Here is a 57,671-nt window from a genome sequence, read left to right as displayed (position 1 = left end):
AGGCGAAAGTGCTTTGCTCGTCATCCTACGTGATATCACCCAGCGTAAGCAGGCCGAGATCGGTCTCAAACGAGAAAAAGAACGCCTCGCAATCACACTCGACTCGATTACCGATGCCGTCATTGCCACGGACCAAGCAGGACATATCGAACGCCTCAACCAAGAAGCCACTAGGCTCCTTGGCATTTCCAGCAATGAGGCACTCGATCGTCCTTTAGCCGAAGTACTCAAAGTTAAACACCCAAAAACCGGGAAAATAATCAAAGACCTCACGAGTGCCATGATCGACCCCGGACTGACCGGAATCGCCACCAAACTCGGACTTCAACTGGAAAGAGCCGATGGCAATCACCTAAACGTAACCCTTGAAATGTGTGAAATCCGTGATGAGGATGGCAAACAGCACGGAGCCATCACCGTACTGCGTGATATCACTTGGGAAAAGAAGAAAGAAAAGGAACTTTTCAATGCGGAGAAGCTCAACTCGATCAGCTTGCTGGCAGGTGGCATCGCTCACGACTTCAACAATATGTTAACAGCAATACTGGGCAACATTTCAATGGTCCGAATCGAGCTGGACGAAAGCCATAAACATTCCCTAAAACTGATCGCAGCGGAGAAAGCTGCCCTACAAGCAAAATCACTAACACAACAACTACTCACATTCTCAAAAGGCGGAGCCCCCATACTCGAGGTGACAACCGTCTCTGAAATGGTCGAAGAATCTGCCCAGTTCATATTGCGCGGTTCAAACGTAAAATGCGAAGTCACGATGGATCCAGATCTCTGGCCCGTTGATGCCGATAAAGGACAGATCAGCCAAGTCGTTAACAATCTAATCATTAATGCCGACCAAGCAATGCCCAATGGCGGCAACATTCACATCCGCATTCGCAACTTGAAAGTGCGCCCCTCCGAGGTCCCCGCGCTTAGCGCAGGAAATTACGTATGCATTGAAGTACGTGATAATGGCACTGGAATTTCTCCCAGTAACCTCAAACGTATATTCGATCCATACTTCACGACCAAAGAACACGGCAATGGCCTCGGGCTCGCCTCTTCCTACTCAATCATACATACTCATAAAGGCACTATTACAGCCGACTCCTCCCTCGGCCACGGCTCTATCTTCCGGGTGTATCTCCCTAAAAGCGTACAACAGATAGACGAGCAAACCAACCGCACAATAACGACTCCGGCGCCTCCCGAAGAAACCATTCATCGGGGCAAAGGCCGAATCTTAGTCATGGATGACATGGAAGCGATGATGATGGTCGCCGGAGAAATCCTAACGGTATTGGGCTACGAGGTCGTATATTCCACAGACGGCAATGAAGCAATCACTGCCTATAAAGCCGCTAAAGAGGCCAACACTCCTTTCGATGCCTGCGTATTTGATCTGACCGTACCAGGTGGAATGGGAGGCGAAGAAGCTGCGAAAATCCTCCTCACTTACGATCCTGAACTAATCGCGATTGCTTCCAGCGGCTATACCACTTCCGACGTCATGTCGAACCACAAGAACTCGCCATTTAAGGCGGTGGTACCGAAGCCCTATCGTATAAAAGAAATGAGTGACGCACTCCACAGCCTACTCAAGTCCAAATAACCAGAAAAAAACATCGCGGCAGTAGCTCGATGATTTAAAATATTAATAAAAACTAGGGCCAGCGCGCTTCCAGCATTCTTTCGAGTGCTCCTGCAGCTCCCCGCTCAAGAGTGCTTTCGCCGAACGAATGCTATCTTCCAATTCATAGGGTTCCCATGCCAAATGCGCGGCGATCAATGCACTGAGTGCACAACCGGTGCCGCGCGTGTTACGGGTCTGGACTCGCGCCTCCGTAAAACAGTATTGCCGCCCGCCCGGATGATACAACCAATCCTCGCACTGCGCTCTGGTCGCATGCCCACCTTTCAATAAAATAGCCTGTCCGCAGGCTACAGACAAATCCGCGGCTGCTTGATAAGGGTTTTCACTCTTCCCAGAGAGGATCGCCACTTCCTCCAGATTGGGAGTCGACAGACAAGCACGCGGCATGAGTTTTAAACGTAAGGCCTCCACTCCTGCAGGCTCCAGCAACATAGCTCCGCTACTGGAACAAAGCACCGGATCGAGCACGTAGGGAATATCTGGATACTCTGACAAAACTTGCGCCACCCGATGAACGATCTCCACACTGCTCAACATGCCACTTTTAATCGCCCGCACACGGTAGTTTTTTAACATAGACCTCAATTGTGCTTCCACAAAATCCGCGGACATCATTTCCACCGCTTCCACGCCTTTTGGACTTTGCAAGGTCACCGCAGTCAAAACGTTTAGGGGAAAGCCACCCACGGCATGAATGGCGCGATTGTCTGTCTGCATGCCCGCATGCCCGGAACTATCGGAACCGGAAATCGTCAATACCAAGGGCGGTGCATTCATACGGTCGCCTCTCTAATAAGTCTGCATTGCAGGGTCCACGGCGGCCGCCCAGCCCAGAATCCCGCCACGCAGACTCTTTAATTGTTTAAATCCATAATGCGCCTGCATGGCTTCGGCGGCTTTCAAACTGCGCACACCGCCCTTGCAATACACATAGGTCGGCTTGCTGGTATCAAAGCCGATCGCCTCAAAGTCGGCCTGGCCCTCCAGGATCAGGCCGAGCGGTAAATGCGCCCCGGGTAAGGCGCAAATCGCGCGCTCCCAATCCTCCCGCACGTCCAGCAATTGATACTCGCTGCGGTCCGCCTGTAAATCCTGCGGCTCCACTTCGGCCACTGATTGCTGCTGGGCGACGCCACAGCTATATTCGATCAAGCGTAGCTCCGTCACCGCAGCCTGCTCAGGCACTCGCTGGAAACTCACGATCTGCTGACGCATCGTCAATGCATCGAACATTAACAGTTTCCCCGTCAATGGCTCACCGACTCCTGTAATCAACTTGATCGCCTCAGTGGCTTGAATCATCCCAATCATCCCTGGCAACACTCCCACCACTCCGATCTCAGAACAGTTGGGCGCATCTTCGGGACGGGGCGGCTCGGGAAATAAACAGCGATAAGTCGGCCCACCTTGCCAATTGAAAACACTCGCCTGCCCCTGAAAGGTGTAGAGCGCGCCATAGACCAGTGGCTTATTTGCCAGCACACAGGCATCGCTTATCAAATAACGGGTCGGAAAGTTATCACTACCGTCCACCACGAAATCATACTGAGCGATCAAATCGAGTGCATTGTCCACTCCTAAGCGGGTGGCGTGCGGCACACAGTTAATGTGCGGGTTCATCGCGCGCAATTTTTCCGCGGCCAACTCCGCCTTGCCCCGGCCGAGCTCGGACTCGTTAAACAGAATCTGACGCTGCAGATTGGACAAGCTCACGACATCGTCATCCACAATTCCAAGCGTGCCCACTCCCGCCGCCGCGAGATATTGGAGCACGGGACAGCCGAGCCCCCCTGCCCCCACCACCAACACTTTGGCAGATTTGAGCTGCAACTGCGCAGCCTCACCGAAGTGGGGCAATGTCAAGTGACGCTGATAGCGCAGAATTTCATCTTTGGATAATTCGCTCATAGTAGTATCAGGTGAATGCTTAGACGGTTCTCTGCAGGTTGCGAACCTTTTGATGCTCCATGATCACACGCCTACGCAGGCACAGCCATCATAGGTCGAGTCCCAATCCTTCCACACCACTTCGTAACCGCCGGCCCTTAGCATCGTGGCGACTTCAGCCGGGCTGCGCTCATCGGATATCTCAAACTGCTCCAAACTCTGCGGATCGACCACATAGCCGCCGGGATTGGTCTTCGATCCGGCACTTAAACTGGTAATACCGAGCTTGTGCACATGATCGCGAAAGACGGGGCTCTCTCGTGTGGACATCGACAGCTCGACCTCGGAGCTTAGTAAACGATAGGCACAGATCAATTGCACCAGATCCTTATCCGTCATCACCGAAACCGGTTGAAACTCGCCTTCATGCGGACGGATGCGCGGGAAGGATAAACTGTATCGCGTTTTCCAATACGTCTGCTCCATATAACACAGATGCGTCGCCACCATAAAGGAATCCGTGCGCCAGTCATCCAAACCATACAAAGCACCAAGCCCGATCTTCTTCATCCCCGCACGCCCGAGCCGGTCGGGAGTTTCCAACCGGTAATCGAAATTGCTCTTCATTCCTTTTAGATGATACTTTGCGTAAGAGTCGCGATTATAGGTTTCCTGATAGACCAGCACCGAGCTGAGTCCCGCCTCCATCAAAGTTTCATAGCCCGCCTGATCGAGCGGCTGCACCTCCATCGAAATACTGGAAAAAGTCTGCCGGGCCAGCTCAAAGGCTTTACTCAAATAAGGAATGCCCACCCGTAGATTTGCCTCTCCGGTCACGAACAACACATGATCCATTCCCAGTGCCTTGACGGCTTGCAACTCTTGCAGGATCTCCGCCTCATTTAGAATTTTGCGTGGAATCCGATTGTTCGCGCTGAAGCCACAGTAAGTGCAGATATTACTGCACACATTGGAAAGGTAAATCGGCGCATACATCTGCTGAGTATAGCCAAATCGTTCAACCGTGCGGGCATGACTAAGCGCGGCGAGTGGCTCCAGGTAATCCTGAGCCACCGGAGCAATCAAAGCCTTGAAATCCTCCAAGCTTAACTTACCAACCGGCCGCGACAGAGCAGACTCCACATCCCCGGCAGTCTTCGCGAGAATGGAGGCCTTGGTCTCCTCCCAGGAGAGGCGATTTAATACATCCACAAAACTCATAGCAATTTACACTCCGGCATCTAAAAAAGCGGTTAAGGGCGATGAGGCGACAGCTTCGATCGATTGCTGCCCACGCCCCGCTTCATAGCCGAGGCGCCCGCACTCAACTGCCATCTTAAAGGCAGCTCCCATGGCAATCGGATCGCGGGCCGTAGCGATCGCGGTGTTGACCAGCACCGCATCGGCGCCGATCTCCATGGCATCGGCCGCATGCGAGGGTAAGCCGAGCCCGGCATCGATGATCACGGGCACCTTGCTTTGCGCGATGATGATCTCCAGAAAGCGCCGTGCCGCGAGCCCTTCATTCGTGCCTATCGGAGCCGCCAGCGGCATCACCGCCGCCACGCCCACCTCTTCCAGTCGCTTACATAGCACCGGATCGGCATGAATATAAGGCAGCACAATAAAGCCCTCTTTGACTAACTGCTCCGCGGCTTTCACGGTCTCAATCGGATCGGGCATTAAATACTTGGGGTCGGGATGAATTTCCAATTTCAGCCAATTGGTGCCCAAGGCTTCACGCGCCAATTGCGCCGCAAAAATGGCTTCTTTGGCATCCCGCACGCCGGAGGTATTGGGCAGTAAACTATACCGCTCGGTCTCCATGTATTCCATGATGCCGTCCCCCCCGCCCTTGGTCTGCACGCGGCGCATCGCCATCGTCACTAGCTGGCTGCCTGTGGCGCGAATGCTATCCTGCATCTGCTGACCGGATGCGTATTTCCCCGTGCCTACGAAAAGGCGGGACTCGAAGGTTTTTCCAGCGATAATGAGCGGCTCTGTTTTCATAATTGATTCAGTAACATTGCATAGGTATCCGAAACATTCGGCTGACGGTATAAGACCGAGCAAATCGCGGCACCAGTCACTCCCAGTGCCAATAATTCTTTAATATCAGTGGGCTCGATTCCACCGATCGCATAACTCGGCAACTCGCCCAGCACTGCTAATATGGCCAGCCAATCAGCAGGAGTGAGCACGGGCGCGAGGTTCTTTTTAGTGTGAGTAAATTTAAACGGGCCCACGCCCACGTAATCCAATACGCCCGCAGCAACCACCATCTCCGCATCCGCCACCGAATTCACGGTGCCACCGATTAAGAAGTCTGCCCCTGCTCGTGCGCGCGCATCCGCCCAGGGTGTATCCAACTTGCCAAGATGCACCCCATCTGCACCGAGCTTCAGCGCCAGATCCAAACGATCATTTAATATGAAAGTGCTCCCGATCTCACGACAACGAATCATACACTCAAAGGCAATCGGTTCGAGCTGCGCATCCGACAATTCCTTTGAACGCAGCTGCACCCAATCCACGCCCGCGGCGCACAAGGCCTGCACCTGCTCTGTATGCGAACGCTCGATACCGTCAATCGTCAGGCACATATACTTCGGCCAATTCATGCGGCCTCCTTTCGAAAGCGGGCAAAGGCCTCCAGTGGATCGGCCGCTTGCCACAGCGAGCCGTGCACAACCACACCCTCAAATCCGTATGCCATGGCGCGCGCCGCATTCACTGCGGTAATGCCCCCCAACGCATAGAGCTTTGCAGCGGAAGCGCCTGACAGCGCCGCGGCTAAATCCGCTTCCGTCCAGGACGGGCCATAAGCATGCTTAGTGATGGACTGAAATACCGGACTCAAGAAAGCGTAATCCACTTGCTTCAGCAGCGTCTCCAGCTCGTCGAGACGGTGCAAGGAACGCGAACAAATTCGCCCTCCCAGCAAAGCATGATCGACTGCCATGCCATCTTTATAATGCAGGCCCACCGCGTAGCTTTCAGCCAGCACGTGATGTTGATGCAGGGAGATCCGAGCATGCCATTTTGACGGCACCGCGTCGAGTAATTCCGCGCAGTCCGCCAGCGTCCAAGAGAGCTTGCGCACATGATAACGCATCAGGCCCGCTTGCAACAAGCGCACGATCACATCTGCCTCATTGGCGTATTTAGATTCTGGAGACACGGCAATCACTCGCATAGCATTAGCCCCCCTGGGTGGCTTGAATAATCAGCACGGCATCCTCCGCAGCGAGCTGGTAGGCAGCCAGCTCGGCCGCAGGCACAACGGACTGATTGACCGCCACCGCAAGCCCGGGCTTCGACTCAAGCCCGAGCTCCGCGAGCAGTGCCTGTAGCGTCAAGCCTTCGGGCACTTCACGCGCTTCGTCATTTACGCTGATCTTCATGCTTCCGATCCAGCGAGATACACTTCGCCACCCTTGTCTTTAAACTCAGCCGACTTTTCTGCCATGCCCTTTTCCAGCGCTTCTTTTTCCGAAACGCCGAGCTTGGCCGCATACTCGCGCACATCTTCTGTGATTTTCATCGAGCAGAAATTCGGGCCACACATCGAGCAGAAGTGCGCGGTCTTCGCCGAGTCTTGGGGCAAAGTTTCGTCGTGGAAGGACTTCGCTTTTTCCGGATCGAGTGACAGATTAAACTGATCCTCCCAGCGGAACTCGAAGCGCGCCTTCGAGAGTGCATTGTCACGGTATTGCGCGGCCGGATGCCCTTTGCCGAGGTCGGCGGCATGCGCGGCGATCTTATAGGTGATCACTCCCTCGCGCACATCGTCCTTGTTGGGCAGGCCGAGGTGCTCCTTGGGAGTCACGTAGCAAAGCATCGCGCAACCATACCAACCAATCATAGCGGCACCGATGCCGCTGGTGATGTGGTCGTAGCCCGGCGCAATATCTGTCGTGAGTGGTCCAAGTGTATAGAACGGTGCTTCATCGCACCACTCGATCTGCTTCTTCATGTTTTCCTCGATCATGTGCATCGGCACGTGCCCGGGACCTTCGTTCATGACTTGCACTCCGAATTCCCAAGCGCGTCGGGTGAGCTCACCCTGAGTTTTCAGTTCGGCAAATTGCGCCTCATCATTGGCATCTGCAATGGAGCCTGGACGCAAACCGTCGCCGATCGAAAAGGAGACATCATAGGCCGCCATGATTTCGCAAATATCATCCCAGTGAGTATAAAGGAAATTTTCTTTATGGTGCGAGAGGCACCACTTCGCCATGATCGAACCACCGCGGCTCACGATGCCCGTCATGCGCTTCGCAGTCATCGGCACAAACGGAAGCAGCACGGCCGCGTGAATCGTAAAGTAATCCACCCCTTGCTCGGCTTGCTCGATCAAAGTATCGCGGAAAATTTCCCAAGTCAGGTCTTCGGCCTTACCGTTGACCTTTTCCAGCGCTTGATAAATTGGGACCGTGCCGACTGGCACCGGGCAATTGCGCAAGATCCATTCCCGCGTCTGGTGAATGTTCTTACCCGTGGAAAGGTCCATCAGTGTATCGCCGCCCCACTTCACCGACCAGCGCATCTTTTCAACTTCCTCTTCGATCGACGAAGCCACAGCGGAGTTACCAATGTTGGTATTAATTTTTACCAGGAAATTCCGGCCAATAATCATCGGCTCCAGCTCGGGGTGATTCACATTACAAGGAATGATCGCGCGGCCGCGGGCCACTTCGGAGCGCACAAACTCCGGAGTAATCTCGTCGGGAATCGAAGCGCCAAAGCTTTGCCCGGGGTGCTGGATATTCAGCGAATTTTGATCCGCAGATGCTGAAATTTCGGCACCTTGCTTCGCCGCCTGCAGTTTCATATTTTCACGGATCGCGATAAACTCCATCTCCAGCGTGATGATGCCCGCACGTGCATATTGCAGTTGAGTCACCACCTTGCCTGCCTTGGCACGAATCGGACGGTGGCGCGTATTGTCGAACTCGATCAATTTGCGTTGGCCATCCTTCATACGGGCCCCCGCCTTATGCACCTCAGAGAGATAGCCATCATCCTGCGGTTTCACCTCGCGGCCCTCATATTCCTCCACGTCGCCGCGCTCCCGGATCCACGCCTCCCGCATGCGCGGCAGGCCCTGAGTCACATCACCATGATAGCTGGCATCACCCCATGGGCCTGCAGTGTCATAGACGCGCACCGGATCGTTGGGCAATTCGCCAGCGCCATTCGGTAAAATTGTCGGCGAGAGTTTAATCTCACGCATGGGCACCTTCAGGTCAGGACGCGAGCCAGTGATATAAACACGCTCGGAATTCGGGAACAAGGTATGGCTCGAAGTAGTTTCGTTAATGGAATTTTCTGGCATAATTTAAGTGAGTCACGATCCGCCTCACACTGCCTCGAAAAAATCCCGCCCAACAGCCCCAGAGGTCCATTCGACTCGATAATCCCTACGGCGGTGTTAACACGCATCAGGTTCAAAGGATCTACGGGTGGAGCGCACCCAAATCTCAGCTCCACGCCTGGAGCTCTCCTATATCTAAGACCTCTACGCGTAGTACATCCTCCACCGAATGCAAATTAAAAAATCGCATTAAGTGCGCGATGACGTGCCCCCAAACAGTGTGCCCATCCCAGCGATACGGCATGGCGGTTGCTAGGGGTCCTGCATGCATAAAATTTTAATGATACTCAGCAGCACGCTGCTTGCTCTGACGATTGGACATAGTGAAAACACCCAAACCATCTCCGAAAGGGGCGCTAACAGCGACACAACAGCGAAACAAATTATGGCTCTACCAGACGATCCCGCCACCACTACCGCCGACCGCGAATTAATGAGCTATGCCTATGCACTCGCTGAGCGTGCGGTCGAACATGGCAACCACCCCTTTAGTGCACTACTCGTCAAAGACGGAGAAATCATCTTTGAATTTGAGAATGCAGTCTACACCCTGCAAGACGTCACTCAGCACGCGGAAACCGGACTGATCAGTCAGGCCACGCGACAATTCGATCGCGCGACACTGGCGGCCAGCACCCTCTACGCCAGCACGGAGCCCTGTATTATGTGCTGCGGAGCGATACGCTGGGCAGGCATCCGTAAGGTAGTCTATGGCACCACTTCTTCTAAACTCACTGAGGTGATTCGCCAAATCTATCCCGCTGCCGCCAAGAACCCGCTGCCGGAAAGTCCTCTCGCAATTCGGGAAATTTTCCAACGCACCGAGCCGGGAGTTCAGGTCTATGGTCCTCTAATGGAAGCCGAAGGCATTGCCATCCACGCAAAGTACTGGGGAGAAGACCCCGTGCTACGATCGATCCTTGGCAATCAATAATCTTCGATCTAAAAATCTCAAAATCAAATCTTGGTCATCGGAGCGAAAACACTCAGATTCTCAAGCTATGGCTCAAGATCCCACTCCTCCATTAAGCGAGTCCAGTCTCGCAGCGCTGGCTTCCATTCCTTTCGACGAGGCTCCCTCGCCGGGCTATGTCGTGCATCTGGATCAACTGGAGAAGAACTGCCAGCTCCTGCAATCCGTCTCTGAGCGCTCCGGCGCCAAGGTGCTACTGGCCCTCAAAGGCTTTGCCTGCTTTAGCACCTTTCCACTGATTCGCAAATATTTGAGCGGCACCACTTCCAGTGGCCTACATGAAGCCTTACTTGCGCAGGAATCTTTTGGCCCCGAAGTGCATGTCTACTCGGCCGCCTATAAGCCGGAGGAAATTCAAAAGCTCAGCCGCTTCGCTCACAGCCTGGTTTTCAACTCTGCGGGACAACTGGCCAAAGGCCTCAGCGCGCTGGAAGGCCAGCGACGCCCGGAATTGGGTCTACGCGTCAACCCGGAATACTCTGAAGTAGAGACTGAGCTCTACGATCCCTGCGCACCTTCGTCGCGACTGGGCACCACGCGCGCCGCCCTTGATCGCGCGCTCGAAACGCTCCCCAAGGACCTACTCTCCAATCTGGATGGACTCCATTTCCACGCGCTGTGTGAACAAGATGCCGACGCACTGGAGCACACCGCGGAGGCCTTCGAAGCGAAATTTGGCGATCTCATACCCGGGCTCAAATGGCTCAATTTTGGCGGCGGCCACCACATCACACGCCCCGGTTATGATATCGAGCGTCTCATTCGCGTAGTGAAATATTTCCGTGAGCGCTACCAGCTCGACGTGTATCTCGAACCCGGGGAAGCCGTTGCACTCCACACCGGCGTCTTAGTCGTGACCGTGCTGGACCTGATCGAGGCGGGGGGCCACCAGATCGCCATCCTCGACAGTTCGGCTACCTGCCACATGCCCGACGTGTTGGAGATGCCCTACCGCCCGGGCATTTTAGGCGCAGGTGCCGCGAACGAGTATGCCCACAGCTACCGATTAGGCGGCATGTCTTGCTTGGCCGGCGATGTGATCGGCGATTATTCCTTTTCACAACCGCTGGAGGTCGGGCAGCGGCTGGTCTTTCTTGACATGTCTCACTACACCATGGTGAAAAACAGTACGTTTAACGGAGTGCCCCTGCCTGCGATCTCGCTCTATTCAGAGCGTGAAGGCCTAAAGACGGTGCGCCGCTTCGGCTACGAAGACTACCGCATGCGTCTTTCCTAATTCGATTATTGAAACCTCACAGCAAGTGCCTAATTTCGTAATTTATATTGAAGAAGGCACTCCAACCAAAAGGCATTATCCTCGGCATGTTACTGTTTAGCATGGCTGTAGCATCAACGCTAGCCATTTACAAGCTACAACAAGACCGCAAGGAGGACGTGCCAGCCGAAAAAAACGAGACACCATGAAGCTCGAAGACCATCCGTTCATCTGCTCGATTGCGGACGCACGCCGCGCAACAATCGCCAGCGAAGTTGAAATTATAACTTTGTCTGACGGCGAGATAATCTTCCCTGAAAACAGCGCACCCGACGCACTCTTTCTAATACTGTCTGGCAATGTCGCCTTCACCAAACAGAAGTTGGACGGGAGTTTACAAAACGTCAGTCAATCGGGTGAAGGTAGCTTTTTCGGCGAAGTTGGTGTATTCACCGGAGAGCACCGCGCACTAGGTGCCGTTGCACTGGGCACATGCACAATTGGGCGCGTACCTGAACCAACTGTCAAAAAAATCATTGAAGATGCCGAGCCGGTTCGCCGTATTTTAGAAAGTGTTATACATCATTTAAAAAGTACAACCGACCACTATATGGACGAAGTAATGCGCACCGAAAAGCTCACACTCGTCGGCACGATGGTATCTTCCTTATTGCACGATTTTAAGAATCCTTTCGCGATTATAAGCCTAGGCTCCAACATCATTGGACAACGTTATAAAGACGATCCTAAGACCGCTAAAATCTGCCAAAACATTGAATCACAAATTCGCCGCATGGTTAATATGGCGAACGACCTAGCAGCCTTTGCACGCGGGGACAGTCAGATCGAAATAGCCTACGTCAGTATCGACACACTCTTCGAGCACTTTCGCGAACTCAACACCCCATTTTTCAAAGACCAGACAGTTGAGCTACTGATGCAAGGAAATGGCACGAGCTTGCAAGGTGACGCGAGTAAGCTATTACGCGTGTTACAAAATCTGATAAGCAACTCAATTGAAGCTCTGCACAGTGCCGATATCGATGGCCAGGTGACAGTCACGGCAGAGCAGGACGAGGACACCGTCACCATAACGATCACAGACAATGGTCCCGGCATTCCGAGCAGCATTCGAGATAACTTTTTTGAACCCTTCGTTACGCAAGGAAAAAGCGATGGCACAGGGCTCGGCACCGCCATTGTACAATCCATTATCAACGCTCACCGGGGTAAAATCGAATTTGAAACCAGTGCACAAGGTACGACTTTCACCATTCGGCTCCCACGAAATGGGTAAGCCAATCAATTCCACACAAGACTCGCAACCACTGCAGAAGCCATCACAGCCCCACTGCCGTTAAGAACGCACGCGCCAAAACCATGTGCCCCACGCCATTGGGATGCACCCGATCAGAGCAAAGTGATTGAGTCGGCCGCTGTGCCAAATATTGATCAAAGGCTGCTTGAGTATCCACAAAGATGGCATCAAATTCTTGAGCTAGTTTCCGAGTAATCGCGGAATAAATATCCATTTTTGTCCGCATAGGATCCTCTAGATTAGTCTCCAAGTAGTAAGGTGTCATCAGAACCAAGCCCTCCAACTGAGGACGTGTTTGCGCGAGTAAATCCCGATAAATCGACTCATATTGTTCGGGCGCAACCTGCGGCATGCCAGGCACCCCATCAAACTGACGCCAGACATCATTAATCCCAATCATGACGGAAAGCCAATCAGGCTTCAAATCCAGTACGTCGGCATGCCAACGTTCAGCTAGATTCGTCACACGATTTCCACTACAGCCTAGATTGAGCACTCTTACTGGCACTTCAGGCACCGCTGCGCCCAAGATGCTATCCACAAAACTAACATATCCACTTCCCAATCCGTTGCCCGCTCGTTGGCCAATCGGTCGTGTGCGACCGCAATCAGTAATCGAATCACCAATGAATAATAAAGTTTGGTTGGGTTTAAACGAGATACTCATGAATGCATAGCTCATTCCGTTACAGTCATTAGAGCAAATAAAATATGCCAAATACACAAGATTGCCCCCACAACAAAGACTCCCGCCTCAGCAAGCAAGCAGCGCGGATCGTCCTAAAATAAAAAAACGCGTCCTCCTATTGGAAGACGCGTTTGGAAAACTTCTTGCTCACGGGTTAACGGCGCCTACCTTTGGCCAGCTTTTGTGCCACCAGAAACTGAATATTCTTCTCAAGTTGCTCGAGTTGATCGTAATCGACACCATCCGCTTCGGCTTGTTTGAGCGCTTCGACAGCACGAGCCTGCGCAGACTCCACCTCCCCCAAATCGATCGCTTTGACGTCAACGGCAGCTTCAGTCAGCACCGAGATGGTGTTGCCCAAAACCTTCGCAAACCCGCTATCAACTGCGATGAACTCAGTGCCACTGTCTTTGATGACTTTCAGCTCACCAGCGACAATTTTTGTCACCATAGGGATGTGACCGGACAAGATGCCAGCCTCACCCGACTCAGTCGGTAAAACGACTTGATTGGCCTCAGTGCTGAGAACTTTTTCGTCGGGTGTGATGATTTCGAGTGTAAGCATTTTCGTTCAGAAGTCAGAGATCAGAAGACGGAAGTCAGAAAAATCTGATTAGCCCTTTTTGTTAGCTTCAATTGCCATTTCAATTCCGCCCTTCATGTAAAGGTCGTTTTCGGCTAGGTCGTCGCACTCACCATTGAGGATCATTTGGAAGCCCTTGATGGTGTCGGCTGTGGAAACGTATTCACCGGGTGTGCCAGTGAAGATTTCCGCCACGTGGAATGGCTGTGAAAGGAACTTTTGAACCTTACGTGCACGGTAAACGGTTTGCTTGTCTTCTGGAGAAAGCTCGTCCAGGCCCAAAATCGCGATGATGTCTTGTAAATCCTTATAGCGTTGCAGCACGTTTTGCACGCCGCGTGCCACTTTGTAGTGCTCTTCGCCAACGATGGCGGGATCCAGCGCATTGGAGATCGAAGCGAGGGGATCCACCGCTGGGTAGATACCAAGCTCAGCGATCGAACGCTCAAGAACGATGGTGGAGTCCAAGTGAGCGAAGGTGTTGGCTGGCGCAGGGTCAGTCAAGTCATCGGCAGGGACATAAACAGCTTGGAAAGAGGTAATCGAACCCTTCTTAGTGGAGGTAATACGCTCCTGAAGGTTACCCATTTCCTGAGAAAGTGTTGGCTGGTAACCCACCGCAGAAGGCGAGCGACCGAGTAGCGCAGACACCTCAGCACCGGCTTGAGAGAAACGGAAAATGTTATCCACGAAGAGAAGAACGTCTTGATTCTTTTCATCACGGAAGTATTCAGCCATTGTCAAACCGGACAGAGCGACACGCATACGTGCACCGGGGGGCTCGTTCATTTGGCCATAAACTAGGGCCACTTTAGAGTTACCAATATTTTCTTGGTCGATAACGCCGGCATCCGACATTTCGTGGTAAAGGTCATTTCCTTCACGTGAACGCTCACCCACACCAGCGAATACGGAGTAACCACCGTGCGCTTTAGCGATGTTGTTGATCAGCTCCATGATGACAACGGTCTTACCAACACCCGCACCACCGAAGGCGCCCACTTTACCACCTTTTGTGAAGGGGCAAATCAAGTCGATCACCTTAATGCCTGTTTCGAGGATCTCAGCATCTGTGGCCTGATCGACGAGCTCAGGAGGCTGACGGTGAATCGAGCGACGCTCGTCTGTAGCGACAGGGCCCTTTTCGTCCACGGTATCACCAGTTACATTGAAGATGCGGCCAAGCACGGCTTCACCAACGGGTACGGAGATCGGAGCACCTGTGCCGATAACTTCCATGCCGCGGACAAGGCCGTCGGTCGATGTCATCGCAACGGCGCGAACGAGGCCATCACCGAGGTGCTGTTGCACTTCGAGCGTAAGGCTCTTTTCAGCACCACCGACTTGGTAGGCGATTGTGATCGCGTCGAAAATTTCAGGGACGCTGTCTTGCGGAAAGGCTGCGTCGACGACGGCGCCGATGACTTGGACGATTTTACCGTTTTTGCTCATGATTAAAGAGAAGTTAGGAGAAAGGAGGTAGAAGTGATAAGAAAAGGATTAGTGAGCGGATGCGGCCGCCGCGATTTCGAGAATTTCTTGAGTAATCGCGGCTTGTCGCGCCTTGTTATAATCGAGAGTCAGGTCATCGACGAGGCTTGAAGCATTGTCGGTAGCGGCCTTCATCGCAACCATACGTGCGGAGTATTCCGCCGCACGGCTTTCCAGCAGAAGCTGGTGGATGATCACTTTGACGTAGAGATCGGGCAATTGCTCGAGGACTTCCTCAGCAGATGGCTCGAAGACCATTTCACGCTGGTCGACACGGGCTGCAAGAATTTCTTCTTCCCCAGACACACGTTTCTTGAGTTGATCCAGCACTTCGCGCAGGTCAACGATTGGAAGCAGTGATTGAATAATGGGCTCTTGGACCAGCACGTTCACAAAGCTTGGATAAGCGACCTCGATAGTATCGACCTCTCCATTCTTATATGCATCGATCAGCATCTTAAGCATCGGACGCAACTCACTAAAGCTGGCTTTATCCGAAACAGTAAAATCCGCAATCAGATCACGCTTAGAACGGGTGACAAACTGAGCCGCTTTACGCCCCACAACTACAAATTTTGCAGCTCCTTTAACCTCATCTGAAATCTTCCGGAAAAGATTCGTGTTGAGAGGTCCGCAGAGGCCCTTGTCAGTCGAGAGGATGAGGATACCACGCGTCTTCACTTCTCGCTTCTCAAAGAAGGGATGCGAAATCGTGGCACCGCTTAGGTCGAGCTTTTCGCCAACAGTGTCAAGCAGATCGGCGAGCAGCAACGCATAGGGACGGCCGGCTACAGCGGCGTCCTGCGCACGTTTCATCTTGGAAGATGAGACGAGCTGCATCGCACGCGTGATCTGCCGGGTATTTTTAACCGACTTGATGCGGCGGCGGATGTCGCGAAGATTGGCCATTCTATTAAATTAGTAATTAAGAATTAAGAATAAGGAATTCGCTAGCGAGCGATCTTAAGCAGAAAAGCCAGCCTGCCACTCTTCGAGCGATTTTTTCAAGGCAGCTTCAGACTCATCGCTGATTGCTTTTTCGGAACGAATCGTGTCCATAATCTTGGAGCCACGAGTTTCCAGGAATTCGCGTAAGCTAGTTGTAGCGGTAACAATATTAGCGACATCGATCTTATCGAAGAAACCATTCTGCACGGCCCAGATCAGGGAAGACTGCACCTCGACAGGGATCGGATTGAATGCTGTTTGCTTGAAGAGCTCCACGACACGGGCACCACGCTCAAGTTGAGATTTGGTCTTGGCATCGAGATCGGAACCAAACTGAGCGAATGCGGCTAGCTCACGGAACTGAGCCAGTTGAAGCTTCACCTTACCAGCCACCTTCTTAATCGCTTTGATCTGCGCAGCGGAACCCACACGGGAAACAGAAAGACCCACCGATACCGCAGGACGAATACCTTGATTGAAGAGATCCGTTTCGAGGAAAACCTGGCCGTCTGTAATAGAAATTACGTTGGTAGGAATGTAAGCCGAAACGTCGCCCGCTTGTGTCTCGATAATTGGCAGCGCAGTCAGCGATCCATTACCATTGTCCTCATTCACACGAGCAGAACGCTCAAGGAGGCGGGAGTGAAGGTAGAAGACATCACCAGGATAGGCTTCGCGACCAGACGGGCGTTTTAGAACCAAGGAAATTTGACGATAAGCCACCGCTTGCTTGGAAAGGTCATCATAAACGATGAGCGCATCCATACCATTGTGCATGAAGTATTCCCCCATGGACGCACCAGAGAAGGGAGCAATGTATTGATTGGCAGGATTATCGCCAGCCGATGCGCAAACGATGATCGTATATTCCATCGCGCCAGCTTTCTCAAGAACAGCAATGGTGCGGGCAATATTGGAATTTTTCTGACCAACTGCCACGTAAATCGAGTAAACGGGGCGGAAACCTTCAGGAAAGGAGCCGTCTTCATTTCGATGCTGGTTATTGATCTTGGACTGATTGATGATGGTATCGATCGCAATAGTAGTCTTACCTGTCGAACGGTCACCGATGATCAACTCACGTTGTCCACGACCGATGGGGATCATAGAGTCAATCGCCATGATACCAGTTTGCATAGGCTGGTCGACAGACTTACGGGGGATAATACCAGGTGCAACTTGATCCACTGGGTAGGTTTCTGTCGCGTTGATCGGGCCCTTGCCATCAATCGGATTACCAATCGCATCCACTACACGACCGAGTAGTCCCATGCCAACAGGAACGGAAAGCAGTTTACCCGTAGTAGTCGCTTCATCGCCCTCCTTGAGCTTCGAGTAGTCACCTAGAATCACACAACCGACTTCATCTTCTTCAAGATTCAAAGCCAGCCCAGTCACGCCCTGACCGAAATCGATCATTTCGTTGTACATGATGCCAGAGAGGCCGGAGAGCTTGGCCACACCATCGGCGATGGAAACCACCTTGCCGGTGTTGGATTTGACGGCGCCAGCTTGAAAGCTAGCGATTTCGTTTTCGATTTGTTCGACTATAGAGCTCATTGTAAGAAGAAAGAATTTAGAAGGGAGTAGTAATAAGATGCCAGCTTAGTGGACGTTTTCAGCAAGGCGTTGTAAGCGACCAGCTACGGACGCATCATACACATCATCGCCAACACGCACGCGCACACCAGCAATCAAAGAAGCGTCCTCCTGAGTCACCGCACTGATCGGACGTCCATAAAGTGCGGAATATTTAACCTCGATCGCCTTAAGTGCATCTGCACTCAAAGCAGCCGGAGTCGCCACCACAGCAGTCTGTAGAGCAATTTCACGGCGCAGGTAGTTGAGATAAGACTTTAGCGTTGCCACTGGATTGCGGAGCTCGACCTGCTTGATGCCTGCAAGCACCTCGCCGACTTTAGCTTCAGTCACGACACCGCGGTCGTCCTTCGAAAGCTCGACGAGCTTCTTGGCTAACTTGGTGATCTTTTTATCGCGTTTCATCAGGTCAAAAATGGGGGCTTATCCAGCGCTGGCCAATTCTTTGGCAGCGGAATCGGAGAAAGTTTGCTTCTCACTATCGGAGAGATCACGAGAAAGAACCTTCGAAGATGTCGCCACAACCAAGCGTGCAACTTCTTGGCGCACATCAGAAAGCATTTTCTGACGCTCAAGCTCAGTTGCTTCGCTAGCCTTACGAATGATCGCTTCCGCTTGAGCCGCAGCTTCTTGTGTCTTGCTCTCAATCATCTCCTTCGATTGCTCTCGAGCTTCTGTCAGAATGGCCTGCGCATCAATCGCAGCTTGCTTCACTTTCTCGGCACGTTCGCGTTCAGCTTCAGCAAGTTGTGCCTTCATTTCTTCAGCATATTGCAAACCATCTGCGATCTTTTGTTGACGCTCATCGAGTGTCGCAGCGATCGGCTTTACAGCAAATTTGTAGAGGACAAAAGCAACCAACACGAAATTGACCATTTGAGCGATCAGCGTAGGCAGCGACACACCGAACTTCTCGGTGATCATAGTCAGCTTATCCTCCTCTTCGTGGATACTTTCCTCAACATGCGCAAGATCCGCATGTAATTGTTCAGCGACTCCATGGAGTTTGCCCTCAACAGAGGAAGCCGCGGGCGCTTCTTCAGCGGCAACAAGACCGAGCGGTAGAGAAAGTGCGAGTAGCAAAGTAATGAATATGGCCTTCATAGAGAGGAAAGTAATAAAAAAAGAGACAGAAAGAGCCGGCACCTCGTTTCAACACGAGGCACCGGCAAAACCTGAAATACCAGATTAGCCAAGGAAGATCGCGAAGAAGACGATCGCTTCAGCGAAAGCCATAGCAATAATCGACTGAACCAGAACCTTAGTCGCTGCTTCTGGGTTACGACCGACAGATTCGCAAGCCTTGAGGCCAATAAGACCAATCGCTAGAGGCACTGCAATGGCTGCGGCTGCTACGTGAATTTTTCCTGTAATTTCTGCAAGGATATCGAACATAATATGTATCGTTGAGTGTTGTATTTAGTTAGTTTCTGCGCCGTCTACGATTCTTTGACATAGTCCCGACGCTGAAAGTGTTTTGAGGTTAGAGTTAATGAGCGTGCTCCTCATCGTGGTTAGTCATCAGACCAATATAAATAGCGACCAGCAAAGTGAAGATCAACGCCTGAACAACGCCGACGAGCACTTCGTAAAAATAAAACGGAATCGGCACAATATAAGGCGCCATACCAGTCATACTCGTCAGCAAATTCTCGCCGCCGAAGACATTACCAAACAAACGAAAGGACAAAGACACCGGACGAAATGCAATCGAAACAATCTCAATCAAACCCACCATCATAAAAATAGGGATCAGCATCATGTATACCGCCTTCGGGGTCTCCTGCTTATCTGCCTTATTACCGAAAAGCTCCCAGATAAAAAACTTCGGCCCTGCCACCTTCAAACTAATGACCAACCACGCAAGCATAGCCACCAGAGCCATACCTAAAGTCGCATTCAAATCAGAATTGGCCGGACGCATCCAGTACGTCAGGTGACCATGCTCCACATGACCAAAAACCCCAACCCCTGGAATCAAACCACTCCAGTTATGAATAAGAATAAACAGGAACAGACCAATCAACAGCGGAAATGTCATTGGAAAGGCCTTCTTACCGACGATAGGCTCAAGCAAACCGCGAAGCCCATCAATCAGACTCTCAATCACAGCCTGCCCCTTGCCAGGAATCAACTTAGGCGTGCCGACACTCAGACGGACAACCACAATCAACAAGATCGAAATCGCCCATGTCGTCACGATCGTGTTCGTTAATGGAAGACCAAACACCTCCGTCAATTTATACGGAGACGGGCTCACGCCGTCCGCTGCATTCAAGACGGATGCGGTTCCAGAGAGAAGAAAGACTGTTGGTAGGAGCTTGTTCACGTAGAACTGGGTATGAAAATAAAAAACCGTGGTTTTGCCACGGAGAAGCGAATGTGATGGCGGGGCATTCTCTACGCGTCAACCCCCGATTTAAGATAAAATACCTACGATAAGTTGGACTAATAAGGGGCATCAATTACATCGATTGTTCTAACCTTGCAAACAGCACCCGATTCACAAAAAATAATAAGATGGCTGAACTCACCAACTTAACCGATCGACTCGCACACCTTCGCGACCGCAAAAGCAGTTCTCCCGCAATAAAGGAAGACAAACAGAGGCCCGAGCCCGTCAGACAACCCAAGAAATCCAGCAGGCCCGAGCGCCGCTTCGCCAACGATTACTTCATGTTCTTCGCTTACGCCCTCCTTACAGTGGCGCTACTCACACAGTTCGCACTCATCGCGTGCTTGGACATTCTATAGACGACAGAGCAATAGCTGCGCATAAATAATAAAAAAAAACGCGCATTACACCCGCTTCGCGATCACAGAGAAATAAGCATCCATCAAACTCTGAAAATAAGTTTCACTCTCATAAGGCCAAGGAGCGGCCTCGTCGATGATCCACTCATCATGCGCCTGCAGATGCTCCACCGCCCAATCGAAATAAGGGCGATCATCTGAACGAAAACAGAATTCTCCACCAACATCCGTTCGGCGCGCAAGCTCATCTAACAAAGCCGACTGCACCATACGGCGGCGATGATGCTTTGCCTTAGGCCAAGGATCAGGAAACAACAGGACCGTACGCTCAAAACGAAGGGAAGCAGGCAAAGCTCCCAAGAACTCCCCCAGCTCCGCCTTATAGAAATACAAATTCTGAATTCCGCGTTTAGCTTTTTTATCATTCCCTTTTCGAATACGCCACGAAATCAGATCGATGCCCACACAGATCGTATCCGGATGCGCCTCAGCATAATCGGACAGCCAGTGTCCATGACCACAACCCGCCTCAAACAAGATACGGTCACAACCAGCTAGGTCCCGCTGGCATATTTCGGCAAGTTCCGCCTTACGGGCGGCTTGTTTCGCGAGTTCGCGCGCATGGGCTTCAGAAATCTCAGTCATCATAAATCAGAATAAAAAGCCCGCCATATCCGGCGGGCTTTGAAAAATTAAAAATCAAGCGATATACTAGATCAAGCGATATACTAGCCTTGCTCGCCATCGTCTCCGATCGCCTCCACGGGGCAGCCTTCAAGAGCCTCCACACAAAGCTCCAGCTCTTCCTCCGAAGTCGGCTGCTTATAAACGAAGGAATATCCTCCATCTTCGTTGCGAGTAAAGTTCTCCGGTGCAGTTTCACGGCAAAGGTCACAGTCGATGCATTGCTCATCGACATAGAACTTTCCGTTTACATTTTCCGGCCATTTTTCATCTAGTTCTGCCATACATTGAAAAAATCTGCCTTTTCGTTGGCGAGTCAAGCGGGAAGCAACTATCAATTAGAGGTTTCAATACCCTGACTGCGCCCTTGAATTCTGATAATTTATCCTCACACTCCCGCGCTCACTTTGAAACCGAGCACACAAATCGCTGTCCGCAGAGATTCACATTTTACAAAACCATGACAAAACAGAACGATAAAACATCTGATAAGGCCCAAGAACCCACCGTTGAACCGGAGGAGTGCACTGTCGAAGAAACAACTGAAGCCGAAGCGCCCGAAAGCAACGAGCCCGTGCTGACCGAACTCGAGAAAGCACAAGCGGAGGCAGCAGAGATGAAAACTCGCTACTTGCGCTCAGTCGCCGACATGGAGAACTACCGCAAACGGATCGCACGCGAGAAGCAGGACATCATCCGTAACGCAGCCGCCAGCGTAGTGGAATCCCTACTACCCGTCCTCGACAATATGAAACTCGGCCTGCAGGCCGCGGAGAACCACCCTGAAGCAAAAGACGTCACCTTCGGCTTTAAGATGGTAGACGATCAACTAAAGAAATCACTCTCCGAACAGGGGCTAGAAGAACTAATCCCCGACGGCGAGAGCTTCGATCCGAATTTTCACGAATGTGTGGCCCACCAACCCTCAGACGAAGTTAAAGAGGATCATATCATCCAAACTGTGCGCGCAGGCTATCGCCTAAACGACCGCCTCATTCGAGCAGCCAACGTGATTGTATCCAGTGGCCCTGAAACAAAAGAGAACTAAACGAACATGGCGAACGACTATTACGAACTTCTCGGCGTCTCTCGCGACGTCTCAGACTCCGACTTAAAAAAAGCCTACCGCAAGCAAGCAGTCAAATACCACCCGGATAAAAACCCGAACGACGCAGCGGCAGAAGCCAAATTCAAGGAGATCTCCGAAGCCTACGATGTATTAAAGGATGCCGACAAGCGAGCCGCCTATGATCGCTACGGACACGCAGCCTTCAAACAAGGCGGCATGGGGAACCCCGGAGGCGGCATGGGGGGCATGGGGGGCCACGACCCCTTCGACATCTTCCGCGAAGCCTTCGGTGGTGGTGGCGGCGGAGGCGGCATTTTTGAAGAATTTTTCGGTGGCGGCGGAGGTGGTCAATCTCGCGGCGGCGCCCAGCACGGATCCGACCTACGCTACGATTTGGAGATCTCTCTGGAAGAGGCCGCCAAAGGCACTGAAAAGGAAATCAAATACCGCCGCCCTGTCGCATGTAAAAAGTGCAGCGGCTCCGGCGCAGAGCCAGGCTCCAGCAAGGTCACCTGCAGCACCTGTGGCGGCGCAGGCCAAGTGACTTCGAATCGTGGCTTTATTAGCTATCGACAAGTTTGCCCCAGCTGCCAAGGCGCAGGACAAACCATCGAAAAACCCTGCACCAGCTGCCGCGGCGAAGGTCGCGTCATGGACAGCAGCACGGTAAAAGTGCGCATTCCAGCTGGCGTCCACACCGGATCCAAGCTACGCTCTGCCGGCAAAGGTGAAGCGGGCCACATGGGCGGCCAAGCAGGCGATCTCTATATCATCATTCACGTCAAAGAACACGAACTGTTTGAACGCCACGACAATGACCTTTTCTGCGAAGTGCCCATAAAGTTCACTCTAGCTGCACTGGGCGGATCCATCAGCGTGCCCACCCTATTCGGTAAAGGCTCTCTCAAGATTCCGGCTGGCACTCAAACAGGCACCACCTTTCGACTACGCGAGCAAGGCATTCCTGCACTACGCGGAGGCCGCAAGGGCGACCTTCTCATCCGCGTGCAAGTAGAAGTCCCGACCAAATTGACCAGCGAGCAAACCGCCAAACTCGAAGCATACGCAGAAGCTTGCGGCGACCCCGCAAATCCCGTCAGCGAATCCTTTGTCGAAAAAGCCAAAAAGTTTTTCCGATAATCCGCGAAGACGAAAAAACAGTTCCCTCGCTTGATTACTCGCTTTCAGTTCTGAACTGAAAGCGACATCCGAGCACTGGATCACCGCACACTGACTCACTCAAAAATATGTCTTATCCAATCGTCATTCTCGGCTCTGGCCGTGGCACAAACGCAGAGGCGCTACTCAAAGCTGAGTCCAAGAAGAAATTGGGCTCAGCTAAAATCGCCGCAGTGATTAGCGACCATGAGGACGCTGGCATCCTTACGCTGGGGCAGAAATATAAGGTGCCAGCGATCTACTTGGACCCAGGTCGCAAGGGCGCCCGATTAAGTGACGCAGCAGAACAAGCCTACATTGAGCGCATACAAAGCTTCTCTCCCAAGCTCATTGTATTAGCGGGTTTCATGCGCATCATAAAACGCCCCTTTATTGAGGCATTCGAAGGCCGCATGATCAACCTGCACCCGAGCCTTCTGCCCAGCTTCCCAGGCATGAACGGTATTCAACAAGCCTTCGAACACGGAGTCAAAATCACTGGCTGTACCGTACACTGGGTGACGCCCGCGCTCGACGCAGGCCCCATTATTGCACAAAAAGAAGTGCGTATCGAAGAGGCAGATACACTCGACATCCTCACCAAAAAGGTCCACATCGCCGAGCACGCACTCCTTCCAGATGTCGTCACCCGCCTAAGCAAAGGTAAAATCGTGATACCTGAAGCCTAAGCACCCCGCACAGCAGGACCAAGCGAGCGAAACTGCAATTTTAGCAAAAGCTCCGCTTGCACTACACTTTAAAGGAAGTAAAAACCGCAAACATGAGCAACCAAGTCGAACTCCGCACTGGCATCCCTGACGAGATGGCCGACATACTCGAAGACTATTTCTGTGAAACTGAATCGCCCTATTGGGGCATCATGCAAAAGGAGATCACTGATCCCTACGAACTGTTCGGCATCTTCCCCGATTCGGCCACAGCAGAGAGCGAACTCGTAAAACTACGCCAAGACTTTAAAAACCTGCCCGAAGACTTCGAGTTGACTGAAATCATCGATGCCGACTGGCAAAATGCTTATAAAGAATTCGTGAAGCCTTGGAACGACCGCCAACTGCACTGGATTCCACTGTGGGAACGCGACAACAGCCCGCCCCCTGAAGGCAGCGCAGTGGTTTACCTGGATGCAGGCATGGCCTTTGGCACTGGCGCCCACGAAACAACACGCCTCTGTGCTCGACGCTTACTCGACTACTTGGAAGCTCAACCGGAAGCACGCGCGAGCCACGATGTAATCGATGCAGGCTGTGGCTCCGGCGTACTGGCACTCTCGGCCTCAGCGCTCGGTTTCAAAAAAACCTACGCATTCGACTTTGATGCTGAAGCCATCACAGTCTGCCACAGTAACTCCGCAGAAAACACACACCTACCGAAGCCAGAATTTGCCGTCGCTGACCTTGAAAGAGGCTTCGCCAATGGACGCCAGGGCGACCTGGTGCTGGCTAACATTCAAACGGATGTCCTGATTCCCCACAGCAAACCTCTCATCCACGGAGTCAAATGCCCTGGCACACTCGCTCTTAGCGGCATTCTAACTAAGGAACTAGAACAAGTGCGTACACATTTCGCGGCAGAGTTCGCCGCTCAGCGCCCCGAGGCGTCGATCGAGATCGACAGTCGCCAAGACGGCGAGTGGGGCGATTTGCTGTTCCGCCTAGCGTAAACTCACTACAGCCAACAAGCCCCTCCTCAGCAAAAAACAAAGGAGGGGCGACCGAGTCCAACAAGACTGACAGCTCAGACAATCGACCAGTCAAATAGAATACTCGCGCAGCGTGATTCCATGCTTGCGGAATAAAAGAAGACCCTCACATAATGCGCTCCAATGCAAAGTATTGGGGAACGATTAGAAGAAGCACGTAAGCGCAAAGGCATCTCGCTGCGCGAAGCCGCGGAAGCGACTAAAATCCGTAGCGATTTCCTCGGCTACATTGAAACGAACAAAATGGATTTCGACCTGCCCGAAATCTACAAGCGTGGGTTCCTCAAAAACTACGCCCGCTATTTAAAGTTGGACGTGGATAAAATCATGGCCGACTACAGCGCTCAGCAACCAAGCAATAGTCGCTTAGCCAAAAAGGGAGGCGCCGAGTGGTTTGGCCAGTTGGAAGCCAAAAAAGCAACTAGCGAATCAACCGAAGCACACGCCGAACGCGACGAACGCGACGAGCTGGAAGGCCACAAAGAGCCAGCTCGTTACGGCCGCATCGCCCCTAAAAGCACTCCACCCCGGGAAGACGAAACGGAAATCAGCGACGAAGAAGGCGAAGAAGCCGACAAAACTTTCTATATTAAAATCGGTCTCATTTTCGTTGGAACACTTGCCTTGGTCTTTGTCGTATTTGGTCTGATATGGGCAATCCTAGGTAGCAGCGACTCCGACGAGGAGGCGAACAATGCCGATTTACGCACGCCCGCAGAGGCCGCACAAGTGGCGGACACAGCTCAACCTGCAGCAAATACCAACAGTATCACACTCATCGCAAGCGGTAACGTATACGTGCTGGTCAAGCAACAATCCGACAACAAAGAACTGTATCGCAAGACCATGAGCGCAGGCGAATCAGTAAGCTTGGAAAAAGAGGGCGCCGTCGACATCCTCTTCACGGCGGGTGAAAATATCCTAATTGAGGCCGGAGGTGAACGCCTACGCCCCAGCTCTTCTGGCACTGCCAAAATTACGATTCAGTAAGCGTGGCGCCAACACCCTCACGACCAGCCACACCGCACGCAACTTCACGCAGTCGGCAAGTTCGCTCAGTCAACTCCCCAACAAGGTGGACTGACTCCCCTGCCGGTATATATAGAACTGCCAGAACAGCGCCTGCTACAGTAGAACAGCGCCTGCTATAACCGCTTAGGTCGCTTAGGTTGCTTAGCGTAGCAAGGACTTAAAATCATCGAACTGCCCGGTAAATCCACCCGGCACCCCCTTATTGATGACCGCCACGGCATCGTGAGAATGCAAGGATTCCAAATGCGCACAGGCCACTTGAAAATCAGCAATCTTCGGCTCGCTATCCAGTTGCTCATAGAGTAAACGAGCGGCATCTTCGACAAATTTAGCAAAGGCACCATTCATTTCAGCAAAAGCCTGCTCATCTTCACGCTTCACCATCACCTGCGTTTCCGTCTGCAAGGCATCCAGGCAAAGCTCTTGAATACGCTCAATATTAAGATGTTCGCCTTCAGCCACTTCCACACTCACCCGTGCCGTACTACGCTGCGAATGCGGGATACCATATACATCACGGCTAGCGCGCGCATGCTCCGACAACTCGGAGGAACAAGGGCAAGCAGAGGAATAGATAAAGTCGAAATGTATGTATTTACGAAAGCGGTTCAACTCATCCAGACGTCCCTCGAAAGCCGCACGGTAATATTGCCAGCCCTCGAGTCCACTACGTAAACTCGGCTTCAACATAGGGTATTCAAACGAAAGCTTTAACTGAGCACGATGCGCGTTGATCTCTTCCTTATACTGCAGTAGAATCTCATTCAGTAAGTCTGGAGTAAAGATACGATCCTGAAAGGTGTAAAAAACACGCATGATGCGCGACATATTAATGCCCTTTTGATTCGCCTCCAGAGAAACAGTACCAGTAACAGAAGTCTCTAATGTTAATGTGTCTGAGCTGGAGGTAATATAACGCAGCGGCAGGCGAAAATTAGAAATGCCCACTTTCAGAATAGGCACATTCGCACCAAAAATAAGCTGCGCATCCGCATTCTGCATATCAGGCATAGCCGCGCGATACTCATCCGTTAAGACGAAGTCACGGTCGTAGATCTTGCTCAATTTAGGTGCAGATGCTTTCAATTGATTTGGTGATGTAGGACTGGAGTCGGATTTCATATGCTATATGCGTAAGAACGATGTGAACTTTACTGTGTATCAAAAATATCGCAGAACGGCTAAAGCGCAAGCCCACGGCTCAGTTCAAACGAGCGGGGAGCTAAAGAGTGATTCACTAGAGAGGCAAGCTCGTAAAAAGGCTTTGCGGAGGCCGCGCTCATCACTCAACTTGCCCGCAATGTCCATCGAATTTCAAATATTAGGCTCCAGTAGCGGCGGCAACTGCGCACTCCTACAGACGGGGCACAGCAAAGTACTGGTCGATGTCGGCTTTTCAGCAAAACGCATCGGCTGCATGTTGGAGGCGATCGGCGAATCACTGGACGCCATCGACGCGGTCTTTCTTACCCACGAACACAGCGACCACGCACAAGGCATCCGCGGCTTAGCCAGGCGCGCTCAACTCCCGGTCTTCGCCAACCGGGATACCGCCGACGCAGTCCAAGCCAAAGCAAGTAAACCCGTAAATTGGCAAGTCTTTCAAACTGGCACCGACTTCACCTTTCGTGACCTAAAAGTGCGCTCATTTGCATTGCCGCACGATGCCTACGACCCCGTAGGCTTCACCTTCCGCTGGGGCGAAGCAGGGGATTTATTCTCGCCTCCCCGCAGCCTGGCCTGGGTGACAGATCTCGGCTATGTACCCGAGCACGTCAAAGCGCACATTCGAGATGTGCACACTTTAGTTATTGAAGCCAACTACGATGAAGCTCTGCTGGAACAAGACGAACGACGCCCCTGGTCTACAAAACAACGTATTCGCGGACGCCACGGCCACTTATCCAACCACGCCAGCTTCGAACTGGTCGAAGAGCTCTCCCGACAAAGCACTCTGGAAAAAGTTTATTTGGCCCACCTGAGTAAGGATTGTAACAATGTTCGACTCGTACGTGAAAAATTTGCCTCGCTAGAGAAGAACCTATCCATAGACGTGGTCGATCCGGAAAGCGGCATCACTTCTGCTAACACAGCACTCAGCATTTAATTTTTCAAAAGTTCTCACACGAATTTTCCTATGAAACAAACCGTACATAAAACCAAAATTATCTTCACAGTTGGCCCTGCCACCCAAGACGAGGTGACGCTTGAAAAGCTCATCAAGGCCGGTGTCGATATCTGCCGGATCAATATGGCTCACGCCGACCACGCATGGTCTCGCGAAATCATCCAACGTGTGCGTAAAGTATGCAACAAAGTGGGTCGTCACATCGCTATTATGATGGACGTCAAAGGCCCGGAAATCCGGACAGGTGATGTACCTGAACCCTACGAACTGGAACAAGATGAAATCTTCGAATTCACCTACGGTGAAGGTATCGGAGGCTTGACTCAAGAAGGACTGCGTCGTGTCGATGTCAATTATCCTGGCTTTTCCAAGGATATCAACGAAGGCGACACGATTCTCGTCGACAGTGGCTTGATCCGCCTACGTGTGCTACGCATCGAAGGCTCCCGTGTACGTTGTCAGGTGTTAATCCCTGGCCCCATGGGCAATCGCCGTCACATCAATTTACCAGGCGTTCGCGTAAACTTACCCGCACTCACTAAAAAAGATCAGGGCGATGTCGATGTCGGCATCGAACAGGAAATCGAGTTCTTCGCTCTCTCTTTTGTGCGTGAACCCAAAGATCTGGTGGAATTTCACACTTACTTGGAAGATCACGGTTCCAAGGCCAAAATCATCGCCAAAATCGAAGACCAGCAGGCGATCACAAATCTGGAAGGTATTATCAAAGCATCGGATGGACTAATGGTCGCTCGTGGCGACCTCGGCATCGAGTGCCCCTTCGAAGACCTACCCATCATTCAAACACGGGCAATCAATAGCTGCATCCAAGGCACCAAACCAGTGATTGTAGCGACTCACATGTTGGAATCGATGATTGAATCTCCAATTCCAACCCGCGCAGAAGTAACTGACATCGCCAACGCCATCCGGGAACAAGCCGACTGCGTTATGCTCTCTGGCGAAACCACTGTGGGTAAATACCCCGTAGAATGCGTCGAAACCATCCAACGCATTGCCACCCGTATTGAAGAAGAAGACAAACAAGTCTTACGCAAAGACCTGCAACTACGACTACCGCGTTCAAAAATGATGCGTTCAGCCGCCTATCTCGCATCCGATCTAGATGGCTCCTTGGTCGTATTCACTCGTCGCGGTATTTTCGCTCAAAAACTTTCGTCACTACGTCCCAATGTGCCGATTTACGCATTCACCGACAACCCGGTACTGTTTAAGCAGTTGCTGATCATGCGAGGTGTTGAACCCTTTTTTATGGAGTTCGATCACGATCATGAAACGACAATTCAAAGAGCTTTTGGCCGCCTAAAACGACAAGGGTGGCGTCAGGAAGGCGATCCTATTGTCGTCATTACCAAGATGTATGCTGGCGAAAAACTGATCGACAGCACTCAAATACGAGCAATTGAATAATTACCTCCTACAGGTCTATTATTCTCAGAGAACAATCGCCTCCTATGGACAAAATAAAATCCCTCTTATTGCCTTTGGCACTCGTTTTTGCCGCCATAGCGGTCTTCGAATTCGGAGCCCGCTATGGTGCCACGAACATGCGTGCCTATGCAATCGCAAGTGAATTGCAATTTCCGCTAAGCATTTACGAACAAGCGGAAACGAATATGAACGCGCTCTCGAAAGAGAACTTCGGCTCTCTCATTGATAACGGGATTGCAGCGGGTTGCATGCATCGCCAAATTTGGTATCTCAACAAGGATGCTCGAGCCACCTTAGACCAGGTGCTCGCACGCGCGCTAGCGCTGCGTGGCGATGCAGCGCTCGCACGCTTTAACAGTCTGGATAGCGACGAAAGCATCGCGAATAAAGAAACACTGGCTACTATTCGCGAAGCGGTCATTGCCGCCCAAGGTGAATTAATCCAGGCAAGCACAAACAGCAGTGAGAACACAGTCCTCACTCCGGAAGTCGACGCCCAGTAGACACTGCAAAACGCTGCTTTCGACCAGGTATTAGGATTTTAAAAGCTTTAATTCTGGTTGCTCTCGATTAGCTGGTACGCTCTGCAGGGCGCACCATAGGTCTGCGAGCCAACCAAAAGGCCAATAGAGCCAATACTGCAGACAACGCGACAAAGCGATCTCCGTGACGGGTGTAATAACTCTGTTGCCGAGTCCATTCCGAGAACTGAGAGACCGTATAGCTGCCCCCTCCCCTAAAATAAATACTGCCCTCGGCATCCAGCAACACCTCACGCACGCTGCCATAACAATCAATCCAACCGCTCCAGCCACCATTGCCCACACGCATGACAGGTCGGCGATTTTCAACTGCGCGCAGCACAGAGTGGGCAGCATGTTGCTCTGCTCCCCCCTCTTCACCATACCACGCGTTATTTGTCGCCACAAAAAATAGCTCAGCACCAGCGCGCGCACTTGCGCGCGCAAGATGTGGAAAGACATCTTCGTAACAAACCAAAGCGCCCACTCGGTAGCTCGAGTCTGCTAGACGAAGATCCATAAGACCCACCGAATCTCCCGGAATGAAGCTACCGCCAATCGGCACCACTTTATCAATAAAACTCAAGTAAGAAGGCACATACTCACCAAAAGGCACCAATTCTCGCTTGGTGTAATATTGCTGCGAAAGCCCACTCCCAGGCTCAACCAAAAAGGCACCATTACGCCATTCTCCCAGCTCGCGATTCTCAGCTAAATTCCCCATGAGTATCGGTTTATTCAGCTCGTTGGCCAAACGCTCAACCCGCGCCTGCATTTCAGGTGCACCCATGACCGGCCAAGGCGTTGCAGCCTCTGGCCAAAGCACCACATCACTCTCTAAGCTAGCAACAAACCGAGTCTGATGCTCCAAAATTTCGAGATTCTCGATTTCACGCTCAGTATCCCACTTAAGTTCGGGCGCAATATACGGCTGCACGACCGCAGCGGTGAACAGGGCTTGACTGGAGCCCGGCTGTGGCAGCACACTAAAAAATACATAAATACAGACCCCTAAAGCGGCCATCCCCACATACAGGTCCGGACTAAACCAGCCCGTCCACATTTTACGTTCTTTTCGAATGATTCGATGGCGCAAGGTTTGGGCCGCACAGAGATTAAAAAAGACCAATAAGAATGAAACACCGTAAGCGCCTGTCCAAGCAGCAATTTGCAAAATGACCGGACGCTCCCACTGACTCAAGGCCAGTGGTGCCCACGGGAACCCCCATAGCAACCAGGTGCGCGCCCACTCCAGAACCACCCAGACCCCGGCCAGTCCCGCAAACCCTAGCAGGCGAATCACAACATTCTGTTGCACTAAACGTGGCAGCAAAACGCGCGCCGACCATAGCCAAGCCACAAAAATGACTGCTAGCACCCCACTTAATGCAATCGTCCCCAGCCAGGTAACATGCCGCAGCCAAATCAGAATCGCCAACCAACTGGCCCAGCCCGTGACAAGCGCCACCACGAGGAATACGCGACGCCCGGGCTGAGTATATAACCAGAGCAAGAGTGGCACAAATGCAATATAGGCGGCCTCTGCAAATTCAAAAGGTGGAATAGAGAGCACCCAACACAGCACGGAAATCACCGCTGCGAGAGCCCCCCAGTATCTGGAGAATTTAGCATCTCCATCTGGATTTCTAATCACAGATTCTGGCTTTGACGTTACAATCGAGGACCTTCCAAGTGCCTGCGATCCCGATGGTTGTGTACTATTGGTCTTCACGTATCTCCAAGATTAAAAGCGCTCGTCACCTCAAGCGAGGCACTCGCTGTATAAAACACTAAATTCAATTGCCAAGCAAGCCAACAACCATGCACCCGCATCCACTCTTTCCTATAAAAGGCATCACTCTGCTGCGGCAAATCCAGCACGCTCCGGATACTGTTGAATGAATTCCAGAAAAATGTCTTTCGCAACAGGTCCTGCGGTGGAACCACCATGATAACGCTCACTAGCGCTGGTTCCTTCAACCATAACAGCTACCGCAATTTGCGGATTGTCGACCGGCGCGAAACCAACAAACCAAGCAAGATTTACATTCTTACCGTGGGCTCGGAAATCAGCAGTGCCTGTTTTACCTCCAATCCGTAAGCCATCAATCTGCACTAAGCGTCCGGTACCATCCTGCCCGACGACACGCTCCATCCCCTCCCACATGGCAGCGTGTTGCTGAGGTGTCAGACCAATCGGCTCACCACCATGGTCAATACGACTGCTCTCCTCATTGGTCAATGCCCGTAAGGTTGGTTGTGTGCGCGTCTCGCCGCGGGCAATCGAAGCCATCACTGTCGCCATCTGCAGCGGTGTCACTAGCAGAAAACCTTGACCAATCGCTGTATTCGCGGTGTCTCCCGGTACCCATCCTGCACCAATCTGCTCGCGCTTCCAGGCCTTACTAGGCACCACCAGTCGGCTGGTTTCAAAAGGAACCTCAATCCCAGTTTTCTGATCCAAACCAAAACGCTTAGCCTCATCGCTAATCACATCGATCCCCATTCGCAGGCCTTCCGCATAAAAATAAACATTGCAGCTGGACTCAATAGAGGCCGCAACATTCACAACACCATGCCCATAACGTGCATTACAGCGAAAAATACGATTACCCACGCGGTAAACGCCTTGGCAGTCATGCTCAAGCTCCGGAGTAATCGTGCCATGGCGCATCCCTGCAATCGCAGTCAATAACTTGAAGGTCGACCCTGGCGGGTACGACAACTGCAAGGTACGATTCAGCCATGCACCTCGCTCATTAATTTCGTCAAAGGTCGCCCGAGGTATAAATGGGCTCAAGTCGTTCAGATCATAACTCGGGTGACTGGCAATGGCCAGTACCTCACCTGAATGAATGTCCAGTGCGACGGCGGCTCCCGTACGATCTCCCAAAGCTGTCTCCGCGGCCAACTGCAGGTCGATATCGATACTGGCAATCAGATCTTCCCCCTGCTTTGGCGTCTCAATTTCGAGCAGCGTATCCTGAAACCCAAGCGGATCCACACGCCAAATTTCCGTGCCAGTCTGCCCGGATAATAACGTATCAAAAGAGCGCTCGAGACCGGTCTTCCCTAGTTTTGTTTTAAACGTAAAGGTTTTGATACCATCGTCGGGAATCTCATCAGGATCAGGATTAACATTCTGCACATAACCTAGCGTGTGTGCTGCGGCGACTCCATACGGATAATATCGTGCCGTATCGGTATGGACCTTAATCGGTGATTGCACCGGCACTTGCTCAATCAATCGTGCATATTCGTCGGCACTCAGATCTTCTACCAAAGGCAACGGCAGTAGCAATTGCTCGTTGAAATGACGAATAATCTTTCGCGTCGACAAGGTATCATCACGCCCGGTCACTAAATTAATCTGATCGACGTAGCGCTGAATGACATTTTGCCGGGCACGCCACTGCAGGTCGTTATAATTCGGTCGCAGCTGAGAATCTTCACGCTCGTCCTCGGGAGTGAGTTCATAAATCTGATTTAAGCGCTCACGTTCAGCACGAATAATCTGCGAATACTCAGTACGAAACTCTCGACGCAGATCATCTAAGTAAACAACCGCCGAATAATGCGGCCGATTACCAACTAGGAGATTACCTTTACGGTCATATATATCTCCACGCGGACCGGGCTTCAGCACTCGTCGCTCTGTTTGACGCTTCTCAATTTCCTCATACTTTTGATAAGCCACCAATTGCCGCCAGCCCAGCCCCAGCACAAGCGTTAAACTAGCCCCCATCACAATCCAAAAGAAGAAAAGAATGCGCGGGTTCTCCCCCCGATGAACATCATAGCCACTCATAGCATTGGAAAGTCCTCCGGCTCAGTGTCGAGACGGCAGAGCTCAAAGAGCATACGTTCAAAATTAAAAAACCACGGGGCCACAAGCACCAGCGCCAGATGTGATGCCAAACTAGTCACAAATACTTGCACCCAAAAACCTGGACTCGATATATATGAAAATCCCATAGTCAGTGTGAGCAACACGACGCAAAAAAAGTTCAATCCATGAGCCAACATAATGGGATGATAATTATGTTCAGCACGAAACCGGATACGCATTTGAAACACAAAAGCCCCGGCAAACAGGAAACCGATGGTAAATAAACCATAAGGCACGGGAAAGGCGGCATCCACCCACAGCCCAGTCAATAAGGTACAAATAAAATAAGACTGATGACGTAAATACAGCGCAGGAAAAACCAACATCGGCCCCATCAGCAGCAGATAGATTGACCAATTAGTCAGCGCAGAGTTCACTAACAGCGTTAGATACAGCAGCAGCACATTCGCTCCAAACATCAAAATAGCACGTGGATCAAGGAGCATGACTATCGAAATCGATGGGATAAAGCGGTATCAACACTGCGACTTCACGCAGACCAAGTAAGCTGGTATCGAGTTCAACTTGACCCGCTTGAAAAATCCCAGTGCTACCTGGTTCGAGCCAACTGACACGCCCAATCATGAGGCCAGGCGGAAAGGTGCCTCCCAGCCGAGTCGACACCAATTTAAGAGGAAACTGCGTACTTGCGACTACATCTTGCGGCGCATCTCGCACAGACCCAATCGGAGCTCCTAAGCCGCCCTGCACCACTCCTTGATACACAACAGGACGCTCGTCCCCTTCAAAGTTAGCTGCCATACGAAAATTAGGACTGGTGACCAGTTCCACGCGACTGGTAAAGGCATTGACCTCCACGACTCGGCCGACCACCCCTCCTGAGAATACCACGGCTGCGCCCTCCGGGATATCATAGTCCTTGCCCTTGCGAATTATAATTTGCTGCCACCACGCGTTCAAATCGCGCCGCACAACACGTGCCACCTCATAACGAAATTCACGCCGACTAGGCAAATTAAGAATCGCTTCAAGACGCTGAATCTCATTCTCCAATGTCTCCTTACGTTGAGCATTGAACTGATACAGAGATTTGGCCCGCGCCACCTCCCGGCCCGCTTCAATCAACTCAACTTTTGAATGACTGCGCCGCGCCCAAAAGCCTTCAAGATCGTCTAAATAGGACGTCGCCACCCAGGCTGGTGCTTGAAATTCGGAGAAATTAACCCGCAGAAAGGATTTCACCGTGGTCGGCACAACCCACCATGCGACAAGAAAGACGCCTAAGGCGACCAACGGCTTAATTTTCTCGAGGCGGATGTTCGCCACAATACTGCGCTAGCTTTTAGGGTTTCCGGTCAGGTCTTTCAGCAGAAAGGCCAACTCATGCAACACCATTCCGGTGCCATTTGCCACAGCACTGAGCGGATCATCGGCAATGACTACGGGCAGGCCGGTCGCATCGCTTAGTTGCTGATCCAATCCCTTTATCATGGCCCCGCCACCAGCGAGGAAAAAACCACGATCCACTAGATCAGCCGAAAGCTCAGGAGGACAACGCTCCAAGGCATTACGCACTAAATCTACAATAGACGCAATGGTATCCGACAAGGCATCCCGTATCTCTTGAGAAGTAATGGTGATCGTTTTGGGCAGACCGGCAACGGAATCACGCCCACGGACCTCCATCGATATTTCTTCTTCCAAAGGAAAGGCAGAGCCCACTTTGATTTTAATCTCCTCTGCAGTGCGCTCACCGATCATAAGATTGTAAGCACGCTTCATATAATTGACAATCGCACTGTCGATCTCGTCCCCGCCGACGCGAATACTCTTGGTATAAACGACACCCGCGAGCGAAATAATTGCCACCTCGGTAGTACCGCCACCGATATCAACAATCATGTTTGCAGCCGGCTCATCAATCGGCAAACCCACACCAATCGCAGCAGCCATTGGCTCTTCCAATAATACCACATCACGCGCGCCCGCACGAATGGCAGAATCTTTAACCGCGCGACGCTCCACCTCAGTAATACCAGAAGGAACAGCTACAATAATGCGTGGTGCCACGAAAGTTTTCTTACGATTTACCTTATTAATAAAATACCGCAGCATCGCTTCGGTAATTTCAAAATCGGCAATCACCCCGTCCTTCATTGGACGGATAGCAGTAATATTCCCCGGAGTGCGCCCAAGCATTTTCTTAGCTTCAACGCCGACAGCACACACCTTCTTAGTCGACGAGTAGATAGCGACCACACTGGGTTCGCGCAGGACGATGCCTTTTTCTTTAGCGAAAACTAGGGTATTGGCGGTGCCAAGGTCGATGCCGATGTCGTTGGAGAGAAGTCCGAACACAATAAGATGAATTGTTAATTAGCGCTGCGCTGACTGATCAGAGAATAGAGCCTTTTTCTATGAAAGCATTTGAAAGTCAAACGATTACCGCGAACAGACGCAATGTTTGCCAAGAAAAAAGGCACTAAGCTGCGCAAGACGCATAATTTACCCCAAGGGAGTCACTCCAAGGAGGAAGCGCCCCACATGCTTGACCACCTAACCGACTAACTTGAAAAACACCCGTTTACCGGCCTGAAAAATCAACTCTCCATTTGGAGGAGTGAACTGACGATTCGGATCATTTTGTTTTTCACCATCAATCTTCACAGCGCCTTGCTGAACCAAGCGTCGGATCGCCCCCTTGCTCTCAAAGAGTTCCGATTGCGCCATCACCTCAAAGAGCGGTGCACTGGGCGCATCTCCCAGTAAATCATTCCATGTGAATATCGGCATGTCATCAGGCAACTTATTTTTAGAAAAAACCTGTTCAAATTGCTCGAGCTCATGCTTGGCTTCCCGCATCGAGTGAAATTGCCCCACTAATGAAGAAGCGAGATTCTTCTTGGCCTGCATCGGATGCCCCGCCTTGAGTTTCTCAATCTTATCGGCTGGTAGCTCCAGCAACAAGCGGTAATAGTCCCACATCGTGTCGTCCGGCACCGACATAATCTTACCAAACATCTCCTTGGGACTGTCAGTGAACGCGATGTAATTATCGGCACTCTTCGACATTTTCTTGCTGCCATCAAGCCCCACCAGCAGCGGCATCGTGATCACTGCCTGCTCCTGTTTGCCGGCGTCTTTTTGTAAGGCGCGTCCAACCAACATATTAAATAATTGATCGGTCCCGCCGATTTCTACGTCAGCGTTCAAAACCAGTGAATCATAGCCCTGAATGAGTGGATATAGAAACTCAATGATAGAAATCGGAGCCTGCTTGGCATAACGTTTCGCAAAATCATCCCGCTCCAACATGCGAGCCACCGTCATCTTACGCGACAACTTTAGGCAATCTTCAAAGCCCATTTTATCAAACCACTCACTATTGTAAAAAACCGTGGTTTTCTCCTGATCCAGAATCTTGAAGGCCTGATCCAAATAGGTCTGCGCATTCTCGACAATTTCGTCCTTTGTGAGCACAGGGCGTGCGCTCGAACGACCGGAGGGATCGCCAATCAAGGTGGTAAAATCACCAATAATGAGTATCGCCTCATGTCCTAAATCCTGGAACTGGCGCAGCTTGTTAAAGACCACCAAGTGACCGAAGGTCAGATCGGGACGCGTCGGATCAACGCCCAACTTCACGCGTAAAGGCTTACTGCCGTGCAGGCGATCTTCGAGTTCAGTCTCACCGATCATGGTGTCGGTGTTTGTACGGATGGTGTCAATTAAGCTCATGAGAAATGTAAAATGAGAACCTAAACTGAGCGCATACCACTAGCCGTAAAGGATAAAAGCAGAATCGTTCAGCGAATCGTAATGTAGGGCTCGATCGGACGATTACAGTTTGCTGAAGCCACAAAGGCATCGCGATACTCAGAACTGTGAAAGAGATAAAGTGCATAGCCCCCCCAGCCACCGCCCGAGTATTTACGGCCCACACAGCCTTCAGCCTCCGGCAAAGGCCGCATGCCCTCCTTCAACTGCATCTCATAACTGAGTGAAATTGCTTCGCCCAACTTTGAGATACTTGCCTCCATCACCGCAGTTTGCGCAACTCGCCCAGCAGCTTCGATCAGGTCATAGTCCCGATCATTGTCCGCATTGGCAGGGGTATCGTGCGGAATATCCGTGTAGTGCAAGGCCATATGCCCGTGCAAGAAGTCTCCGTTACGTTTAAAATCCAGCACTGGTTTTTCGCCACTGCGCCACACACATAGCCCAGTCTCACGAATGATCGCCGGGTCCTGCCAGCCCACCCCCAGATTTAGTTCACTCTCCACCCCATCATTACCATTCAGCAGAGCCCAAGCACCACTACCCCCGAGGCCAGACTTTTGCTCGTAGCCCCAATTCGTCAAAGACACCATAGGTGAAATCGCACAATTCACAATGAAACCACCTTTGCGTGCGTGCCGCGGCACGTCCAACCAGCCACCAGCAAAGTCCACCCGTAGAGGGGCATAAGCTGGCGTGCGAATATTGCGTACGATCGAAGTCGTCGATACGGGAGTAAACTGAGGCGGTGTTTTAGGCAACACCACATACTCGGCCCCAACCTCAGCACACAGCGCACGCTTCGCATCTGCATACTGATCATCCTCGGTCACCGCCAACACAGCAGGCTTAATCCTGAGAAAGTGATCCTTAAAATCCAGACCAAGTTCGCCGCAATCACCAATCACGACCTGATCCACAATATCAAGTGCACTCATGAGTGCAAGCTTATGATCCTGCGGGATCGAAGTGCGCCTTTTTTTGTGCTCCCAGAGCACCTGGTCCGAAGCAAAGCATACCGTCAAGTGATCCCCCAGCGCACGAGCTTCCTTAAAAAACTGAATATGTCCTCCGTGAAGAATGTCGTAACAACCTGATATAAATATTTTTTTCATGAATGTGATGGTTTCCAATCGACTAAAGTGACCTGTGGGTAGCGATTATCACGCCAATAGTTCCACGAAAAACGTACTGCCAAATCTATTGATTGTCCAAGCAGCGGTGGCTCGCCTAAACGCCAGGCGATTCCTGCCACACCTCGCCGAGCCCCTGCACATAAGGGCATACGAAAACGAAAATTTCCTTCGCCAAAGGCCTGCGGAGCCTCATCCAGACTCACTTTTCGTAAGCCGAAAACCGGCTCTGGGTTACCTTGCCCGAAAGGGTGCAAGCGATCCAACTCATCCAAGAGCGACTCACTGAGATCCGAAGGCTCGAGCCAGGCTGAAATCGCCAAGGAAGGCTCTGGTAGCCCATCCGGATACATGCACTTCAAACTTTCTAAATAGCAGTGCTTAAAGGCAGGCACATCACTCGCTTTAAGCGACACTCCAGCTGCCATCGGGTGGCCGCCCCAATGATCGAGCAAATGCGCACAGCGCTGAAAAACTTCCACTAAATTAACAGATGCCACAGAGCGCCCCGAGCCCTTCGCGTCGGCCCCCTCAGAACCGAGTATCACACAAGGCTTGTGAAAGCGACGACTCACACGGCTGGCCACAATGCCAACCACACCAGGGTGCCAATCCTCACCAAAGAGCACTATGCCAGGTTCATCCGCAAATTCAACAGCCGCACGCTCCTCAGCTGTTTTCGCGATTCCGCGCTCTATGGATTGGCGCTCCTTATTAATACCATCCAATTCCTGAGCAATTTTTAGACAGGCCGAAAAATCATCCTGCAATAGCAATTCAATCGGCAGTGAAGCATCTGCCAATCGGCCACTCGCATTAATCCGCGGCGCGATTTTAAAAGAAATATCCGAACTAGCCATTTCCTGACCACTATCAATACCGGCCACCTCGGCCAGTGCCCGCACACCAACGCGTCCATTTGCCCGTAAATGACGAAGTCCAAACCAGGATAAAATACGGTTTTCGCCATGCAATGGCACCAAGTCCGCCACGGTACCCATCGCCACTAAATCTAAATAATCTTTTAACTGAATCCCTGCAACACGTGGGTCCTCTGCTTCACGACGATGCTTCAACAAACCGTGCAATAACTTAAAGACCAGTCCTGCAGTACACAGATCACGCCAAGGCGCATGCTCCGAATCATTCACATGCGGATTCACAAAAATACAGCCCTCGGGTGCTTGTGTTTTAGTCTGATGATGATCGACGACGATCACATCTACGCCCAAACTACGCAAATAAGCAATCGGCTCATGCGCATTGGTACCGCAATCCAAAGCAATAAATAACTGCGGGATATCGCCATCAAATACTCGGTCAATCGCATCCCGGCTCAAGCCGTAGCCTTCATCCAAACGCCGCGGCACCGAATAACGGGGCTGTAAATCCAGTGTGCGCAGCATACTCACGAGTTGCACCGTGCTAGTCACACCATCGACATCATAATCGCCGAACACAACAACTGACTCCTGCCCTTCGATCGCCCGCTCGATACGTTCGACAGCCGCCTCTAAATTCACCATCTCAAAAGGATTATCCAGCTGTGCCAAGCGAGGACGCATGAACTGCTCCGCGCGCTCGCAACTGGTAATCCCTCGCTGCACCAACAGCTCTGCACTCACCTTCGACACCCCCAGACGCTCGACCAGAGCGGACGCTGCTTTTTCGTCAATGTCGATGGATCTCCAGAGCATGGGTTTATAAAATAGGGATTAGACTAAACAAGTAGGAGAGGATTCATCCTTCGCCCCTGAGCCAGATGGCAAAGGATCGAAGCATAAAGCCTCTCCTACGAAAAAAAGGACAATGTTAAAAAATACTACGCTTCTTCCTTTTGACTCTCCCACTCGTAGCGCTTCGGAGTCAACTGGCGCTCCTCTACGTGGCGGCGATCCCCCTTATGCCACCAGTAAAACACTGGGCTGGCGATAAAGATCGAAGAAAAAGTTCCAGTAAGAATGCCGACAATAAAGACAAACGATAGGTCGTTAATCACACCAGCACCAAAGACGTAGAGCGATAGAGCAGCGAGCAAGGTTGTAATACTGGTCAACAAGGTGCGGGAGAAAACACGGCTAATCGAGAGGTTGATGAGATTGCGCAAATCCATGCCAGGATTCAGCTCCAACTCCTCACGAATACGGTCAAAGGCCACAATGGTATCGTTGATCGAGTAACCCACGATCATCAGAATCGCCGCCAGCATGGGGGCAGTAAATTGACCACTCACAAAGATGCCCAATTCGCCGCAGATGACGAAAATACCAATTGTCATAAGCACGTCATGAATCGTCGCCACAACTGCACCGATACCATAACCGACCTCGAAGCGCAGGGCCACGTAAAGTAAAATACCAATCAATGCTGCCAATACGGAGATGAGCGCATTCCATTGAATATTCTTAGAGACTGAAGCGCCAATCTGATTGATACCCGCTTCTTCAAATGCCGCATCCGGAAATGCACTCTGTAGGGTCGCTAATGTTGGACGCGCCTGATCAAAGGGTGTTTGTATCTTGAGCACTTCACGGTCTTCACCAATCAAGCTCTGATAATGAGCCGTCACATCTCCCAATTCGCGTTCCTCGACGACTTGCATAATATCGCCAATCTCGACTTGTTGCGCGTAGTTCACAGTCATTTCATCGCCACCAGTGAAATCCTTGCCCAGAATATTGTCATGGTGAATGACCACACTAATCACTCCCGCGAGCACCAACAACCATGAAGCCACAAAGGCTGGCTTACGGAATTTAAAGAAATCGAACTGTTTCTCTCCGAACATTTCGAGGCCCAAAATGCTGGACACGCCCATTCGATGCACAAGGAAATCGACCATAAAGCGAGTCACAATCAAAGCGCAGAAAATCGAGGCGCAAATACCGATCGCAAGCGTTACACCAAAGCCCTTGACCGGGCCAGTACCCAGCCAAATAAGAATCGACGCCGTAATCAAGGTGGTGACATTGGCATCCACGATCGTCGAAGTCACCTTCTCAAAGGCACCTGCGGTCGCATTCTTAATGCTCTTCCCCGCACGAAGCTCTTCGCGCAATCGCTCAAAGATCAAAATATTGGCATCGACCCCCATTCCGAGCGTCAGCACCAGCGCTGCCACACCAGGCAAGGTTAAGGTCGCGCCCAAGCTGGCAAGCACTCCCAAAACAATCACTACATTAATCAGCGCGGAAACAACTGCCACGAGCCCCCCCAGGAAGTAGTAAACGATCATAAAACCGATTACAGCAATCGCCCCCCATTTGGCGGCACTGATAGAACTATCGCGCGCTCCGGCCGCCATAGTTGGTCCCACCTCATACATTTCGTCGACCCGCAGCTCGACTGCGAGCGGATTGTTCAAGACATTAGCTAGCTCAATGGCTTCACGCTGCGAGAAGTTACCGGTAATCTGGGCATTTTTTGACAGCACGCCCTGAATCGTCGGAGCGGAATACAGCTTACCATCAAGCACAATCGCTAATGGTTGACCGACCATACGCTCAGTCACTGAGCGAAAAACATCCGCGCCCTCGCTGGTCATAACTAGATTGATTTGAAAACCACCAGCCTGTGTCTGCGAAGCAAAGGCATCGTCCACAATCTCACCAGTCGCTTCTGGAATTAACTTCACAAATTGACGACGCTCATAGGTCTCTCCAGTGCGAAAATCTTCAATCTCTTCAGCAAGCACCTCGTAACCGACTGGATAACGATTCGCTGGAGTAGTGTCTGGCGTGAGTTCAGGGTGCACAGAGCGGAACTCCAAGCGCGCTGGCTTCTTAACCGAATCAATCACCTCTGGATTATCCTTAGTGGACAGACCCGCCAGCTGAATTTCGATGGCATTGTCACCACGTGCACGAATGACAGGTTCTGCCACTCCCATACCATCCAGACGCTCAGCCATAATGCTGATCGCATCCTTTAACTGCTCCGCTTGCTCAAACTGGCTGAGCTCTGACATCGCCGACTCGTCGATCTTCAAAGTTACACCAACCCCACCCTTTAGGTCTAAGCCCAAGCGAAGTTGGCTCTGCGCCTTCTTCAAGATGTGTTTGAGCAAAATATCGTTACGCTTCGCTTGATTTGCGATATCAGCGACATTGATCTGCGGAAAAAACTTAGCAAAGTCGATCGCCTCCTCAACTCCCAGGTCGCGCAAGGCAATGAAGAGCGTGGGAGACTCCCCGGCATCGACTCTTGCTTGCGCACGCTGCAGCACATCATTAAAGTCAGCCTGATCAGCAGTGACTTGCGCCACAATATAATCCTCAAAAGGACGATCCTGCAAAGGGGTGATGCTCATCACACACCAGAAAATAATGGCGGCGGTGAGGAGAAATTTCCAAAGAATGTTTCCGGACATGGGTAGAACGCTTAACGCGTGGAGTTAAGGTGAAAGAGAAAATTAAGCGGCGTCTTTAGCCTGAACCTTGTTCGCAACGAAGCCCTTGCCTAGTTCGACCTTAGTGCTATCCGCAATACGAACCACAAAACGATCGTCTTTAACGTTGGTTATAGTGCCGTATAGGCCACCAGTAGTGATGATCTCATCTCCAGTTTGCAGCTCACTCAGCATTTTATCATGCGCCTTCTGACGCTTGCGCTGTGGCGCAATAATTAGGAACCACATACCGACAAAGAGTAAAATGATCGGTAGGAACTGTCCAAGACCGCCACCAGAAGCAGCTTGAGCAAGAGGAAGGAACGTTGAAATTTCGGGAATTGGCATATAGCTTGAATGTTGAAAAACCGCAAAAGGAAAGGCAGTCGCCTCCAAATAGCAAGTTCCTATTCGTATGGTACGCAGGAAGCGCTCACTTAGTCGCTCGATCTGGCTAAAAAATCACCTCGATTGACTGCTTTTTTCCAGAAAACAGACATTGAACGCCCCGAATCAATCTCCCAGGCCCATCCGCCGCAAAAGTAAGCGCAAATGCTTGGGCGGCGCACAGTGAATCGTCGCGTCAGCATTCCCAGGAAGCAACTCCACCTCGCACAAATGCAGCGCAAGCCCATGAAATGAAGGCAAATTCACACCGGCGCGCTGCTTTTTAGGGTGCAGCTCACGCTGAGTGGGAGCAACCGGACCGCCATATACGGAGTCCCCCAACACCGGGAGCTCATTTACGGCCGCATGCGCACGCACTTGATGCGGACGAAAGAAATCAACACTCGCCTCCCATAGTGCCCAGCCCTTTGCCGACTCTGCAATGCGCTTAAAATCCGTAAAAGCCTTCTTCCCTTTAGCCGTAGATGGAATCATCTTAGGCTTCACATTATGCGGCAACAAGGGTGCGTCAGCCTGAAATGCGGGCTCCACTATTGGAAGTGCAGCCGCTACAAACTGAAACCGAAAACGACACTCCCCCGAACCAAAGCGATTACGCAGATCTGCCAGCGCCTCACGATTCTTGGCAAAAACAGCAATCCCAGATATGACTGGATCCAAATAATATACCGAGCCAAACAACGCCGCCTCTCGCCGCAGCAACTCAGGCTTGCCCGCTTGCAGCTGCGTATTCAAAGCAGAATCCAGATCCGGCTCATCATCCCATGGATAGGCACGCACCCCGACCCCAGCAGGCTTTTCCAGCGCGAGCCAGTCGGCGGTTTCAGCCAACACAGACATGCGATAGGGCGCATCCCCAAGCAAAGGCGGGGGGAAGCCAATCGCGTTTTTCTTATTAGGTTTTTCAGACACGTGAAGAGTACATACAAAATGCCCTCGGTTCGACAAGCGCAACCGAGGGCATCTTTAAAAGTCTAAATTAAAAGCTTACGCAGCAAGCAATCTAGCGCAACGTGCTTTTTGACGCGCAATCTTATTCGGATGCACAAGACCATTCTTGCCAGCCTTATCCAAGATGGAGATAAAATCACGTGCAGCGACTGCAAGCGCTTCCTTGTCACCGGCAGCCGATGCGGCGTCCACCTTCTTAGCGAAAGTCTTGAGGCGAGTCTTGACCTGACGGTTACGCAGAGCACGCGTCTCTGTCTTACGGATGTATTTAAGTGCTGATTTTGTGTTAGCCATAGCTGAAAAAAGTTAAGAGGCGGGAAAGTGCGGGTACCAAACGAGCCTGTCAAGCCGTAAAAATTGAGAAACTAGGAGAAAAAAGCCGCAACTAAGAACGTTTAAGTTATTGACAAATAATCATTAGCAACACGCCCAAGCCACCCTGGCTTCATTTCTTAATTCTTAATTCTTAATTCCTAATTCAAAAAGAGTGTCGATTTCGAAGTGCTGTAAGCCGGATTTTGTCCGCCTCGCGCCAAAGCGTTTGGCTGTGCGTTCATTTATCTATCCCGCCGAAGCGAAATTCCCACCGAAGTGAGATGCGACATACCCGGAATCATTGGACGGGCCGCCCGATCCCCTATTTTGCCTTGCACCGGATTGGGTTTATCCTGCCTCCTTCGTTACCTCCGGAGCGGTGAGCTCTTACCTCCCCATTTCACCCTTACCCCAAACAAGTTCGGGGCGGTATAATTTCTGTGACACTATCCGTCACGCCAAGTTGCCCTAGCGCGCCCCCGCTTTCACAGGGAATCCTGCCCTACGGTGTCCGGACTTTCCTCTCAATCTTACGACCAAGCGAACGCCCACACTCCGAAATCGACATTTGCACGCTGGCTCGCCAATTCCATAGGTGCAAGCGGTAATTTCACTTGAATGACGTACGACGCCAACGGCTGGCCTGCGCGATACTATACTGGAATTTCCTAGCATGCTCACGGATCAGAAAGGGCATATCCCACTGCGCATCCAGCGCGAAGGCTGGCTCCAGCGCTCGACGCAGCCCAGCAAAAGAATCCTGCGCCCCCTCGCCCAGCCAATTGGCTGAAGGCGTATATTCCTCCAACCATGTAAAGGGCGTGGTGATAAAAAGCTGCCCACCTGGCTTTATCAGCTCAGGCAAACGCTGCAGCAAGCGCACTGGCTCGGGCAGACGACAAATTAAATTACAAGCAATCACTACATCGAACTGCCCAATGTCCGCACGAATGCGCTGCGCATCTCCTTGCTCAAAATGCACACGGCTACGGTCAACTTCAGGAGCGACTTCAAGCATCAACTGCGTCGTAGCCGAACCTTCGTCAAGTCGCCTCGCCGCATGCCGCCCCTCGCTCGCCATACGATTGGCCGCATCAATAAACGCCTGCGAGTAATCAATACCCACCACCTCTTGACAATGGCGTGCCAACTCAAAGCTTGAACGCCCGACCGAGCACCCTAGGTCCAAGGCGCGCGCACCTGACGGCATCTGCGCCGCCCAATCCACCCCTTCCACTACACAACGCACGGGAAAATGCAGTGCATCACTCCCCCCAAAAACATAGGGAAACTGCTGCGCGCCCGTACCGTAATGAAACACCAAATATTGCTGTAGCAGCTCGTCGGACTCGTAGGGATTATTAGATACCATTTTGTAAAACGTTAAAAGTAAGCACTCCGGGCCGTAACACGACAAGAGCGGATGCCCAGCAGACCAGAACAATCGCAAGATTCTGGCCAGAATAAAGACAAAACCAGGCAGCTTACATCAGTGAATTCTCAATGAACGATTCGGCTCATTTTTTCAGGTTCAAGCAAGATGCCGTTGACCTTTCGCAGTAAATCAAGCATTCGCTACAACATGTCATCCGACACTTCGCCCTGGGGCTCACTCAAGTTTACCCATCAAAAAGAGATCCGTTTGCAATGGGAGCAACTCCGCATCCGTATCATTAAACGCGGCAGCGATCTACTACTGGTTGAAAAGCGCGACGATAGCGGCGCCGGTATCCAGCTCGGTGCCGACCCGGAATCTGACTTCCGGCGCTACGCCTTTCAAAGCCCGCTGGAGGCGGTTCATGTGCAACCCATAACTCCCAATCGCCCCCTAGTGGTGCAACCACTACACCCACTACGGCTGGCCCCCAAAGCCAAAGTCGATTTTTATATCTCGATCCCGATGGATATCCAACTCTCCGGTGGCGAAGCACCACAGCTCCACCCCTTGGAGCGGCTACGAGCCGAAATACTCTCAGATACCTGGTTTGGTGATCTCGCTGGAGGCGTACTTTGCTACGCCATCAAAAGCCGCGCTCGCCGCGAGCGCCCCGTCATTAACTCCGAAAAATCCGCACGTGCGCTCTGCAAGATTCAAATCCACAATCAATCGCTGGAACAACTGCATTGCACCAAATTCTGCCTACGACTCGACCGCTGCCACCTCTGGCAAAACGACCAGGAGCTTTGGACCTCCCAGGTAAACATACGCTACAACGGCAGCGACAACCTGAGCGCCATCGATTATGAGGAAAAAGCCCCCACCGAAATCTCCGGCGCCACCAAAATAACCGAGGCTCCCGAAGCCCCCCTGCGCGGCCTGATACGCCGCACATTTGCCGGACTCGGCCACTCACTGACCTAAAGCATGAAACCGCTGGACTTTAATACCGTACTTTTCGCCCTCACCGTACTTTGCATCGGCCTCGGGCTGGTCTTTGCGATCAGTCGACTGCTCACTCGCGTGCTCAAACCACGCTTCTCGCCGCACCATCTACTGCTCGCTCAAAAATCCTGCCTTTATGTCGGCATCGTCCTGGTCATCTGCACGACACTCATACAATTACACGTCAACCTGACTGCTGTGCTGGGCGCCGCCGGCATCGTTACCGTTGCCATCGGCTTTGCCGCCCAGACCAGCTTATCCAACCTCATCAGTGGACTCTTTCTGCTAGGCGAACGCCCCTTCGAAGTCGGTGACACCATCATCGTCGGCGGCACACGCGGCGTCGTGCTCTCGATCGACTTGCTATCAGTCAAACTCCGCACAGTCGACAACCTCTTCGTGCGCATGCCCAACGAGACTTTAATCAAAGCCGAAGTCACGACCGTCACCCGCTTCCCCATTCGACGCATGGACATCAACATCGGAGTCGCCTACAAGGAAGACGTCAAAAAGGTCATTCGCGTATTACGAGAAGTGGCCGACGCCAATCCCCACAGTCTCAACGAGCCAGTGCCACTCGTGCTCTTCAAAGACTTTGGCGCCTCCTCGCTCGACTTCCTACTCGGCGTTTGGTTTGAAAAAAGCAAATTCCTCGATCTTAAAAACGGCATCATGCAAGACATCAAAGAGCGCTTCGACGCCGAAGGCATCGAGATCGCATTCCCCCACCTCACTGTTTACGCAGGCAGTGAGACGCCCGCATTTCCGGTGACGGTGACAAAGGAAACAGACGAACTCAAAAAGTAGCGGGGCTCCTGAGCCCCCTCCCTGCGTCATCCCCAGTGCATTCTACAAGAATGTTGATTTTCGGTTTCCGGTAGGGACCTCTCGCTGAGAGGTCCGTTCGCCAAATGAAACCGATTGCCAAAATGAAACATACCGTTGCTGGGCCCCCAACAGACAAACGGCGGTTTTGGCAAAACCGCCCTACCTGAAGAAACTACCCTTCCAACAAATCCACCATATACTTCGATGGCTTGTAATGCTCGATCAGGATTTCGGTCTGCTCGCCGCGAATCATGCGTGCTTGTTGCAGGCGGATCTCAGGCGTCTTGTGGGGCGCGTAGAGCACATCGTCGTGAGACGCATTGGCGTGCTCTTTAAAGAGGTCGGGTGTAATATTGCCCCCGAGATGGTCATCGCGGCCCGTGGCGACGTGGATGGTGCCGAGGATTTTCTCGTCCTGGATATCACGTCCCGAGAATGGTAGCACTTGTGTGCCAAAGCCGAGTTCGCCCAATGCCCCGATCATGGGATCTTCTTTCAAACGACGATTGTGATCTTCAATCTCGGCATAGTCGCCATACACAAACTGCGATTTAAAAATCTTCCCCTCCTTGACATGCAAGAGCCCGATCGTGCTCTCATCATATTTGAAAGGAAAGACACCGTCCGCACTCTCAGGCACGAAGTAAACTTCGCCCGCGGGCAGGTTCGCCACATCTGGCTTGCCGGGAGGGCATAGGCCATGGCTCTTTTGCGCTTCCTGCCCATTGGTATGCAATGTCAGCGTGTAAACTTTACGCTCGACTTCAAAATCGATTTCAAAACGGTCTGCCTGCGTCAGTCCGAGACGCAGCTTTTCAGCTTCGGCGCTGACTACTTCGTAATCCACCGCGAGTCCAGTATCCAAAATAATCTGATTGAGACCGTGCAAAGTCGCCCCACGGAAGCCAAACTCCTTGCACTTCGCCGTCAAAGGAGCCGTCGCGGAGAAGGTCGAAACCGTCAGGATAATATCATACTTGGTGTAAATATCTTTATCCAGGCTCAGGTGATTCCCGGCGGGATCGTAGCAATCGTCCTCCATATCGAGATTGCTACCGCCCGTTTCCTTATAAGCGTAGATATCGCCGCCTGTCCAGTTCATCGCTTCAAGCGCTCCCTCTTTGAAACCTTTATAAAAGACTTCATGCCCATAATTCTGAATCGAGAGCGTCTCATCCTCGAGGAATTTAAAATCTTCGATGTCGGCCGGCTTCGGCAGATCAATTAGGATACAGACTTTTTCGCCCTCACCGCGACCGAAACAAGTCGTCAGTAGACGAGTGAGACTGAATGGAGGGAAAGTGCGTTCGTTAGCGTCGAGTATCATGGTTCGGTAGCATTAGGTGAATAGTTTTGCGAGCATAAATAGCTGAAGGCGGACACTAATCTGTGTCAAAGCTAGGTTTGACTGATAGGCCTGAGATGATGAAATCGCAAATAATTTTGAAAACTTACAAAAATTCCAAGCAGCCATGAAGCGTTTCTTCGACATCGTAGCCAGCTTATTGCTGCTATGCGCGCTGTGTCTGCCGCTCATCATCCTCGTAGTTTTACAATTAGTGAAACTGGGCCGCCCCATTTTCTTTCGCCAGACACGCACAGGCCAAAATGGACACGCCTTTGATATTCTCAAATTCCGTACCATGCGCAATGGCGCAGGCAATGACGCAGAGCGCCTCACCACATGGGGGCAATTCCTTCGCAGCACCAGCCTCGATGAACTACCGGAGTTATGGAACGTACTCACGGGCGACATGAGCCTGGTCGGCCCGCGCCCGCTGCCTACGATCTATCTAGAGCGCTACTCCGCTGAGCAAGCTCGCCGTCACGAAGTCCGCCCCGGCATCACGGGCTGGGCACAAATCAATGGCCGTAACGGCCTGACTTGGCAACGGCAGTTCGAACTCGACCTGTGGTATGTCGAAAACCGTTCCTTCTTACTCGACCTAAAAATACTCTGTTTGACCATTAGCACCGTGCTACGCCGTGAAAACATCTCTGAAGAAGGCCAAGCCACTCGTAGTGAATTTCTCGGCGATGAACACTAACGGCTGCCCCTCACGTAGAGCGAATACAGAGATTCACGATCCCGGGAACGCGAATCTCCGCATTCGCTCTGCGACCTGCTGACTGATTCCTGCTTGCTCGACAGCAAAATCACCTGTTAAAAAGTATACAATGGCCACCAACAGAGAACAAGTTCTTCAAATCATTTTAGAAACCCTGCACGAACTCGGCGAAGACCTCGAGCTCCCCGAACTACTCACAGCCGATGAAAACACGCGTCTGTTTGGCGCACGCAGCGCACTCGACAGCATGAATCTCGTCAACTTCATCGCCGAAGTGGAAGAGCGCGTCTCGGAAGACATCGGGGTCGACATCCTGCTGGCCAATCAAAATGCCATGAGCATGACCCACTCTCCTTTCAGAAAAGTCGCCAGCTGCACCGACTATGCGCTGACGCTCATCAACAAAGAGGAGCAAGCAGCCGAGGCATGAGCCGCATCGCATGCATCACCGGAACGCGCAAGGGGATCGGTCGCCACCTCGCGAATCACCTACTGGCGCAAGGTTGGACAGTCGTCGGCTGCAGTCGCCGCGAAAGCGATCTGGAACACCCGAACTACACCCATTTCTGTGTAGATGTCACCGACGAAGAGGCCGTCGTTGCAATGGTGCGTAAGATTAAGCGCGAGATCGGCCCGATCTACGCGCTGATCAATAATGCCGGCACCGCATCGATGAACCACATTCTGCTCAGCCCCAAAAAGAGCTACGACCGCATCTTTGATACCAACGTGCTCGGCACCTTCCTACTACTGCGCGAGTGCGGCAAACAAATGAGCCGCCACGGCGGAGGCCGAATTGTTAATTTCAGCAGTATCGCACACCCACTCAACCTCGAGGGCGAAGCACTCTACGCGGCCAGCAAGGCCAGCGTAGAATCCATCACCCGCACCGCAGCCAAAGAACTGGCGAACTACGGCATCACCGTCAATGCCATCGGCCCCACTCCGATCGAAACCGATCTCATCAAAAATGTGCCCGAGGCCAGCATGCAGGCCCTACTCCAACGCCAAACCATCCCCCGCTTCGGCACCTGCGAAGATGTCGCCAATTGCGTCGACTTTTTCCTGCGCGACGAGAGCGCCTTCGTCACAGGACAAACCATTTACCTCGGCGGGGTCGCATAAGCACTGATCATGAAAAACACTTGGTGGTTCCAACGCTTCACCGACTATGCGGATCGCACATTCTTAGTCGAAGGTGACACAAGCTATAACTATGCGGCACTGACTGAACGCATCGAAGCCTACCATGCCGCATTCACAGAGTCCGGCTTACAAGCAGGCGATGTGGTGGCACTTCAGGGCGATTATACTCTCAACGGCATCGCCGCGCTCTTTGCCCTCTTCGGGCTCAAGGCCATTGTCGCGCCCATTACAGCCACCTCCCCATCGGAAAGAACCCTTCGCGAAGAAGCGGCTCAAGCCCAATGGTTGGTCCAAGCGCAGCAAGAGTTATCAATTCAACCAATCGCAGCCACAAGCGCCCCGCACGACTACGTCGTCAGGCTCAAGCAGACTCAGCACCCAGGCTTGATCTTATTCAGTAGTGGCAGCACCGGCACGCCCAAGGCAATGATCCACGATGTCGAAAACCTGTTGGCCCCCTTTGCGCATAAACGCGCGCGTCGCCTGTGCATCTTGATCTTCCTGCTCTACGATCATATCGGTGGACTCAATACCTTGTTCAACGGCATGGCCACTGGCGCTAAAATCGTAGTGCCCGCCTCCAGAGACGCCCACGTGGTCGCTCAAGCCATCGAAACACACAAAGTCAAACTACTGCCCGCCTCCCCCACTTTCCTGAACTTATTTCTAATGAGTGGCGCCGCCGAGCGCTACGACCTATCCAGTTTAAGATTTATCACCTATGGCACCGAACCGATGCCAGAGAGCCTGCTGAAACGAATCAAGCAGCAACTCCCCGACACCGCCTTAATTCAAACCTTCGGCACCAGCGAAACCGGCATCACTCAAACTATCAGCCGCTCTTCCGAGAGCACACTCATCAAGTTCGACGATCCCAACACCGAATATAAGATCGTCGACGGCGAACTATGGATGCGCTCCAAGAGCCAAATCCTCGGCTACCTCAATCACGAGATGTCACGCTTCACCGCAGAAGGATGGTTTATGACCGGCGACTTGGTCGAAGAGGCCCAAGACGGCTTCCTCAAAATCACCGGACGGCGTGAAGAGCTGATCAATGTCGGCGGCGAAAAAGTCACCCCCTCCGAAGTCGAAAGCGTCTTATTAGAAATGCCAGAAGTCGCCGACTGCCTCGTTTACGGAGAGCCCAACGCCATCACCGGCCATAACGTCGCGGCAAAAATCGTGCCCCACGCCGAGTCCGACCCACGCAAGCTCAAACGCTTGATCAAGCAGCATTGCCGCCAACAACTTTCCCCCTATAAGGTGCCTGTACGCATCACCTTCGTCGACGAAGCTATCTTTGGCGAACGCTTCAAAAAATTACGACGCCCAACACAAACAAACTAGCAACCATTCGGCATCTCGATCCGCTGGCGTTGGCGTCCGCGAAAATAATACAAATCTTTAAATCCTTTTTCACGCAACATGGGCTGTATTACATCAAAAAACTGACCAACAGAATGTGGACGGTGTGAATCAGAACCGATGGTTAGTTTAACACCCATCTCCGCAGCCCAATCAAGAATCAGAGGATCAGGATGCACTTCGTAGTCCCCTTTGGTCAAGCCACTGGTGTTCACCTCCATGCACATATCTTCCTCCACCACAGCTTGCAGGAATTCGCGAATGACTTCCTCATGCTTTATTGGCTCAAATTTACGTATCACCCCATAAGTGCGAATCACATCCGGATGAGACATACTGTCATAACGTCCCGATTGCACTCCGTCCTTCAAATGACGGAAATAACTATCAATCTTCATCGCATCGCTCTTCACCTTATGATTCGAAAGCCATTCGATATAGCTACGGCACTGTGCATGCAGTGAACCTAGGACGAAATCGAAATTATAGCTGCTCAAGATCTCATCCATCGGTTCCAGTTCGGCTTCGTCCGGATACACTTCCGCCTCAATACCGCAGAGCACTTCGACCCCAAGCGGTTTTGCTTGCTTGGCAGTATTCTGAACTAAAGTAATATAATCATCGAGCTGCTCACGCTGCATCCGGATGCCTGCCTGCCCAAAAGCCTCCCAACGCATAGGAATGTGACAGGTAATCGTGATCAAATCGATCCCACGCTCAGCCGCCATCATAGCGTATTCGATCGGTTCACCCACGGCGTGGCCGCAAAGTGGAGTGTGCATGTGTGAATCAACGCGCATAATATAGACACGGGCTTATCCGCCTTTGACGAATGACGCAACCGAGAAGAATGAAAAGAATCACAGCAAATCTCTAAGGACGAAATGCCGTCTCAACACATGCCCCCCCGCAAATCGAAAAAAACACCGTGCATACAAGCTCCATCTTCCCAGATCGGATCTGCCATTCCTCTCAAAAAGTCCTCCTACGATGTCAACTCTTGCACCCTCGCGTTCAAAGCCAAATGCTGTCGCCACATGGACTACCCACTCAAGCCTCTGACCAACGTCAACGACCCCGATGCACTCATGGAGCACTTCCTTGAATATGCATTGGTCAAAGGCATTGAACTCTACCCCGCGCAAGAGGAAGCGATTCTGGAAATCTTCTCCGGCAAAAATGTCATCCTCAATACGCCCACTGGCTCCGGAAAATCGTTGGTGGCGGCGGCACTACACTTCCTATCTGCATCACTGGGGCGTCAATCTGTCTACACATGTCCAATCAAGGCATTGGTCAATGAAAAGTTCCTTGCACTCTGTCGCGACTTTGGCCCCGAAAATGTCGGCATGATGACCGGCGACGCCAGCGTCAACCGCGGAGCCCCCATCCTCTGCTGCACCGCCGAGATCTTGGCCAATATCGCGCTACGTGACGGCGATCAGGCAAAAGTCCATGATGTGATCATGGACGAGTTTCATTACTATTCCGACGGGGAGCGCGGTGGCGCTTGGCAAGCTCCCCTACTCACTTTGCCTCAATCACGTTTTTTGCTAATTTCTGCCACATTGGGTGAAACGCGCTTCTTTGAACGCGAACTCGAACGCGTTACCGGCAACGAGTGCGTCACCGTATCCAGCACCGAGCGCCCCGTGCCATTGGAATTCACCTACGTCGAAGACCCGCTCACAGAGACGCTGGAGAAATTGCAGGCAGCCAACAAGTTTCCGGTCTACATTGTGCATTTCACCCAACGAGCGGCATCCGAAACCGCACAAAGCTTGCTCAGCATTAACGTCTGCAGCAAAGAGGAAAAAGCGATTATCACAAAGGAGTTACAAGGCGCCTCCTTCAGCAGCCCCTTTGGCAAAGAGATCAAGAAACTACTGCGCAGTGGCATCGGTCTCCACCACGCCGGCCTACTTCCCAAATACCGGGTGCTGATTGAAAAGCTGGCACAGAAAGGCCTACTCAAAATCATTTGCGGCACCGACACCTTGGGCGTAGGGGTGAATGTCCCGATTCGCACGGTGCTATTCACCCAACTCTGCAAATATGGAGGCGTCAAAACCAGTATTCTGACCGCACGCGACTTCCACCAAATCAGTGGACGTGCAGGCCGCAAGGGCTTCGACGACCACGGCTACGTCGTCGCCATGGCACCCGAGCACGTAATTGAAAACAAGCGCTTGGAAGCCAAAGCAGCCGCTGACCCGAAAAAGAAGAAAAAGCTAGTCAAGCGCAAGCCACCCAAACGCGGATTCGTGCACTGGGACGAACAAACTTACCAACGCCTGCAAGGCGCCCCCGCGGAACCGCTCACTTCCAGCTTCCAGGTATCCCACAGCATGCTACTCAATGTGCTCAGCCGCCAAAGCGACGGCTGCGCCGCCATGCGCCAACTCATCCGCGACTGCCACAATTCCGAACAGTCCAAGAAGAGCATGCGCAAACAAGCCTTCCAGCTATTCCGCGCACTCACCGACCGCAACATCATCGAGATCATGCCTAAGGGCAGCGAACCGAAACTACGCGTCAACCTGGAACTTCAAGACGACTTTTCGCTCAATCAAACACTCGCGCTGTATTGCATCGACACACTCGGCCTGCTCGACACCACCGCCCCCGAGTATGAGCTCAAGCTGCTCAGCCTGGTGGAATCTATTTTAGAAAACCCCGACATCATTCTGCGCAAGCAGCTCGACAAGTTAAAAGGTGACAAAGTCGCCGAAATGAAAGCCGCCGGCATCGAATACGACGACCGTATGGAAGAGCTGGAAAAACTCGAATATCCCAAGCCCGAAAGCGAATTCATCTACGAAACATTCAACCGCTTCTCCGCCCTACACCCTTGGGTCGGCGGCGAGAACATTCGCCCCAAATCAATTGCCCGCGAGATGTTTGAGCGCTACAGCAGTTTCGCCGACTACGTCAAACTCTACGGGCTCACCCGTGCGGAAGGTCTGCTACTACGCCATCTGACCAATGTCTACCGCGTGCTCACCAACACCATTCCGCCCGCCTTCAAAACCGAAGCCGTGAACGAAGTCGTCACTTATATCGAGACATTGCTACGCATCACCGATTCCAGCCTATTGGATGAATGGGAGACACTCAAAGACCCCGACTATAAGCCCAATAGCGACGAAGCCCTCCCCGCGCCCACCGGCCCGAGCGATATCACTCACGACCGCGAAGCCTTCACCCGCCTCGTGCGCAACGAAGTCTTCCGCTTTCTACGCATGCTAGCCAACAAGGAATATCAAGAGATCGACGAACACTTTCCACTCGACCAGATGTTCCCCGAAGCCCGCTGGAAATACACCGCACTCAGCAACGCGATGGAAGCCTACTACGAAAGCCACGAATGGATCCGCCTCGATCCCGGCGCGCGCAATAAAGCCAACACCAAGATCACCGAATCCGAAGACCGCACAAGCTGGCTCATCGAACAAACCCTAGTCGATCCCGAAGAGCTCAACGATTTTCAAATCAGCTTCAGCCTTTCAATGACGGAAGCCAAGGAAAGCGGCACGATTAAGATCGTGCCCTTAGAATTAACATCGATTGCAGACTAAAGGCAGCGACAAAGATCAACAGAAGTCGTCCTCCACTTCACCACTCATCCAAACACCTGCTTACGCAGCCCCTGAATCACAGCCAAGCCACCCCAATCACCACGCATCGCATTCACCTTTGGAGGATGCTTGCGCCCACGCTCCATTTGCCATGCACCCGTAAAGCCACGCACAAACTCAGCCGATCCCAGAATCGCACCGTCAGTAAAATAACGCACCCGACAGCGCAGCATCACCGACTTCGGTAATTGACCGCCCTCTTCATTCAGCACCTTCAAAGCAGCCGCACGCTCCACCTCAGACAGGCCGGCATCCGCCGCACGCTTGCCAAAGATCAACTGACGATGCTGCATCAAGGCCTCCGCCAAACCAGCTCCCGACGACAAGTGGTCACCCCAAACATGCAACAAACCAGCTCGACATCCCATCCGAGCATCCACCTTCGATTTGGAGTCTTCTGTGCCCCCTAAGATCACAGAGCCAAGCGACGCCACCGCCTCCGCGTAGCCGCAGAAACGATAATCCTTAGGATCCTCCACCAGCCCCGCACGCACAGGATTCAGATCAATATAAGCCGCCATCGTTTGCAGCGGATTCCCATGTCCCTCCACCAGCACCGACTTAAAACGGTCCGCCCACAGTGTACCATAGCGCTTATGATTACGATTAAACCAGACCGAAAAGCGCTGCTTCACCGCCTTCATATATTCAGAGACATCGCCCATCCGCGCCAGCAGCTTCGCACGCAACTGCTGCGCCTCCTCAGAATCCGCCTCCAACTGAGAGCGCAGCACCTCAACCGAAGCCGCCTGATACTTGGTAGGTTTCGGATACAGCACCTGATAGCGGCGCATCAATTCAGCATCATCCACCTGCTGACGATCCGGCACACGCAAGAGCACATGAAAGTGATTCGACATCACACAATAAGTCAGCACCTGCACCCCGCAAAAATCCGCCACCTGCCAGATCATCTTACGCAGCATCTCCTTCTCACGATCCTTGAACAGCCGCTCCCCATTCACCACCCGCGTCATGCAATGGTAAACCGCATCCCGACCATGAATCTTTGTACGCCTAACCTTCATACTCCCCCACACAAGCATCCGCATTCCTTTCACTAAGTCAATCCATTGAACGGTGTCCAAGTAATCCGGATCAAAATGCAGCGTAGATTTGCCTGAGCGACTGCAGGGCTTGGCTGATGAAGCTGCCGACTCTGAGGTGAT

Annotated in this window: 56 protein-coding genes, 1 other RNA gene and 1 riboswitch (1 of these 58 running past the window's edge); of the genes, 20 read left to right on the top strand and 37 right to left on the bottom strand. The window is 52.0% G+C overall.

Annotation, left to right across the window (positions count from 1 at the left end; all coding sequences use genetic code 11):
* A protein-coding gene (locus QEH59_RS10555) for a response regulator (RefSeq protein WP_308985337.1) crosses the window boundary here: on the top strand, positions 1–1,609 show its 3' portion. Its footprint begins 680 nt before the window's first position; only the last 1,609 of its 2,289 coding nucleotides appear in the window; its start codon lies beyond the left edge, outside the window; its stop codon occupies positions 1,607–1,609.
* 42 nt (positions 1,610–1,651) lie between these two features.
* Here QEH59_RS10555 and thiD read toward each other — a convergent pair whose 3' ends face one another.
* From thiD to thiC, 8 genes are all read right to left on the bottom strand, one after another.
* A complete protein-coding gene (thiD, locus tag QEH59_RS10550) occupies positions 1,652–2,428 on the bottom strand; it encodes a bifunctional hydroxymethylpyrimidine kinase/phosphomethylpyrimidine kinase (RefSeq protein ID WP_308985336.1) in 777 nt (258 codons plus the stop codon).
* A gap of 12 nt (positions 2,429–2,440) precedes the next feature.
* A complete protein-coding gene (moeB, locus tag QEH59_RS10545; RefSeq protein WP_308985335.1) occupies positions 2,441–3,559 on the bottom strand; it encodes a molybdopterin-synthase adenylyltransferase MoeB in 1,119 nt (372 codons plus the stop codon).
* A gap of 63 nt (positions 3,560–3,622) precedes the next feature.
* Positions 3,623–4,759, bottom strand: coding sequence for a 2-iminoacetate synthase ThiH (thiH, locus tag QEH59_RS10540; RefSeq protein ID WP_308985334.1), 1,137 nt, complete (start codon positions 4,757–4,759; stop codon positions 3,623–3,625).
* Between the two features lie 6 nt (positions 4,760–4,765).
* Positions 4,766–5,548, bottom strand: coding sequence for a thiazole synthase (locus tag QEH59_RS10535; RefSeq protein ID WP_308949114.1), 783 nt, complete (start codon positions 5,546–5,548; stop codon positions 4,766–4,768).
* Positions 5,545–6,159 carry a thiamine phosphate synthase gene (locus QEH59_RS10530; protein ID WP_308985333.1) on the bottom strand — a complete coding sequence of 205 codons (615 nt, stop codon included), beginning with the start codon at positions 6,157–6,159 and terminating at the stop codon, positions 5,545–5,547. The genes QEH59_RS10535 and QEH59_RS10530 overlap by 4 nt, the downstream gene beginning before the upstream one ends.
* Positions 6,156–6,734, bottom strand: a complete 579-nt coding sequence (locus tag QEH59_RS10525) for a thiamine phosphate synthase (protein WP_308985332.1) — start codon at positions 6,732–6,734, stop codon at positions 6,156–6,158. Before QEH59_RS10525 ends, QEH59_RS10530 begins: the two co-directional genes overlap by 4 nt.
* 4 nt (positions 6,735–6,738) lie before the next feature.
* Positions 6,739–6,942, bottom strand: a complete 204-nt coding sequence (thiS, locus tag QEH59_RS10520; RefSeq protein ID WP_308985331.1) for a sulfur carrier protein ThiS — start codon at positions 6,940–6,942, stop codon at positions 6,739–6,741.
* A complete protein-coding gene (gene thiC, locus QEH59_RS10515; protein ID WP_308985330.1) occupies positions 6,939–8,876 on the bottom strand; it encodes a phosphomethylpyrimidine synthase ThiC in 1,938 nt (645 codons plus the stop codon). The genes thiS and thiC overlap by 4 nt, the downstream gene beginning before the upstream one ends.
* 65 nt (positions 8,877–8,941) lie before the next feature.
* Positions 8,942–9,056, bottom strand: a riboswitch (TPP riboswitch).
* A gap of 124 nt (positions 9,057–9,180) precedes the next feature.
* On the opposite strand from thiC, the gene QEH59_RS10510 reads away from it, so the two are divergent.
* The 3 genes from QEH59_RS10510 to QEH59_RS10500 all read left to right on the top strand — a co-directional run bounded on the left by QEH59_RS10510 (position 9,181) and on the right by QEH59_RS10500 (position 12,401).
* Positions 9,181–9,849: a nucleoside deaminase gene (locus QEH59_RS10510; protein WP_308985329.1), complete on the top strand. Its 669-nt coding sequence runs from the start codon at positions 9,181–9,183 to the stop codon at positions 9,847–9,849.
* 67 nt (positions 9,850–9,916) lie between these two features.
* Positions 9,917–11,125 carry a carboxynorspermidine decarboxylase gene (nspC, locus tag QEH59_RS10505; protein WP_308949108.1) on the top strand — a complete coding sequence of 403 codons (1,209 nt, stop codon included), beginning with the start codon at positions 9,917–9,919 and terminating at the stop codon, positions 11,123–11,125.
* A gap of 184 nt (positions 11,126–11,309) precedes the next feature.
* Positions 11,310–12,401: a sensor histidine kinase gene (locus tag QEH59_RS10500; RefSeq protein ID WP_308985328.1), complete on the top strand. Its 1,092-nt coding sequence runs from the start codon at positions 11,310–11,312 to the stop codon at positions 12,399–12,401.
* Between the two features lie 43 nt (positions 12,402–12,444).
* Here QEH59_RS10500 and QEH59_RS10495 read toward each other — a convergent pair whose 3' ends face one another.
* The 9 genes from QEH59_RS10495 to atpB all read right to left on the bottom strand — a co-directional run bounded on the left by QEH59_RS10495 (position 12,445) and on the right by atpB (position 20,060).
* The gene (locus QEH59_RS10495) at positions 12,445–13,089 is read right to left on the bottom strand and encodes an SGNH/GDSL hydrolase family protein (protein ID WP_308985327.1); all 645 of its coding nucleotides are present in this window, start codon (positions 13,087–13,089) and stop codon (positions 12,445–12,447) included.
* Positions 13,090–13,264: 175 nt separating this feature from the next.
* Positions 13,265–13,675 (bottom strand): ATP synthase F1 subunit epsilon, encoded by a 411-nt coding sequence (atpC, locus tag QEH59_RS10490; protein ID WP_308985326.1) that lies wholly within the window; start codon positions 13,673–13,675, stop codon positions 13,265–13,267.
* Positions 13,676–13,723: 48 nt separating this feature from the next.
* The gene (atpD, locus tag QEH59_RS10485; protein WP_308985325.1) at positions 13,724–15,145 is read right to left on the bottom strand and encodes a F0F1 ATP synthase subunit beta; all 1,422 of its coding nucleotides are present in this window, start codon (positions 15,143–15,145) and stop codon (positions 13,724–13,726) included.
* A gap of 48 nt (positions 15,146–15,193) precedes the next feature.
* Entirely contained in the window at positions 15,194–16,093 is a 900-nt protein-coding gene (gene atpG, locus QEH59_RS10480; RefSeq protein ID WP_308985324.1) for an ATP synthase F1 subunit gamma, read from the bottom strand.
* A gap of 54 nt (positions 16,094–16,147) precedes the next feature.
* A complete protein-coding gene (gene atpA / locus QEH59_RS10475; protein WP_308985323.1) occupies positions 16,148–17,692 on the bottom strand; it encodes a F0F1 ATP synthase subunit alpha in 1,545 nt (514 codons plus the stop codon).
* Between the two features lie 45 nt (positions 17,693–17,737).
* The gene (locus tag QEH59_RS10470) at positions 17,738–18,136 is read right to left on the bottom strand and encodes a F0F1 ATP synthase subunit delta (RefSeq protein ID WP_308985322.1); all 399 of its coding nucleotides are present in this window, start codon (positions 18,134–18,136) and stop codon (positions 17,738–17,740) included.
* 18 nt (positions 18,137–18,154) lie between these two features.
* On the bottom strand, positions 18,155–18,835 hold the full coding sequence (gene atpF / locus QEH59_RS10465; protein WP_308985321.1) for a F0F1 ATP synthase subunit B: 681 nt from the start codon (positions 18,833–18,835) through the stop codon (positions 18,155–18,157).
* Positions 18,836–18,919: 84 nt separating this feature from the next.
* A complete protein-coding gene (locus QEH59_RS10460) occupies positions 18,920–19,126 on the bottom strand; it encodes an ATP synthase F0 subunit C (RefSeq protein ID WP_308985320.1) in 207 nt (68 codons plus the stop codon).
* 94 nt (positions 19,127–19,220) lie between these two features.
* A complete protein-coding gene (gene atpB / locus QEH59_RS10455) occupies positions 19,221–20,060 on the bottom strand; it encodes a F0F1 ATP synthase subunit A (protein ID WP_308985319.1) in 840 nt (279 codons plus the stop codon).
* Between the two features lie 191 nt (positions 20,061–20,251).
* Between atpB and QEH59_RS10450 the strand changes: the two genes are divergently transcribed.
* Positions 20,252–20,485 carry a hypothetical protein gene (locus QEH59_RS10450; protein WP_308985318.1) on the top strand — a complete coding sequence of 78 codons (234 nt, stop codon included), beginning with the start codon at positions 20,252–20,254 and terminating at the stop codon, positions 20,483–20,485.
* Between the two features lie 45 nt (positions 20,486–20,530).
* Here QEH59_RS10450 and trmB read toward each other — a convergent pair whose 3' ends face one another.
* Together trmB and QEH59_RS10440 are read right to left on the bottom strand one after the other, a co-directional pair.
* Positions 20,531–21,133 (bottom strand): tRNA (guanine(46)-N(7))-methyltransferase TrmB, encoded by a 603-nt coding sequence (trmB, locus tag QEH59_RS10445; RefSeq protein WP_308985317.1) that lies wholly within the window; start codon positions 21,131–21,133, stop codon positions 20,531–20,533.
* Between the two features lie 80 nt (positions 21,134–21,213).
* Positions 21,214–21,453, bottom strand: a complete 240-nt coding sequence (locus QEH59_RS10440; RefSeq protein WP_308985316.1) for a ferredoxin — start codon at positions 21,451–21,453, stop codon at positions 21,214–21,216.
* Positions 21,454–21,629: 176 nt separating this feature from the next.
* On the opposite strand from QEH59_RS10440, the gene QEH59_RS10435 reads away from it, so the two are divergent.
* The 5 genes from QEH59_RS10435 to QEH59_RS10415 all read left to right on the top strand — a co-directional run bounded on the left by QEH59_RS10435 (position 21,630) and on the right by QEH59_RS10415 (position 26,106).
* A complete protein-coding gene (locus QEH59_RS10435; RefSeq protein WP_308985315.1) occupies positions 21,630–22,217 on the top strand; it encodes a nucleotide exchange factor GrpE in 588 nt (195 codons plus the stop codon).
* A gap of 6 nt (positions 22,218–22,223) precedes the next feature.
* Entirely contained in the window at positions 22,224–23,378 is a 1,155-nt protein-coding gene (gene dnaJ, locus QEH59_RS10430) for a molecular chaperone DnaJ (protein ID WP_308985314.1), read from the top strand.
* 107 nt (positions 23,379–23,485) lie between these two features.
* A complete protein-coding gene (purN, locus tag QEH59_RS10425; RefSeq protein ID WP_308985313.1) occupies positions 23,486–24,085 on the top strand; it encodes a phosphoribosylglycinamide formyltransferase in 600 nt (199 codons plus the stop codon).
* Positions 24,086–24,177: 92 nt separating this feature from the next.
* Complete coding sequence (locus QEH59_RS10420; RefSeq protein WP_308985312.1) at positions 24,178–25,077, top strand: 50S ribosomal protein L11 methyltransferase; 900 nt, start codon at positions 24,178–24,180, stop codon at positions 25,075–25,077.
* Between the two features lie 162 nt (positions 25,078–25,239).
* Complete coding sequence (locus tag QEH59_RS10415) at positions 25,240–26,106, top strand: helix-turn-helix domain-containing protein (RefSeq protein WP_308985311.1); 867 nt, start codon at positions 25,240–25,242, stop codon at positions 26,104–26,106.
* A 183-nt stretch (positions 26,107–26,289) separates the two neighbouring features.
* Here QEH59_RS10415 and folE2 read toward each other — a convergent pair whose 3' ends face one another.
* Positions 26,290–27,270 carry a GTP cyclohydrolase FolE2 gene (gene folE2, locus QEH59_RS10410; protein ID WP_308985310.1) on the bottom strand — a complete coding sequence of 327 codons (981 nt, stop codon included), beginning with the start codon at positions 27,268–27,270 and terminating at the stop codon, positions 26,290–26,292.
* 178 nt (positions 27,271–27,448) lie between these two features.
* On the opposite strand from folE2, the gene QEH59_RS10405 reads away from it, so the two are divergent.
* The 3 genes from QEH59_RS10405 to QEH59_RS10395 are packed head-to-tail and all read left to right on the top strand — an operon-like array spanning position 27,449 to position 30,231.
* Positions 27,449–28,255: an MBL fold metallo-hydrolase gene (locus tag QEH59_RS10405; RefSeq protein WP_308985309.1), complete on the top strand. Its 807-nt coding sequence runs from the start codon at positions 27,449–27,451 to the stop codon at positions 28,253–28,255.
* Between the two features lie 30 nt (positions 28,256–28,285).
* Positions 28,286–29,707, top strand: coding sequence for a pyruvate kinase (pyk, locus tag QEH59_RS10400; protein ID WP_308985308.1), 1,422 nt, complete (start codon positions 28,286–28,288; stop codon positions 29,705–29,707).
* Positions 29,708–29,751: 44 nt separating this feature from the next.
* The gene (locus QEH59_RS10395; RefSeq protein ID WP_308985307.1) at positions 29,752–30,231 is read left to right on the top strand and encodes a hypothetical protein; all 480 of its coding nucleotides are present in this window, start codon (positions 29,752–29,754) and stop codon (positions 30,229–30,231) included.
* 67 nt (positions 30,232–30,298) lie between these two features.
* On the opposite strand, the gene lnt is transcribed toward QEH59_RS10395, so the two are convergent.
* From lnt to QEH59_RS10325, 14 genes are all read right to left on the bottom strand, one after another.
* On the bottom strand, positions 30,299–31,903 hold the full coding sequence (gene lnt, locus QEH59_RS10390) for an apolipoprotein N-acyltransferase (protein WP_308985306.1): 1,605 nt from the start codon (positions 31,901–31,903) through the stop codon (positions 30,299–30,301).
* 201 nt (positions 31,904–32,104) lie between these two features.
* Positions 32,105–34,057 carry a penicillin-binding protein 2 gene (gene mrdA / locus QEH59_RS10385; RefSeq protein WP_308985305.1) on the bottom strand — a complete coding sequence of 651 codons (1,953 nt, stop codon included), beginning with the start codon at positions 34,055–34,057 and terminating at the stop codon, positions 32,105–32,107.
* A complete protein-coding gene (locus QEH59_RS10380; protein ID WP_308985304.1) occupies positions 34,054–34,584 on the bottom strand; it encodes a hypothetical protein in 531 nt (176 codons plus the stop codon). The genes mrdA and QEH59_RS10380 overlap by 4 nt, the downstream gene beginning before the upstream one ends.
* Positions 34,574–35,425 carry a rod shape-determining protein MreC gene (mreC, locus tag QEH59_RS10375; RefSeq protein WP_308985303.1) on the bottom strand — a complete coding sequence of 284 codons (852 nt, stop codon included), beginning with the start codon at positions 35,423–35,425 and terminating at the stop codon, positions 34,574–34,576. The genes QEH59_RS10380 and mreC overlap by 11 nt, the downstream gene beginning before the upstream one ends.
* Positions 35,426–35,434: 9 nt before the next feature.
* Entirely contained in the window at positions 35,435–36,457 is a 1,023-nt protein-coding gene (locus QEH59_RS10370; protein WP_308985302.1) for a rod shape-determining protein, read from the bottom strand.
* A 198-nt stretch (positions 36,458–36,655) separates the two neighbouring features.
* Positions 36,656–37,837 carry a tyrosine--tRNA ligase gene (gene tyrS / locus QEH59_RS10365; protein ID WP_308985301.1) on the bottom strand — a complete coding sequence of 394 codons (1,182 nt, stop codon included), beginning with the start codon at positions 37,835–37,837 and terminating at the stop codon, positions 36,656–36,658.
* A 68-nt stretch (positions 37,838–37,905) separates the two neighbouring features.
* A complete protein-coding gene (locus QEH59_RS10360; RefSeq protein WP_308985300.1) occupies positions 37,906–38,991 on the bottom strand; it encodes an adenylyltransferase/cytidyltransferase family protein in 1,086 nt (361 codons plus the stop codon).
* A complete protein-coding gene (gene recJ / locus QEH59_RS10355; RefSeq protein WP_308985299.1) occupies positions 38,988–40,706 on the bottom strand; it encodes a single-stranded-DNA-specific exonuclease RecJ in 1,719 nt (572 codons plus the stop codon). The genes QEH59_RS10360 and recJ overlap by 4 nt, the downstream gene beginning before the upstream one ends.
* Before the next feature lie 125 nt (positions 40,707–40,831).
* Positions 40,832–43,378 (bottom strand): protein translocase subunit SecD, encoded by a 2,547-nt coding sequence (gene secD, locus QEH59_RS10350; protein WP_308985298.1) that lies wholly within the window; start codon positions 43,376–43,378, stop codon positions 40,832–40,834.
* Positions 43,379–43,420: 42 nt separating this feature from the next.
* On the bottom strand, positions 43,421–43,744 hold the full coding sequence (gene yajC / locus QEH59_RS10345) for a preprotein translocase subunit YajC (RefSeq protein WP_308985297.1): 324 nt from the start codon (positions 43,742–43,744) through the stop codon (positions 43,421–43,423).
* Positions 43,745–43,909: 165 nt separating this feature from the next.
* Positions 43,910–44,716, bottom strand: a complete 807-nt coding sequence (locus QEH59_RS10340; RefSeq protein WP_308985296.1) for a pseudouridine synthase — start codon at positions 44,714–44,716, stop codon at positions 43,910–43,912.
* Positions 44,717–44,791: 75 nt separating this feature from the next.
* Entirely contained in the window at positions 44,792–45,049 is a 258-nt protein-coding gene (gene rpsT / locus QEH59_RS10335) for a 30S ribosomal protein S20 (protein WP_308985295.1), read from the bottom strand.
* A gap of 197 nt (positions 45,050–45,246) precedes the next feature.
* Positions 45,247–45,630, bottom strand: an RNA gene (rnpB, locus tag QEH59_RS10330) — RNase P RNA component class A.
* A 50-nt stretch (positions 45,631–45,680) separates the two neighbouring features.
* Positions 45,681–46,442, bottom strand: coding sequence for a putative 4-mercaptohistidine N1-methyltransferase (locus QEH59_RS10325; RefSeq protein WP_308985294.1), 762 nt, complete (start codon positions 46,440–46,442; stop codon positions 45,681–45,683).
* Positions 46,443–46,652: 210 nt separating this feature from the next.
* Between QEH59_RS10325 and QEH59_RS10320 the strand changes: the two genes are divergently transcribed.
* The gene (locus QEH59_RS10320; protein WP_308985293.1) at positions 46,653–47,432 is read left to right on the top strand and encodes a DUF432 domain-containing protein; all 780 of its coding nucleotides are present in this window, start codon (positions 46,653–46,655) and stop codon (positions 47,430–47,432) included.
* A 3-nt stretch (positions 47,433–47,435) separates the two neighbouring features.
* Positions 47,436–48,260: a mechanosensitive ion channel family protein gene (locus QEH59_RS10315; protein ID WP_308985292.1), complete on the top strand. Its 825-nt coding sequence runs from the start codon at positions 47,436–47,438 to the stop codon at positions 48,258–48,260.
* Positions 48,261–48,453: 193 nt separating this feature from the next.
* Here QEH59_RS10315 and QEH59_RS10310 read toward each other — a convergent pair whose 3' ends face one another.
* The gene (locus QEH59_RS10310; protein ID WP_308985291.1) at positions 48,454–49,608 is read right to left on the bottom strand and encodes a M29 family metallopeptidase; all 1,155 of its coding nucleotides are present in this window, start codon (positions 49,606–49,608) and stop codon (positions 48,454–48,456) included.
* Positions 49,609–49,753: 145 nt separating this feature from the next.
* On the opposite strand from QEH59_RS10310, the gene QEH59_RS10305 reads away from it, so the two are divergent.
* The 4 genes from QEH59_RS10305 (at position 49,754) to QEH59_RS10290 (ending at position 52,846) form a co-directional block, all read left to right on the top strand.
* Positions 49,754–50,329: a sugar transferase gene (locus QEH59_RS10305; RefSeq protein ID WP_308985290.1), complete on the top strand. Its 576-nt coding sequence runs from the start codon at positions 49,754–49,756 to the stop codon at positions 50,327–50,329.
* A 130-nt stretch (positions 50,330–50,459) separates the two neighbouring features.
* Positions 50,460–50,780: a hypothetical protein gene (locus QEH59_RS10300; protein WP_308985289.1), complete on the top strand. Its 321-nt coding sequence runs from the start codon at positions 50,460–50,462 to the stop codon at positions 50,778–50,780.
* Positions 50,777–51,475 carry an SDR family NAD(P)-dependent oxidoreductase gene (locus QEH59_RS10295; protein ID WP_308985288.1) on the top strand — a complete coding sequence of 233 codons (699 nt, stop codon included), beginning with the start codon at positions 50,777–50,779 and terminating at the stop codon, positions 51,473–51,475. The genes QEH59_RS10300 and QEH59_RS10295 overlap by 4 nt, the downstream gene beginning before the upstream one ends.
* A gap of 9 nt (positions 51,476–51,484) precedes the next feature.
* Positions 51,485–52,846, top strand: a complete 1,362-nt coding sequence (locus QEH59_RS10290) for an AMP-binding protein (RefSeq protein ID WP_308985287.1) — start codon at positions 51,485–51,487, stop codon at positions 52,844–52,846.
* Here QEH59_RS10290 and QEH59_RS10285 read toward each other — a convergent pair.
* Complete coding sequence (locus QEH59_RS10285; RefSeq protein WP_308985286.1) at positions 52,843–53,646, bottom strand: histidinol-phosphatase; 804 nt, start codon at positions 53,644–53,646, stop codon at positions 52,843–52,845. The genes QEH59_RS10290 and QEH59_RS10285 overlap by 4 nt on opposite strands.
* Before the next feature lie 255 nt (positions 53,647–53,901).
* Here QEH59_RS10285 and QEH59_RS10280 point away from each other — a divergent pair, with 255 nt between their 5' ends.
* The gene (locus QEH59_RS10280) at positions 53,902–56,442 is read left to right on the top strand and encodes a DEAD/DEAH box helicase (protein ID WP_308985285.1); all 2,541 of its coding nucleotides are present in this window, start codon (positions 53,902–53,904) and stop codon (positions 56,440–56,442) included.
* 44 nt (positions 56,443–56,486) lie between these two features.
* Here QEH59_RS10280 and QEH59_RS10275 read toward each other — a convergent pair.
* Positions 56,487–57,671, bottom strand: a 1,185-nt coding sequence (locus QEH59_RS10275) for a transposase (protein WP_308985284.1), incomplete at its 5' end; no start/stop codon positions are given.

This window comes from Thalassobacterium sedimentorum (genome assembly GCF_031127905.1).
Classification (GTDB): Bacteria; Verrucomicrobiota; Verrucomicrobiia; order Opitutales; family Coraliomargaritaceae; genus Thalassobacterium; species Thalassobacterium sedimentorum.
Note: the sequence above shows the minus strand (reverse complement) of the source record. Positions and strands in the feature narration are given on the sequence as shown.

What these genes read in the sequence shown, in the direction of transcription:
- QEH59_RS10460 (WP_308985320.1), bottom strand. Translation starts at nt 19,126, where the DNA reads ATGTTCGATATCCTTGCAGAAATTACAGGAAAAATTCACGTAGCAGCC.
- QEH59_RS10415 (WP_308985311.1), top strand. Translation starts at nt 25,240, where the DNA reads ATGCAAAGTATTGGGGAACGATTAGAAGAAGCACGTAAGCGCAAAGGC.
- thiH (WP_308985334.1), bottom strand. Translation starts at nt 4,759, where the DNA reads ATGAGTTTTGTGGATGTATTAAATCGCCTCTCCTGGGAGGAGACCAAG.
- QEH59_RS10325 (WP_308985294.1), bottom strand. Translation starts at nt 46,442, where the DNA reads ATGGTATCTAATAATCCCTACGAGTCCGACGAGCTGCTACAGCAATAT.
- secD (WP_308985298.1), bottom strand. Translation starts at nt 43,378, where the DNA reads ATGTCCGGAAACATTCTTTGGAAATTTCTCCTCACCGCCGCCATTATT.
- QEH59_RS10530 (WP_308985333.1), bottom strand. Translation starts at nt 6,159, where the DNA reads ATGAATTGGCCGAAGTATATGTGCCTGACGATTGACGGTATCGAGCGT.
- folE2 (WP_308985310.1), bottom strand. Translation starts at nt 27,270, where the DNA reads ATGAAATCCGACTCCAGTCCTACATCACCAAATCAATTGAAAGCATCT.
- atpF (WP_308985321.1), bottom strand. Translation starts at nt 18,835, where the DNA reads ATGAAGGCCATATTCATTACTTTGCTACTCGCACTTTCTCTACCGCTC.
- thiD (WP_308985336.1), bottom strand. Translation starts at nt 2,428, where the DNA reads ATGAATGCACCGCCCTTGGTATTGACGATTTCCGGTTCCGATAGTTCC.
- recJ (WP_308985299.1), bottom strand. Translation starts at nt 40,706, where the DNA reads ATGCTCTGGAGATCCATCGACATTGACGAAAAAGCAGCGTCCGCTCTG.
- QEH59_RS10500 (WP_308985328.1), top strand. Translation starts at nt 11,310, where the DNA reads ATGAAGCTCGAAGACCATCCGTTCATCTGCTCGATTGCGGACGCACGC.
- dnaJ (WP_308985314.1), top strand. Translation starts at nt 22,224, where the DNA reads ATGGCGAACGACTATTACGAACTTCTCGGCGTCTCTCGCGACGTCTCA.
- QEH59_RS10280 (WP_308985285.1), top strand. Translation starts at nt 53,902, where the DNA reads ATGGACTACCCACTCAAGCCTCTGACCAACGTCAACGACCCCGATGCA.
- QEH59_RS10285 (WP_308985286.1), bottom strand. Translation starts at nt 53,646, where the DNA reads ATGCACACTCCACTTTGCGGCCACGCCGTGGGTGAACCGATCGAATAC.
- QEH59_RS10380 (WP_308985304.1), bottom strand. Translation starts at nt 34,584, where the DNA reads ATGCTCCTTGATCCACGTGCTATTTTGATGTTTGGAGCGAATGTGCTG.
- nspC (WP_308949108.1), top strand. Translation starts at nt 9,917, where the DNA reads ATGGCTCAAGATCCCACTCCTCCATTAAGCGAGTCCAGTCTCGCAGCG.
- pyk (WP_308985308.1), top strand. Translation starts at nt 28,286, where the DNA reads ATGAAACAAACCGTACATAAAACCAAAATTATCTTCACAGTTGGCCCT.
- QEH59_RS10420 (WP_308985312.1), top strand. Translation starts at nt 24,178, where the DNA reads ATGAGCAACCAAGTCGAACTCCGCACTGGCATCCCTGACGAGATGGCC.
- thiC (WP_308985330.1), bottom strand. Translation starts at nt 8,876, where the DNA reads ATGCCAGAAAATTCCATTAACGAAACTACTTCGAGCCATACCTTGTTC.
- QEH59_RS10395 (WP_308985307.1), top strand. Translation starts at nt 29,752, where the DNA reads ATGGACAAAATAAAATCCCTCTTATTGCCTTTGGCACTCGTTTTTGCC.
- mrdA (WP_308985305.1), bottom strand. Translation starts at nt 34,057, where the DNA reads ATGAGTGGCTATGATGTTCATCGGGGGGAGAACCCGCGCATTCTTTTC.
- QEH59_RS10525 (WP_308985332.1), bottom strand. Translation starts at nt 6,734, where the DNA reads ATGCGAGTGATTGCCGTGTCTCCAGAATCTAAATACGCCAATGAGGCA.
- atpD (WP_308985325.1), bottom strand. Translation starts at nt 15,145, where the DNA reads ATGAGCAAAAACGGTAAAATCGTCCAAGTCATCGGCGCCGTCGTCGAC.
- QEH59_RS10295 (WP_308985288.1), top strand. Translation starts at nt 50,777, where the DNA reads ATGAGCCGCATCGCATGCATCACCGGAACGCGCAAGGGGATCGGTCGC.
- QEH59_RS10440 (WP_308985316.1), bottom strand. Translation starts at nt 21,453, where the DNA reads ATGGCAGAACTAGATGAAAAATGGCCGGAAAATGTAAACGGAAAGTTC.
- QEH59_RS10405 (WP_308985309.1), top strand. Translation starts at nt 27,449, where the DNA reads ATGTCCATCGAATTTCAAATATTAGGCTCCAGTAGCGGCGGCAACTGC.
- QEH59_RS10300 (WP_308985289.1), top strand. Translation starts at nt 50,460, where the DNA reads ATGGCCACCAACAGAGAACAAGTTCTTCAAATCATTTTAGAAACCCTG.
- QEH59_RS10310 (WP_308985291.1), bottom strand. Translation starts at nt 49,608, where the DNA reads ATGATACTCGACGCTAACGAACGCACTTTCCCTCCATTCAGTCTCACT.
- QEH59_RS10535 (WP_308949114.1), bottom strand. Translation starts at nt 5,548, where the DNA reads ATGAAAACAGAGCCGCTCATTATCGCTGGAAAAACCTTCGAGTCCCGC.
- yajC (WP_308985297.1), bottom strand. Translation starts at nt 43,744, where the DNA reads ATGCCAATTCCCGAAATTTCAACGTTCCTTCCTCTTGCTCAAGCTGCT.
- QEH59_RS10360 (WP_308985300.1), bottom strand. Translation starts at nt 38,991, where the DNA reads ATGAAAAAAATATTTATATCAGGTTGTTACGACATTCTTCACGGAGGA.
- rpsT (WP_308985295.1), bottom strand. Translation starts at nt 45,049, where the DNA reads ATGGCTAACACAAAATCAGCACTTAAATACATCCGTAAGACAGAGACG.
- atpC (WP_308985326.1), bottom strand. Translation starts at nt 13,675, where the DNA reads ATGCTTACACTCGAAATCATCACACCCGACGAAAAAGTTCTCAGCACT.
- atpG (WP_308985324.1), bottom strand. Translation starts at nt 16,093, where the DNA reads ATGGCCAATCTTCGCGACATCCGCCGCCGCATCAAGTCGGTTAAAAAT.
- atpA (WP_308985323.1), bottom strand. Translation starts at nt 17,692, where the DNA reads ATGAGCTCTATAGTCGAACAAATCGAAAACGAAATCGCTAGCTTTCAA.
- purN (WP_308985313.1), top strand. Translation starts at nt 23,486, where the DNA reads ATGTCTTATCCAATCGTCATTCTCGGCTCTGGCCGTGGCACAAACGCA.
- QEH59_RS10320 (WP_308985293.1), top strand. Translation starts at nt 46,653, where the DNA reads ATGTCATCCGACACTTCGCCCTGGGGCTCACTCAAGTTTACCCATCAA.
- QEH59_RS10435 (WP_308985315.1), top strand. Translation starts at nt 21,630, where the DNA reads ATGACAAAACAGAACGATAAAACATCTGATAAGGCCCAAGAACCCACC.
- moeB (WP_308985335.1), bottom strand. Translation starts at nt 3,559, where the DNA reads ATGAGCGAATTATCCAAAGATGAAATTCTGCGCTATCAGCGTCACTTG.
- QEH59_RS10290 (WP_308985287.1), top strand. Translation starts at nt 51,485, where the DNA reads ATGAAAAACACTTGGTGGTTCCAACGCTTCACCGACTATGCGGATCGC.
- QEH59_RS10305 (WP_308985290.1), top strand. Translation starts at nt 49,754, where the DNA reads ATGAAGCGTTTCTTCGACATCGTAGCCAGCTTATTGCTGCTATGCGCG.
- QEH59_RS10495 (WP_308985327.1), bottom strand. Translation starts at nt 13,089, where the DNA reads ATGAGTATCTCGTTTAAACCCAACCAAACTTTATTATTCATTGGTGAT.
- QEH59_RS10450 (WP_308985318.1), top strand. Translation starts at nt 20,252, where the DNA reads ATGGCTGAACTCACCAACTTAACCGATCGACTCGCACACCTTCGCGAC.
- QEH59_RS10470 (WP_308985322.1), bottom strand. Translation starts at nt 18,136, where the DNA reads ATGAAACGCGATAAAAAGATCACCAAGTTAGCCAAGAAGCTCGTCGAG.
- QEH59_RS10315 (WP_308985292.1), top strand. Translation starts at nt 47,436, where the DNA reads ATGAAACCGCTGGACTTTAATACCGTACTTTTCGCCCTCACCGTACTT.
- trmB (WP_308985317.1), bottom strand. Translation starts at nt 21,133, where the DNA reads ATGATGACTGAGATTTCTGAAGCCCATGCGCGCGAACTCGCGAAACAA.
- QEH59_RS10510 (WP_308985329.1), top strand. Translation starts at nt 9,181, where the DNA reads ATGCATAAAATTTTAATGATACTCAGCAGCACGCTGCTTGCTCTGACG.
- thiS (WP_308985331.1), bottom strand. Translation starts at nt 6,942, where the DNA reads ATGAAGATCAGCGTAAATGACGAAGCGCGTGAAGTGCCCGAAGGCTTG.
- tyrS (WP_308985301.1), bottom strand. Translation starts at nt 37,837, where the DNA reads ATGAGCTTAATTGACACCATCCGTACAAACACCGACACCATGATCGGT.